This is a genomic window from Solemya pervernicosa gill symbiont, from assembly GCF_002020875.1.
Classification (GTDB): Bacteria; Pseudomonadota; Gammaproteobacteria.
Genome location: NZ_MPRL01000016.1, coordinates 1 through 57,380, shown reverse-complemented (window position 1 = coordinate 57,380; position 57,380 = coordinate 1). Strand labels below are relative to the sequence as shown.

The 57,380-nt window shown below is 56.2% G+C and carries 56 protein-coding genes (1 of these 56 running past the window's edge); 36 read left to right on the top strand and 20 right to left on the bottom strand.

Going from position 1 to position 57,380, the window contains the following annotated elements:
* From rfbD to BOW52_RS06050, 9 genes are all read left to right on the top strand, one after another.
* Positions 1-718, top strand: the 3' portion of a protein-coding gene (rfbD, locus tag BOW52_RS06085; protein ID WP_078483206.1) for a dTDP-4-dehydrorhamnose reductase. 176 nt of this gene lie to the left of the window's left edge; only the last 718 of its 894 coding nucleotides appear in the window; the start codon falls outside the window, past its left edge; the stop codon is at positions 716-718.
* Between the two features lie 60 nt (positions 719-778).
* Entirely contained in the window at positions 779-2,125 is a 1,347-nt protein-coding gene (gene miaB, locus BOW52_RS06080) for a tRNA (N6-isopentenyl adenosine(37)-C2)-methylthiotransferase MiaB (RefSeq protein WP_078483205.1), read from the top strand.
* 24 nt (positions 2,126-2,149) lie between these two features.
* Complete coding sequence (locus BOW52_RS06075; RefSeq protein ID WP_078483204.1) at positions 2,150-3,145, top strand: PhoH family protein; 996 nt, start codon at positions 2,150-2,152, stop codon at positions 3,143-3,145.
* Positions 3,142-3,603: an rRNA maturation RNase YbeY gene (gene ybeY / locus BOW52_RS06070; RefSeq protein WP_078483203.1), complete on the top strand. Its 462-nt coding sequence runs from the start codon at positions 3,142-3,144 to the stop codon at positions 3,601-3,603. Before BOW52_RS06075 ends, ybeY begins: the two co-directional genes overlap by 4 nt.
* A 9-nt stretch (positions 3,604-3,612) precedes the next feature.
* On the top strand, positions 3,613-4,503 hold the full coding sequence (locus tag BOW52_RS06065) for an HlyC/CorC family transporter (protein WP_078483202.1): 891 nt from the start codon (positions 3,613-3,615) through the stop codon (positions 4,501-4,503).
* Positions 4,504-4,520: 17 nt separating this feature from the next.
* Entirely contained in the window at positions 4,521-6,020 is a 1,500-nt protein-coding gene (lnt, locus tag BOW52_RS06060; protein ID WP_078483201.1) for an apolipoprotein N-acyltransferase, read from the top strand.
* The gene (gene serB, locus BOW52_RS06055; protein ID WP_078483200.1) at positions 6,013-7,227 is read left to right on the top strand and encodes a phosphoserine phosphatase SerB; all 1,215 of its coding nucleotides are present in this window, start codon (positions 6,013-6,015) and stop codon (positions 7,225-7,227) included. The genes lnt and serB overlap by 8 nt, the downstream gene beginning before the upstream one ends.
* A 68-nt stretch (positions 7,228-7,295) precedes the next feature.
* Positions 7,296-7,625, top strand: coding sequence for an HDOD domain-containing protein (locus tag BOW52_RS17685; protein ID WP_269087637.1), 330 nt, complete (start codon positions 7,296-7,298; stop codon positions 7,623-7,625).
* The gene (locus BOW52_RS06050; protein ID WP_269087636.1) at positions 7,606-8,196 is read left to right on the top strand and encodes an HDOD domain-containing protein; all 591 of its coding nucleotides are present in this window, start codon (positions 7,606-7,608) and stop codon (positions 8,194-8,196) included. Before BOW52_RS17685 ends, BOW52_RS06050 begins: the two co-directional genes overlap by 20 nt.
* A gap of 50 nt (positions 8,197-8,246) precedes the next feature.
* Here the strand turns inward: BOW52_RS06050 and BOW52_RS06045 are convergent, their stop codons facing one another.
* A complete protein-coding gene (locus BOW52_RS06045; protein ID WP_236725656.1) occupies positions 8,247-8,810 on the bottom strand; it encodes a zinc ribbon-containing protein in 564 nt (187 codons plus the stop codon).
* Between the two features lie 103 nt (positions 8,811-8,913).
* On the opposite strand from BOW52_RS06045, the gene leuS reads away from it, so the two are divergent.
* From leuS to BOW52_RS05995, 10 genes are all read left to right on the top strand, one after another.
* Positions 8,914-11,397, top strand: coding sequence for a leucine--tRNA ligase (gene leuS, locus BOW52_RS06040; RefSeq protein ID WP_078483199.1), 2,484 nt, complete (start codon positions 8,914-8,916; stop codon positions 11,395-11,397).
* Between the two features lie 10 nt (positions 11,398-11,407).
* A complete protein-coding gene (locus tag BOW52_RS06035) occupies positions 11,408-11,932 on the top strand; it encodes an LPS-assembly lipoprotein LptE (protein WP_172840202.1) in 525 nt (174 codons plus the stop codon).
* The gene (holA, locus tag BOW52_RS06030) at positions 11,929-12,966 is read left to right on the top strand and encodes a DNA polymerase III subunit delta (RefSeq protein WP_078483197.1); all 1,038 of its coding nucleotides are present in this window, start codon (positions 11,929-11,931) and stop codon (positions 12,964-12,966) included. Before BOW52_RS06035 ends, holA begins: the two co-directional genes overlap by 4 nt.
* Before the next feature lie 26 nt (positions 12,967-12,992).
* Complete coding sequence (locus tag BOW52_RS06025; protein WP_078483196.1) at positions 12,993-14,249, top strand: glutamate-5-semialdehyde dehydrogenase; 1,257 nt, start codon at positions 12,993-12,995, stop codon at positions 14,247-14,249.
* 19 nt (positions 14,250-14,268) lie between these two features.
* Positions 14,269-14,907, top strand: coding sequence for a nicotinate-nucleotide adenylyltransferase (nadD, locus tag BOW52_RS06020; RefSeq protein WP_078483195.1), 639 nt, complete (start codon positions 14,269-14,271; stop codon positions 14,905-14,907).
* Between the two features lie 21 nt (positions 14,908-14,928).
* The gene (gene rsfS, locus BOW52_RS06015; RefSeq protein ID WP_078483194.1) at positions 14,929-15,297 is read left to right on the top strand and encodes a ribosome silencing factor; all 369 of its coding nucleotides are present in this window, start codon (positions 14,929-14,931) and stop codon (positions 15,295-15,297) included.
* A 6-nt stretch (positions 15,298-15,303) separates the two neighbouring features.
* Positions 15,304-15,771, top strand: a complete 468-nt coding sequence (rlmH, locus tag BOW52_RS06010; protein WP_078483193.1) for a 23S rRNA (pseudouridine(1915)-N(3))-methyltransferase RlmH — start codon at positions 15,304-15,306, stop codon at positions 15,769-15,771.
* A gap of 155 nt (positions 15,772-15,926) precedes the next feature.
* The gene (locus BOW52_RS06005; RefSeq protein WP_078483192.1) at positions 15,927-20,255 is read left to right on the top strand and encodes a glycosyltransferase family 4 protein; all 4,329 of its coding nucleotides are present in this window, start codon (positions 15,927-15,929) and stop codon (positions 20,253-20,255) included.
* A gap of 17 nt (positions 20,256-20,272) precedes the next feature.
* Positions 20,273-21,295, top strand: coding sequence for a glycosyltransferase family 4 protein (locus BOW52_RS06000; protein ID WP_078483191.1), 1,023 nt, complete (start codon positions 20,273-20,275; stop codon positions 21,293-21,295).
* A 15-nt stretch (positions 21,296-21,310) separates the two neighbouring features.
* A complete protein-coding gene (locus BOW52_RS05995; protein ID WP_078483190.1) occupies positions 21,311-22,576 on the top strand; it encodes an O-antigen ligase family protein in 1,266 nt (421 codons plus the stop codon).
* 8 nt (positions 22,577-22,584) lie between these two features.
* On the opposite strand, the gene BOW52_RS05990 is transcribed toward BOW52_RS05995, so the two are convergent.
* Positions 22,585-23,703: a glycosyltransferase family 4 protein gene (locus BOW52_RS05990; RefSeq protein WP_078483189.1), complete on the bottom strand. Its 1,119-nt coding sequence runs from the start codon at positions 23,701-23,703 to the stop codon at positions 22,585-22,587.
* Positions 23,704-23,884: 181 nt separating this feature from the next.
* Positions 23,885-24,958 (bottom strand): hypothetical protein, encoded by a 1,074-nt coding sequence (locus BOW52_RS05985; protein WP_078483188.1) that lies wholly within the window; start codon positions 24,956-24,958, stop codon positions 23,885-23,887.
* A gap of 184 nt (positions 24,959-25,142) precedes the next feature.
* Here BOW52_RS05985 and BOW52_RS05980 point away from each other — a divergent pair, with 184 nt between their 5' ends.
* The 5 genes from BOW52_RS05980 to BOW52_RS05960 all read left to right on the top strand — a co-directional run bounded on the left by BOW52_RS05980 (position 25,143) and on the right by BOW52_RS05960 (position 32,580).
* On the top strand, positions 25,143-25,739 hold the full coding sequence (locus BOW52_RS05980; protein ID WP_078483187.1) for a Maf family protein: 597 nt from the start codon (positions 25,143-25,145) through the stop codon (positions 25,737-25,739).
* A gap of 228 nt (positions 25,740-25,967) precedes the next feature.
* Positions 25,968-27,428: a ribonuclease G gene (gene rng / locus BOW52_RS05975; RefSeq protein WP_078483186.1), complete on the top strand. Its 1,461-nt coding sequence runs from the start codon at positions 25,968-25,970 to the stop codon at positions 27,426-27,428.
* A 22-nt stretch (positions 27,429-27,450) separates the two neighbouring features.
* Positions 27,451-31,302 (top strand): YhdP family protein, encoded by a 3,852-nt coding sequence (locus BOW52_RS05970; RefSeq protein WP_078483185.1) that lies wholly within the window; start codon positions 27,451-27,453, stop codon positions 31,300-31,302.
* Positions 31,303-31,429: 127 nt separating this feature from the next.
* Positions 31,430-31,768, top strand: a complete 339-nt coding sequence (locus tag BOW52_RS05965; protein ID WP_078483184.1) for a hypothetical protein — start codon at positions 31,430-31,432, stop codon at positions 31,766-31,768.
* Positions 31,769-31,770: 2 nt separating this feature from the next.
* The gene (locus tag BOW52_RS05960) at positions 31,771-32,580 is read left to right on the top strand and encodes a carbon-nitrogen hydrolase family protein (RefSeq protein WP_078483183.1); all 810 of its coding nucleotides are present in this window, start codon (positions 31,771-31,773) and stop codon (positions 32,578-32,580) included.
* A 13-nt stretch (positions 32,581-32,593) separates the two neighbouring features.
* Here the strand turns inward: BOW52_RS05960 and mgtE are convergent, their stop codons facing one another.
* The 16 genes from mgtE to BOW52_RS05880 form a co-directional block, all read right to left on the bottom strand.
* Positions 32,594-33,952, bottom strand: a complete 1,359-nt coding sequence (gene mgtE, locus BOW52_RS05955) for a magnesium transporter (protein ID WP_078483182.1) — start codon at positions 33,950-33,952, stop codon at positions 32,594-32,596.
* A 159-nt stretch (positions 33,953-34,111) separates the two neighbouring features.
* Positions 34,112-35,845: a phosphoenolpyruvate--protein phosphotransferase gene (ptsP, locus tag BOW52_RS05950; protein ID WP_078483181.1), complete on the bottom strand. Its 1,734-nt coding sequence runs from the start codon at positions 35,843-35,845 to the stop codon at positions 34,112-34,114.
* Between the two features lie 34 nt (positions 35,846-35,879).
* Positions 35,880-36,149 carry an HPr family phosphocarrier protein gene (locus BOW52_RS05945; RefSeq protein ID WP_078483180.1) on the bottom strand — a complete coding sequence of 90 codons (270 nt, stop codon included), beginning with the start codon at positions 36,147-36,149 and terminating at the stop codon, positions 35,880-35,882.
* Positions 36,142-36,552, bottom strand: coding sequence for a PTS sugar transporter subunit IIA (locus BOW52_RS05940; protein ID WP_078483179.1), 411 nt, complete (start codon positions 36,550-36,552; stop codon positions 36,142-36,144). Before BOW52_RS05940 ends, BOW52_RS05945 begins: the two co-directional genes overlap by 8 nt.
* Positions 36,552-37,409 (bottom strand): RNase adapter RapZ, encoded by an 858-nt coding sequence (gene rapZ, locus BOW52_RS05935; protein WP_078483178.1) that lies wholly within the window; start codon positions 37,407-37,409, stop codon positions 36,552-36,554. Before rapZ ends, BOW52_RS05940 begins: the two co-directional genes overlap by 1 nt.
* Entirely contained in the window at positions 37,406-38,350 is a 945-nt protein-coding gene (gene hprK, locus BOW52_RS05930; RefSeq protein WP_078483177.1) for an HPr(Ser) kinase/phosphatase, read from the bottom strand. The genes rapZ and hprK overlap by 4 nt, the downstream gene beginning before the upstream one ends.
* A complete protein-coding gene (ptsN, locus tag BOW52_RS05925) occupies positions 38,347-38,817 on the bottom strand; it encodes a PTS IIA-like nitrogen regulatory protein PtsN (protein WP_078483214.1) in 471 nt (156 codons plus the stop codon). The genes hprK and ptsN overlap by 4 nt, the downstream gene beginning before the upstream one ends.
* A 60-nt stretch (positions 38,818-38,877) precedes the next feature.
* Positions 38,878-39,207: a ribosome hibernation-promoting factor, HPF/YfiA family gene (hpf, locus tag BOW52_RS05920; protein WP_078483176.1), complete on the bottom strand. Its 330-nt coding sequence runs from the start codon at positions 39,205-39,207 to the stop codon at positions 38,878-38,880.
* A gap of 29 nt (positions 39,208-39,236) precedes the next feature.
* Positions 39,237-40,700, bottom strand: coding sequence for an RNA polymerase factor sigma-54 (locus BOW52_RS05915; RefSeq protein WP_078483175.1), 1,464 nt, complete (start codon positions 40,698-40,700; stop codon positions 39,237-39,239).
* A 139-nt stretch (positions 40,701-40,839) separates the two neighbouring features.
* Positions 40,840-41,565, bottom strand: a complete 726-nt coding sequence (lptB, locus tag BOW52_RS05910) for an LPS export ABC transporter ATP-binding protein (protein ID WP_078483174.1) — start codon at positions 41,563-41,565, stop codon at positions 40,840-40,842.
* Positions 41,562-42,095, bottom strand: a complete 534-nt coding sequence (gene lptA / locus BOW52_RS05905; protein ID WP_078483173.1) for a lipopolysaccharide transport periplasmic protein LptA — start codon at positions 42,093-42,095, stop codon at positions 41,562-41,564. The genes lptB and lptA overlap by 4 nt, the downstream gene beginning before the upstream one ends.
* Positions 42,082-42,639, bottom strand: coding sequence for an LPS export ABC transporter periplasmic protein LptC (lptC, locus tag BOW52_RS05900; protein ID WP_078483172.1), 558 nt, complete (start codon positions 42,637-42,639; stop codon positions 42,082-42,084). The genes lptA and lptC overlap by 14 nt, the downstream gene beginning before the upstream one ends.
* Positions 42,640-43,161: a 3-deoxy-manno-octulosonate-8-phosphatase KdsC gene (gene kdsC / locus BOW52_RS05895; RefSeq protein ID WP_078483171.1), complete on the bottom strand. Its 522-nt coding sequence runs from the start codon at positions 43,159-43,161 to the stop codon at positions 42,640-42,642.
* 24 nt (positions 43,162-43,185) lie between these two features.
* On the bottom strand, positions 43,186-44,157 hold the full coding sequence (locus BOW52_RS05890; RefSeq protein ID WP_078483170.1) for a KpsF/GutQ family sugar-phosphate isomerase: 972 nt from the start codon (positions 44,155-44,157) through the stop codon (positions 43,186-43,188).
* Between the two features lie 18 nt (positions 44,158-44,175).
* Positions 44,176-44,373, bottom strand: coding sequence for a heavy-metal-associated domain-containing protein (locus BOW52_RS05885; protein WP_078483169.1), 198 nt, complete (start codon positions 44,371-44,373; stop codon positions 44,176-44,178).
* On the bottom strand, positions 44,373-45,347 hold the full coding sequence (locus tag BOW52_RS05880) for a calcium/sodium antiporter (protein WP_078483168.1): 975 nt from the start codon (positions 45,345-45,347) through the stop codon (positions 44,373-44,375). Before BOW52_RS05880 ends, BOW52_RS05885 begins: the two co-directional genes overlap by 1 nt.
* 220 nt (positions 45,348-45,567) lie before the next feature.
* Between BOW52_RS05880 and BOW52_RS05875 the strand changes: the two genes are divergently transcribed.
* The 12 genes from BOW52_RS05875 to hisC all read left to right on the top strand — a co-directional run bounded on the left by BOW52_RS05875 (position 45,568) and on the right by hisC (position 55,879).
* Complete coding sequence (locus BOW52_RS05875) at positions 45,568-46,269, top strand: hypothetical protein (protein ID WP_078483167.1); 702 nt, start codon at positions 45,568-45,570, stop codon at positions 46,267-46,269.
* A 268-nt stretch (positions 46,270-46,537) separates the two neighbouring features.
* Positions 46,538-47,371: an ABC transporter ATP-binding protein gene (locus tag BOW52_RS05870; RefSeq protein WP_078483166.1), complete on the top strand. Its 834-nt coding sequence runs from the start codon at positions 46,538-46,540 to the stop codon at positions 47,369-47,371.
* 37 nt (positions 47,372-47,408) lie between these two features.
* Positions 47,409-48,209, top strand: a complete 801-nt coding sequence (mlaE, locus tag BOW52_RS05865; RefSeq protein WP_135622096.1) for a lipid asymmetry maintenance ABC transporter permease subunit MlaE — start codon at positions 47,409-47,411, stop codon at positions 48,207-48,209.
* Between the two features lie 4 nt (positions 48,210-48,213).
* Positions 48,214-48,681, top strand: coding sequence for an outer membrane lipid asymmetry maintenance protein MlaD (gene mlaD / locus BOW52_RS05860; protein ID WP_078483165.1), 468 nt, complete (start codon positions 48,214-48,216; stop codon positions 48,679-48,681).
* Positions 48,682-50,034: a TolC family protein gene (locus BOW52_RS05855; protein WP_078483164.1), complete on the top strand. Its 1,353-nt coding sequence runs from the start codon at positions 48,682-48,684 to the stop codon at positions 50,032-50,034.
* Positions 50,034-50,636 carry an MlaC/ttg2D family ABC transporter substrate-binding protein gene (locus BOW52_RS05850; protein WP_078483163.1) on the top strand — a complete coding sequence of 201 codons (603 nt, stop codon included), beginning with the start codon at positions 50,034-50,036 and terminating at the stop codon, positions 50,634-50,636. Before BOW52_RS05855 ends, BOW52_RS05850 begins: the two co-directional genes overlap by 1 nt.
* The gene (locus BOW52_RS05845; RefSeq protein ID WP_078483162.1) at positions 50,636-51,004 is read left to right on the top strand and encodes an STAS domain-containing protein; all 369 of its coding nucleotides are present in this window, start codon (positions 50,636-50,638) and stop codon (positions 51,002-51,004) included. Before BOW52_RS05850 ends, BOW52_RS05845 begins: the two co-directional genes overlap by 1 nt.
* A gap of 169 nt (positions 51,005-51,173) precedes the next feature.
* On the top strand, positions 51,174-51,443 hold the full coding sequence (locus tag BOW52_RS05840) for a BolA family protein (protein ID WP_236725655.1): 270 nt from the start codon (positions 51,174-51,176) through the stop codon (positions 51,441-51,443).
* 32 nt (positions 51,444-51,475) lie between these two features.
* A complete protein-coding gene (murA, locus tag BOW52_RS05835; RefSeq protein ID WP_078483160.1) occupies positions 51,476-52,735 on the top strand; it encodes a UDP-N-acetylglucosamine 1-carboxyvinyltransferase in 1,260 nt (419 codons plus the stop codon).
* Between the two features lie 26 nt (positions 52,736-52,761).
* The gene (gene hisG / locus BOW52_RS05830) at positions 52,762-53,406 is read left to right on the top strand and encodes an ATP phosphoribosyltransferase (protein WP_078483159.1); all 645 of its coding nucleotides are present in this window, start codon (positions 52,762-52,764) and stop codon (positions 53,404-53,406) included.
* A gap of 12 nt (positions 53,407-53,418) precedes the next feature.
* Positions 53,419-54,720 (top strand): histidinol dehydrogenase, encoded by a 1,302-nt coding sequence (hisD, locus tag BOW52_RS05825; RefSeq protein WP_078483158.1) that lies wholly within the window; start codon positions 53,419-53,421, stop codon positions 54,718-54,720.
* A gap of 73 nt (positions 54,721-54,793) precedes the next feature.
* Positions 54,794-55,879: a histidinol-phosphate transaminase gene (gene hisC / locus BOW52_RS05820; protein WP_078483157.1), complete on the top strand. Its 1,086-nt coding sequence runs from the start codon at positions 54,794-54,796 to the stop codon at positions 55,877-55,879.
* Between the two features lie 410 nt (positions 55,880-56,289).
* Here the strand turns inward: hisC and BOW52_RS05815 are convergent, their stop codons facing one another.
* Entirely contained in the window at positions 56,290-57,162 is an 873-nt protein-coding gene (locus BOW52_RS05815; RefSeq protein ID WP_078483156.1) for a DUF4209 domain-containing protein, read from the bottom strand.
* Positions 57,163-57,380: the final 218 nt, after the last annotated feature.

The following is a 57,380-nucleotide window of genomic DNA, read 5'->3' as shown; positions in this document are numbered from 1 at the left end:
TCTGATCGTCAACGCCGCCGCCTACACGGCAGTCGATCGTGCCGAGCAGGAGGCCGAGTTGGCAGAGGCGGTTAACGCTACCGCCCCTGGAATTCTGGCCGAAGAGGCGAAGACGCTGGGTGCTGGACTGATCCACTTCTCGACCGATTATGTCTTCGATGGTGAGCAGCAGACTCCCTACCTGGAGAGCGATAGTACAAACCCCCAGGGTGTCTACGGGCGTACCAAGTTGGTGGGTGAGCAGGCCGTCGCTGCCAGTGGCTGCGATTATCTACTGCTTCGTACCAGTTGGGTCTATGGGCTGCGCGGCCACAACTTTCTGTTGACCATGCAGCGCCTGGCGCGCGAGCGTGACCATCTGAGTGTGGTTGAGGATCAGTACGGAGCACCGACCTGGAGTCGAATGATTGCCGAGACCACGGCGCAGCTGGTGGGGCAGGTCTACCAGAGCGAGCAGTGGCGCTCTGAGCTAAACGGGCTCTACCACCTTAGCTGTGGTGGGATGGTCAGCTGGCACGGGTTTGCTGAGTCAATTCTCGCGGCGATGGGCGATGGGATCGCAGCGCTGGAGGCGATTCCCAGTAGCGGTTATCCCACACCGGCCAAACGTCCCGCCTATTCGGTGCTCGATAATGGCAAGCTCCAGCGGGTCTTCGGTCTCGAACTGCCAGGCTGGCGCAGCGCCCTGGCACTGGCATTGGCCGATCAGCACGGCTAACGGTGCCCTGAGTTCCTGTTTGTAGTAGAATTTCCTTCCGATTCCAACCTGTTTCCATTCATGTCACGCACGCTCTATATCAAGACCTTCGGTTGTCAGATGAATGAGTACGACTCCGCCAAGATCGCGGACCTGCTCTCAGCCTCACACGGCATCACCCTTGCAGAAACACCTGAAGAGGCCGATATCCTGCTACTCAACACCTGTTCGGTGCGAGAGAAGGCGCAGGAGAAGGTCTTCTCTCTACTGGGTCGCTGGAAGACGCTAAAGGCGAAACGCCCCGGTGCCGTGATCGGTGTCGGTGGTTGTGTGGCGAGCCAGGAGGGCGATGCGATCCGCGCCCGTGCACCCTTTGTCGATCTGGTCTTTGGCCCACAGACCCTGCATCGCCTGCCGGAGATGCTTAATCGCGTCTGGAGCGAGCGCGGTGCGGTGATCGATGTCTCATTCCCTGAGATCGAGAAGTTCGACAACCTACCCGCTCCGCGTGCCGAGGGGCCGAGCGCCTTTGTCTCGGTGATGGAGGGGTGCTCCAAGTACTGCACCTTCTGTGTGGTGCCCTACACCCGTGGCGAAGAGATCAGCCGCCCCTTTGATGATGTAATCGCCGAGGTGGCCGCCCTGGCAGGGCAGGGGGTGCGCGAGGTCAATCTGCTTGGGCAGAACGTCAACGCCTATCGCGGTGTGATGCATGATGACGAAGTGGCCGATCTGGCACTGTTGATCAGTTACGTCGCAGCGATCGACGGAATCGATCGCGTGCGCTACACCACCTCTCATCCAGTCGAGTTCAGCGATCGTCTGATCGAGGTCTACGGTGAGGTGCCGGAGCTGGTCAGCTTCCTTCATCTGCCGGTACAGAGCGGCTCCGATCGAATTCTGGCACTAATGAAGCGTGGCCACACGGTGCTGGAGTATAAGGATAAGATCCGTCGTCTGCGTGCGGTGCGTCCCGAATTAACCCTCTCCTCTGATTTCATCATTGGTTTCCCCGGTGAGAGCGATGCAGATTTCGAAGAGACCATGAAGCTGATCGAAGAGATCGGGTTCGACCACAGTTACAGTTTTATTTACAGTCCACGCCCTGGTACCCCGGCGGCAAGCCTGCCGGATGATGTGCCACTGGAGGTGAAAAAGGCGCGACTGGCGCGGCTGCAGGCGAAGATCAATGAGCAGGCGGCGGCAATCAGTGCCGCGATGGTCGGTTCCCGTCAGCGTATTCTGGTTGAGCGGGTCTCACGTAAGGATGAAAACCAGATCTCCGGCCGTACCGAGAACAACCGTGTGGTCAACTTCGACGGCAGTGCCGAGCTGATCGGCCGTTTTGTCGAGGTTCGTATCACCGAGGCCTATGCCAATTCGCTGCAGGCTGAGTTATTGAACGACTCAGTCGCCCACTGCGCATAAGCCCCTCTATCCAGGAACTACCTCTTGAACGACCATCCCGAATCGCATGATTTCCTTCTCGAACCGGCCGACAACGAACGATTGGCTAACCTTTGTGGTGCGCTCGATGAGCATCTGCGTCAGCTCGAACGGCGTCTCGGGGTTGAGATCAGCAACCGGGGCAACCACTTTGAGGTGATCGGTGATGCGCTCGCGGTAACCCGCTGTGGTGATGTGCTGCAGGCGCTCTACCGTGCCACCGAGAGCGAGGTGCTCTCACCACCCGATATCCATCTCTATCTGCAGGAGTCGGGGGTTGAGGCGTTGGCGGCAGCGGAGCCACCTGCCAAAGACGATGTGGTGATTCGTACCAAGCGTGGTCAGGTCAAGGGGCGGGGTCCCAACCAGCAGAAGTATCTGCGCAACATCGTCACCCACGATATCAACTTCGGCATCGGCCCGGCGGGCACCGGCAAGACCTATCTGGCGGTGGCCTGTGCGGTTGAGGCGCTGGAGAGTGATCGCGCACGACGTATCCTGCTGGTCCGTCCAGCGGTGGAGGCGGGTGAACGACTCGGTTTTCTACCCGGCGATCTGGCGCAGAAGGTCGACCCCTATCTACGCCCGCTCTATGACGCACTCTACGAGATGCTCGGTTTTGAACGGGTGGCTAAGCTGATCGAACGTAACGTGATCGAGGTGGCGCCGCTCGCCTATATGCGAGGCCGGACCCTAAACGAATCGTATGTGATTCTCGATGAGGCACAGAACACCACCGTCGAGCAGATGAAGATGTTCCTCACCCGTATCGGTTTTGGTTCCACGGCCGTGATTACTGGTGATGTTACCCAGATCGATCTACCCCGCCACCAGAAGTCTGGGCTGCGTCATGTGATCGAGGTGCTGAAGGATGTCGAGGGGATCAGCTTCACCTTCTACAGCGCTCAGGATGTGGTACGTCACCCGCTGGTGCAGCGTATCGTCACGGCCTATGAGGCGTTTGAGAAGGCGCACGATGATGAGGACGGTAGCTCATCGTGAAGCCGGTAATCGATCTACAGAACGTCAGTAGTGAACACGACATCCCTTCACAGATGCAATTTGAACAGTGGAGTGCCGCCGCGCTGGAGTCGCAGCGCGACCAGGCTGAGTGCACCATTCGTATCGTTGAAGAGGCGGAGAGTGCCGATCTGAATCAGGCCTATCGCGGCAAGCTGGGCCCTACCAATGTGCTCTCGTTCCCCTTTGAGCAGCCCGAGGGGCTGGATGAACTGTTGCCGCTGATCGGCGATCTGGTGATCTGCGCTCCGGTGGTCAAACGTGAGGCGCAGCAGCAGGGTAAGACAGAGCTGGCGCACTGGGCACACATGGTGGTGCATGGCACGCTGCATCTGATCGGTTATGACCATATTGAAGAGCACGATGCCGAGCAGATGGAGAGCATCGAACGAGAAGTGATGGCCCGATTGGGCTTTGATAATCCCTATGAAGAGGAGTAACAGGGAGCAATGAGCGAAGACCGACCTAGAAGCGGTTCCGGGCGCTCCTGGCTTGAGAGATTGAGTCAGGTACTGTTTGGCGAAGCCCGGGACCAGGATGAATTGGTAGAGCAGCTGCGTGATGCAGAGCGCCGTGACCTGATCGATATCGATGGTCTGGCGATGATCGAGGGGGTGATTCAGGTCTCCGAGATGCAGGTGCGCGATATCATGATTCCTCGCTCGCAGATGGTGGTGGTTGAACGTGACCAATCCCCTGAACTTTTTATTCCCGAGATTATCGAGTCGGGTCACTCACGCTTTCCGGTTATCGGTGAGAGTCGTGATGAGGTGGTTGGCATCCTGTTGGCCAAGGATCTGCTCAATTTCTGTTTTAACGATCAGGATGATCGTTTCACCATTCGTGACCTGCTGCGTCCACCGGTGTTTGTCCCCGAGAGCAAACGGCTTAACGTGCTACTGAAAGAGTTCCGCGCCAGTCAGAACCATCTGGCAGTGGTGGTCGATGAGTATGGCGGTGTGGCTGGCATGGTGACCATCGAAGATGTGCTGGAGCAGATCGTTGGTGAGATCGAAGATGAGTACGATGTCGATGATGATCTCTTTATCTTCAAACGTAGCGATAGCGACTTTACGGTTAAGGCGCTAACGCCGATTGATGAGTTCAACGAATACTTCTCCTGCAAGTTCAGTGAGAGCGAATTCGACACCATCGCCGGGTTGGTCGTAAAACAGTTTGGCCATCTGCCCAAGCGGGGTGAGCGGGTCTCGCTCAATCGCTTCAGTTTTGAGGTGGTCCGCGCCGATACCCGTCGTATCCATCTACTGCGTGTGACGCTGCTCGATGCGGTCGATAACGTTGATAAGCAGGCTCAATCTGAGCAGCCACCTGTCGCCTAGCGGGGAAACTACAGTTGATGTGGATCGATCGTTGGCCAGGATGGCGAGGCTACTGGCGTGAACTGCTGGCACTGATCGTTGGGGCGCTGTTACCGCTCGCCTTTGCCCCGTTCGGTTTTGTTGTGTTTGCCTTCGCCTCGCCAGCGACGCTCTTCCTTCTCTGGAATGGAGTGGATGCCCGTCGCAGTTTTCGTATCGGTTACCTCTTTGGTATCGGCATGTTTGCCTTTGGTGCCTCCTGGGTCTACGTCAGTATTCACGATTTCGGTAATGCACCCCTGCCGCTGGCACTGCTAGTCACGCTGCTTTTTATCGCGGTTCTGGCGTTTTTTCCTGCGCTGCTCGGTTATTTCGGCGCACGCATCTCACTCGCGGCAAGAGGCCGCTATCTGCTGTTGCTACCTGCCGGTTGGGTGGCGCTGGAGTGGGTGCGTGGTTCGATCCTGGGTGGTTTTCCCTGGCTGCTGCTGGGGCAGGGGCAGATTGATACGCCGCTGTCGGGTTACGCCCCCTGGCTGGGTGTCTATGGGGTGAGTTGGGTGGTGGCGTTAACGGCTGGGGCTGTTGCGCTGCTGATTCGCACCAGATCGCTACGCCTGCCGACTGTCGTGATAGCCGTACTCTGGCTAGTACCGCTGCTACTCAATCAGTTTAGCTGGACCGAACCGCTGGGAAAGGTGCGGGTGGCGCTGTTGCAAGGCAATATTGAACAGGACCAGAAGTGGCTGCCCGAGGTGCGTGAGATGACGCTGCGGCGCTACGCCGAAATGACCATGGCCAACCCCGATAGTGATCTGATCGTTTGGCCAGAGACGGCCATTCCCGCCTTCCTCCACTGGGTTGAGGGGAGTTATACCGAGTCACTGCAGCAGTTTGCGCGACAGAGCAAGACTGATCTACTGATCGGTGTTCCCTATCAGGAGCAAGAGAGTTACGACTACTACAATAGCGTAGTCAGTTTTGGTGCCGAGCAGCGCCTCTACCACAAGCGCCATCTGGTGCCGTTTGGTGAGTTTCTCCCATTCAAACCGGTGTTGAGTCTGCTCGGAAACTTCCTGGCGGTACCGATGACTGACTTTGCACGCGGTGGAGAAGAGCAGCCGCTGCTCAGTGCGGCGGGTTACCCGGTCGGCACCTCGATCTGTTACGAGGCGGCCTTTGGCGAGGAGATTGCCGCAACGCTACCAGAGGCGGCGCTACTGGTGAATGTGACCAACGACGCCTGGTTTGGTCACTCACTGGCACCGGCACAGCATCTGCAGATCTCACGCATGCGCGCTCTGGAGACGGGGCGTTACATGTTGCGAGTTGCCAATACCGGTATCACCGCCATTATCGGCCCAGACGGGAAGGTTGAGGCACACACCGAGCAGTTTGAGACTACCGTGCTAAAGGGTGAGGTTGAGGCCCGAGAGGGGATTACACCCTATGTTCGATGGGGAAACTGGCCTGTGTTGATCTTACTGTTTAGCATGCTCGCGACTATATATTTGACCAGGGGTAGAGCCGATGCGTGAAGTGGTGCTGATAAACGTTTCGGGTGAGGATCGTGCAGGTCTGACTGCCGCGTTGACCGAGATTCTGGCGCGCTACAACATCGATATTCTCGATATCGGTCAGGCGGTGATCCACAACACCCTCTCACTCGGTTTTCTGGTTGAGGTGCCGCAGTCACTCAACGCCTGTCCGGTCTTTAAGGAGCTGTTGTTCAAGGCGCATGAGTTGGGTGTGCAGTTGCGTTTCACACCGATTGAGGCTGAGGAGTATGAGGCCTGGGTTACTCATCAGGGACGAGCCCGCTACATCATTACCCTGTTGGGACGTCAGATTACCGCGCGCCACGTTGCCGATGTCTCGGCAGAGATCGCCCGCCAGGGGCTGGAGATCGATTCGATCAATCGTCTCTCCGGTCGTATCTCACTACAGGATGCAGAGCGACGTGAAAACGCCTCAGTCGAATTCTCGGTGCGTGGCACGCCTACCGACCTTGGTGAGATGCGTAGCCGCTTTATGGATATCACCGTTGAGTCGGGGCTCGATATCGGCCTACAGGAGGATAACGTCTATCGTCGCAGTCGTCGGCTGATCGCCTTCGATATGGACTCAACCCTGATTCAGGCAGAGGTCATCGATGAGTTGGCCATACGCGCGGGGGTCGGTGAGCAGGTTGCGGCGATCACCGAATCGGCAATGCGCGGTGAGATCGACTTCAGTGAGAGCTTTCGCCAACGCCTGGCACTGCTTGAGGGGCTCGATGTTTCGGTGCTGGAGTCGATTGCCGAGTCACTGCCGATCACCGAAGGGGCCGATCGGCTGATGCAGAACCTGAAACGGTTTGGTTTTAAGATCGCGATCATCTCCGGCGGCTTTACCTACTTTGGTGAATATCTGCAGCAGCGCTGGGGCGTAGATTATGTGCACGCCAATCAGCTGGAGGTGGTCGACGGCAAGGTGACCGGGCGTAGCTCGGGCACGATTATCGATGGAGCGAAGAAGGCCGAGCTGCTGCAGATGATTGCCGAGAAGGAGGGGATCTCACTTCAGCAGTGTGTGGCGGTGGGCGATGGCGCTAATGACCTGCCGATGCTCAATACTGCAGGGCTTGGCATCGCCTTTCACGCAAAGCCAATTGTAAAGGCAGGTGCCAAGCAGTCGATCTCGACCCTGGGTCTCGATGGCGTCCTCTATTTCCTCGGAGTGCGTGACCGCGAGGCGATGGTTTGAGACTATGGCGTCCGCGAAAAGCGGTAGTGGCAATAGAGATCGAACATACAGTGAACTGGTTATAGAAAATGTCTGAAAACAACGAAATTGAGAGTGCGCAGATTGATGAGATACTGAAGGGGATTACCATTCCTTCGCCGCCCCAGATTATGGCCGATCTGCAGATGGAGATGGTGATGCCCGATCCTGATCTCTCGGCTATGGCTGACCTGATCAGCAAAGATGCGGGCCTCTCCGGCAGTGTTTTGAAGACGGTCAATTCGCCCTTCTTTGGACTGCGTCGTGAGATTGTTTCGATCAAACAGGCGGTGACACTGCTTGGTATCAAAACGATCCTTAATCTGGTTAACGCCTACTTCCTGCGCAATGAGATGAGTGGTGAGAATCATCACCGATGAGATTGCGACCGCGATGAACCGCTTCTGGGACTCGGCGACCGACGTGGCCAATGCGGCGATGGCGGTCAGCAAGCAGATCAACCAGGGCAACCCCGACGAACTCTATATGTTGGGATTATTCCACAACGTTGGCGTACCGATGATGATGCAGCGCTTCGAGAACTATCCCGATGTGCAACTGCAGGCCTACGCCTCGGAGGCGGGCCATATTAATGTGATAGAGAATGAGCTGATCAATACCAGTCATCAGGTGATTGGCTTCTATATCGCCAAGGCGTGGAAACTGCCGGAGGCGACCCGTGAGGTGATTCGTGTCCACCACTCAATTGGACGCATCGGTCCGTCGCGCGATGAGCGTAGCGAGGCGATCAAGCGCCAGCTGTTTATACTCAAAATGGCCGAGCATATCTCGGGTCTATATCGGGTGCTGGGTGATCAGGAGGTCGATCACGAGTGGAGCCGCCTCAGCCAGGATGTCCTCGCCTACTTCGGTCTGAGTGAGTATGAGTTTGAGGATGTGGCCGGTAGTGTGCACGAGATGGGTATCGGTGCGCACAGCTACTTTATGTGACCAAGCTGCGAGGCCGTATCGTCCACGGCCCCGCAATGATCTATAGGTGGCTATTCACCACTGTGTGAAACCCTGCGGAATCGAGTCTCATGACATTTGGGGCAGGGTGGAATATGACCGCTCTTGTGGAAGTGGACCTGCTCACCGCACGCCTTGCACTCCAATGTACCGATGCCGGTAATCTCCCCGGTGTGCCACTCGCCGAGTGCATCGGCGCGTCGCGCCAGCTCACTGAGTTCAATCGAGGTGCGATCGGCGATAAGGCGGAACATCTCCAATAATCGATCCTCGATCAACTGCATGTCGAAACGAAACCACTCTCCCAGCTCGCTGCCGGACTCATTGAGATACTCGCCAGCATTCTCGACATCGCGCTTGAGGTAGTTGCCGACCTTCTCCGCCTCTTCACGAGTCAGCTCTCCCAGCTCAACCGCCTTCTCACGGGCATTTTCGATATTGTGGGCCAGATTGGGGATTGCGTTCTGTTCCGCATCGATAATCGCTCCCTTTACTCGCTCTAGCATGCGGTTATAGGCATCCACTAACCGATTGTTCTGCTCGTCGCTCATCGCTTGCTCCTCGTTGTTATAGCTCTTGTCTCTAGTGTCGCTCATGGTGAAGCGTCTGCAAAGTGTTGGGCCCATTATTGTAGGCGACTCACCCGCTACGGTATCCTACGTCCTTTATCTGTCCCACCTTCTATATACGCGAGCGGCAATGAGCGAGTACACCCCAAAATCCATTGAGATCGATGCCCAGAACTACTGGGAAGCGCAGCAATCATTCAAGGCTGAGGATGACAGCAGTCGCGAGAAGTTCTACTGCCTCTCCATGTTCCCCTATCCGTCGGGGCGTCTGCATATGGGCCATGTGCGCAACTACACCATCGGTGATGTGGTGAGCCGTTATCAGCGCATGTTGGGCAAAAATGTGCTGCAGCCGATGGGGTGGGACGCCTTTGGCCTGCCCGCAGAGAATGCGGCGATCAAGAATAATGTTCCGCCTGCTAAGTGGACCTACGAGAATATCGACTACATGCGGAGTCAGCTCAAGCGCCTCGGCTTCGGCTACGACTGGGAGCGTGAGCTCGCTACCTGTCATCCCGACTACTACAAGTGGGAGCAGTGGCTCTTCACCCGTCTCTACGAGAAGGGGATGGTCTACAAGAAGACCGCGCCGGTTAACTGGTGTCCTAATGACATGACGGTACTGGCCAACGAGCAGGTCATCGACGGCTGCTGTTGGCGCTGTGATACCGAGGTGGAGCGTAAAGAGATCCCGCAGTACTTCATGAAGATCACCGCCTACGCTGAGGAGCTGCTTGAGGGGTTGGATAACCTGCCAGGTTGGCCCGAGCAGGTGCGCACCATGCAGCGCAACTGGATCGGTAAGTCTCGCGGTGTTGAGCTCTCCTTCGAGGTCAATGGTGAGCCGCTGAAGGTCTTCACTACCCGACCCGATACCCTGATGGGAGTCTCCTATGTCGCGGTTGCCCCTGAGCATCCGCTGGCGCATCAAGCGGCCGAGAATAGCGCCGAGCTGGCCGCCTTCATCGAGGAGTGTAAGACGATGGAGACCTCCGAGGCGGCGATGGAGACGATGGAGAAGAAGGGGTGCGCCACCGGGCTCACCGCGACCCACCCGATTTCGGGTGCTGAGGTGCCGGTCTTTGCTGCCAATTTTGTGTTGATGGGTTATGGCGAGGGTGCGGTGATGGCGGTTCCTGCCCACGACCAGCGCGATTTCGAATTTGCACAGAAGTATGGCCTGCCGATTACCCAGGTCATCGCGCCCATTGATCAGGATGTTGAGGTCGATCTGGCTCAGGCCGCCTTCACAGACAAGGGCGTGTTGATCGAATCGGGTGAGTTCAATGGACTCTCCTCGGCAGAGGCGTTCGACGCTATTGCCAACCATCTCGAACAGGCAGGCAAGGGTAAGGTGAGTATCAACTACCGACTGCGTGACTGGGGTGTTTCGCGACAGCGATACTGGGGCTGTCCGATTCCGGTGGTCAACTGCCCAGAGTGTGGCGCAGTACCTGTGCCCGAGGATCAGCTGCCGGTACGTCTGCCCGAGGACATCGAGTTCGATGGTGTTGGTTCACCAATCAAAAAGATGCGTGAATTCATCGACACCGACTGCCCCAGGTGTGGTGGCAAGGCGGAGCGTGAGACCGACACCTTTGACACCTTTATGGAGTCCTCCTGGTACTACGCCCGCTATGCGTGTCGTGCCAACCCCGATGCAATGCTCGACAAAAACGCCGACTACTGGCTGCCGGTCGACCAGTACATCGGTGGTATCGAACACGCAATCCTGCATCTGCTCTATTCACGCTTCTATCACAAGCTGATGCGTGACGAGGGGCTGGTCTCCAGCGATGAGCCGATCAAGAGCCTGCTCACTCAGGGCATGGTGCTGAAGGATGGCGCAAAGATGTCGAAATCGAAGGGCAATACCGTCGATCCGCAGCAGCTGATTGAGAAGTATGGTGCCGACACGGTACGCCTTTTCACCATGTTTGCCGCACCACCTGAGCAGTCGCTGGAGTGGAACGACTCGGGTGTTGAGGGTGCATCACGCTTTCTCAAACGCCTGTGGGTTTTCTCTAGGGATAATGCTCAAAATATCGAAGCTGGGCGTTCATTTATACCTGATTGGGCAAAGGTGGATGACGCGCAGAAGGCTTTTCGACGAGAAATCCATGAGCAGCTGAAACAGGCACTGATCGACTTTGATAAGTACCAGTTCAACACCGTGGTCGCCGCCTGCATGAAGATCATGAACGCACTTAGTTCGGTTCCAGGTGTCGCTGATGCAGGTAAAGGGCATCAGCCTTCTGCTAATGTTCAAAATGCGATTTGGGAAGAGGGGCTCTCGATCCTGCTGCGCCTGCTCTCACCGATTGCACCGCATATTAGCCATGCACTGTGGCAGGAGCTTGGATATGGCGATGACATCCTGACTGCCGCATGGCCTGCGGTTGATGAGGCTGCGCTGGTAAAGGACTCGATCGAACTGGTGGTGCAGGTCAACGGCAAGGTGCGGAGCCAGATCAATGTTGCGGCCAATGCGGATAAAGATTCGATCGAAGAGGCTGCGCTGGCTGACGAGAAGGTGCAGTCCTTTATCGATGGCAAGACGATTCGCAAAATCATTGTAGTTCCGGGTCGTCTGGTCAACGTGGTTGCCAACTAAGGGGTATCGAGTGAAGCGTTATATCATCAAAGGGTTGGTGAGTTGGATGGCACTCGTCATCGTTGTCTCGATGGCCGGTTGCGGTTATCACCTACGTGGCTCGGTCGAACTGCCGACCGAAATGGCGCGTACCCATATTGATGGCAATGCGCTGCAGCGCAAGCTGACACGAGAGTTGGCAGAGCGTCTTCGTAGCAATGGCGTAGAGGTGGTGAAGAGTAAACAGGCAGCCACCGCGCAGCTGCGTATCCTTAAAATGACCAGTGATCGCCGCACACTCACCACGGGTGGCAAGGGCGATGTGCAGGAGTATGAGCTCTACACCGAGGTGGTGTTCGATCTGCGCGACAGCCAGGGTGTGATCCTGCTGGAACCGCAGCATGTGTCGGTAACCCGTTATCTGTTTTTTGATCCACTCAAGGTGCGTGCCAAGGCGGGTGAGATGGCCGAGATGCGCAAGAAGATGAATAGCGCCATTGTCAGGCAGATGTTGCTGCGTCTACGCCACGCGGCTCCAGCCAAAGAGGCACAATGAAACTTCGCTTTGATCAGCTACAGGCCAATCTCTCAAAGGGACTGGCACCGATCTATCTGATCAGTGGTGACGAGCCGCTACAGATTCAGGAGGCGGCTGATACGATTCGACAGGCAGTGCGAGAGGCGGGTTACAGCGAACGCGAGGTGATGCACGTTGAGAAGGGCTTCGACTGGAATAGTCTCGCGGCTGCCTCCAGTGCCATGTCGCTGTTTGCTGAGCAACGTCTGCTCGATCTGCGTATGCCGAGTGGTAAGCCGGGTAAGCCGGGTAAGCCGGGTGGTGCGGCTCTGACTGAGTATGCGGCACGACCCGCTGAAGATACGATTCTGTTAATCACCTCTGGCAAACTCGACAAGTCGGCGCAGAACAGCAAATGGTTTAAATCGCTCGACAGGGTAGGCGTTACCCTGCAGGTCTGGCCGATCGATATTCAGCAGCTCCCCAACTGGATTGCACGGCGCATGAAGCAGAAGGGGATGAGCCCGACGCGCGAGGTCTGCTCGCTGATCGCCGAACGGGTTGAGGGCAATCTTCTTGCGGCTGATCAGGAGGTAGAGAAGCTGTTCCTACTGCATGGTGCGGGTGAGATCGATCTGGCCACAGTTTCAGCAGCGGTTGCCGATAGTGCCCGCTTCGATGTCTATAGTCTGGCTGACTCGGCGCTGCTTGGAAACACGGCGCGCGCAGTACGTATTCTTGATGGTCTGCGTGCCGAGGGTGTCGAGCCGATTCTTATCCTCTGGGCGCTAACGCGCGAGATTCGCCAGCTGGCGAAGATGGCGCATGAGCTGGCGCGGGGTGGTTCACTCAATTCACTCTTCTCCAGCTACCGTATCTGGCAGTCACGCCAGCCGCTGCTGCGCAGTGCGCTTAAGCGTCACAAGGTGGCCGACTGGGACGCGATGCTCTCCGCCTGTGCCCATCTAGACCGGGTGCTAAAGGGGGCGGCGCAGGGCAGTCGCTGGGATGAACTGCTACAATTGACCCTTCGCCTGACCGGAACCGATCCGATGGCTCGGGCAACGGCCTGAACGGCACCGATTACGAGAGAAGTTCGATGGATATCAAACAGTACATGAGAGAGACGGGTGAGCGGGCGCGTGCCGCCTCGCGCAGCATGGCCCGTGCCGATTCCAATGCCAAAAATGCCGCGCTGTATGCGATCGCCGAGGCGCTGATCGCTGACAAGGTAGCCTTGATCGAGGAGAACGCCAGGGACCTCTCAGCTGGCCGCGAGCGGGGACTCGACGATGCGTTGCTCGATCGCCTTGCGCTCAATGATGAGCGTATCGATGGCATGGCCGAAGGTCTGCGACAGATCGCGGCACTGCCCGATCCGGTCGGCGAGATCACCGATCTCAACTACCGCCCCTCCGGTATCCAGGTCGGTAAGATGCGTGTACCGCTGGGTGTAATCGGCATCATCTACGAATCACGCCCCAACGTGACCGCCGACGCGGCGGCGCTCTGTCTCAAATCGGGTAACGCCACTATTCTGCGTGGCGGCTCCGAGGCGGCCCACTCCAATCAGGCGATTGCAAAATGCATCCATCAAGGGCTTGAGGTCGCTGGCCTGCCTGCCGATGCGGTGCAGGTGATCGAGACGACTGATCGTGCTGCGGTGGGTGAACTGATCACCATGCCGGCGTATGTCGATGTGATCGTACCGCGTGGTGGCAAGGGGTTGATCGAACGCATCATGGGTGAGGCGCGCGTGCCGGTGATCAAACATCTGCACGGCGTCTGCCACGTCTATATCGATGACGACGCTGATCTGGAGAAAGCGATTCAGGTCGCCTACAACGCCAAGACTCACCGTTACGGCGTCTGTAACGCAATGGAGACGTTGTTGATCTCTGAGAGCATTGTGGAAGAGGTGCTACCCGAGTTGGCGGCAATGTATATCGAAAAGGGGGTTGAGCTGCGTGGCTGTGAGACCACCTGTCGCATGGTGCACGATGCCAGGCCAGCGACTGAGGAGGATTGGGATGAGGAGTACCTCGCGCCGATCCTCTCAATCCGCGTGGTCAAGGATATGGCCGAGGCGATCGAGCATATGCACGCCCACAGCTCAGGACATACCGAGTCGATCATTACTGAGAACATCACCCGTGCACGTCAGTTTATGACTGAGGTCGATTCAAGCTCTGTCATGGTCAATGCCTCGACCCGCTTTGCAGACGGTTTTGAGTATGGCCTGGGTGCTGAGATCGGTATCAGTACTGACAAGATTCATGCGCGCGGTCCGGTCGGTCTTGAGGGACTCACTTCGCAGAAGTATGTCGTCTTCGGTGACGGTCATATTCGCAACTAACAGCGGTCGATCAGCCTAGATGAAGGCGATCGGCATCTTTGGTGGCACCTTCGACCCGGTCCATATCGGACATTTGCGCCCAGCGCTGGAGTTGAAAACGTCACTTGGTCTGGCTGAGGTGCGAATGGTGCCGTGCCGGATACCACCGCATCGCAATAGTCCTGTCGTCAAAGCTGAGCAGCGTGTGTTGATGTTGCAGGCGGCGCTTGAGGGAGTTGGAGAGTTGAGTCTTGATCTGCGCGAGATGGAGCGCGAAGGTCCCTCCTACATGGCCGATACGCTTACATCGCTGCGTTGTGAAATGCCGGAGCAGCCGCTCTGTCTGATTATCGGTATGGATGCGCTGTTGGGGCTGCCGAGTTGGCACCGTTGGACGGAGCTGATTGAACTGGCCCATCTGGTGGTAATGGCTCGACCCGGTTATGAGCTACCCAATGAGGGTGTTGTCGCTGAGCTGGTAGCAGCGCATCGACTCTCTAGTGCGGATGAGCTGCACGGTCGTCCCGCTGGCGGTATCTGGTTTAGTGAAGTGAGCCAGCTCGATGTGTCGGCAACAGCGCTACGAGCGTTGATAGCGAAGGGGCGCACAATTCGTTACCTGACCCCCGATGCAGTGTGTGAGGTGATTGAGCGTGAAGGGCTCTATCAAATTAATTAAATGAACTGTCTGGAAAATTAGATGCAAGCTGAAGAGTTAAAGAGTCTCGCCGTTGAGGCGCTGGAAGACCTTAAGGGTATAGAAATCGAAGTATTGGATGTGCGGGGAAAAACCAGCATCGCTGATTTCATGGTTGTCGCCACCGGTACCTCCAGTCGTCACGTTAAATCACTGGCTGACAATGTGGCGCTGAAGGCGAAACAGGGTGGCGTTCCTCCACTGGGCGTCGAAGGTGAGCAGGGGAGTGACTGGGTATTGATCGATCTGGTCGATGTGCTGGTCCACGTGATGCTGCGTGAAGCACGCGACTTCTACAATATTGAGAAGTTGTGGAGTGTCGATGCTGAGAAGATCCTCGCCCAGCGCGAAGCGGCCGACGAAGAGGAGTAGCCGACCGTGCAGATCCACCTGATCGCGGTCGGTAACAAGATACCGGGCTGGGTGGTGAACGGCTACGAGGAGTACGCCAAGCGCCTGCCGCGTGAGTGCTCCCTGAAACTGGTCGAGATCAATCCAGGTCATCGTGGCAAGAATGCCAATCTGGAAAAGGCGATGGTCGATGAAGAGCATCGAATCTTCGATGCGATTCCTAAAAATGCCCGTGTCGTTGCCCTAGAAGTCAAAGGCAAACCCTGGTCTACCCAGCAGCTCTCACAGCGACTCGAGAGCTGGCTCGGTGGCGGTCAGGATATCGCGCTGTTGGTCGGCGGTCCTGAGGGGCTCTCTGAAAACTGTCGTAAACGAGCAGATGAACTCTGGTCGCTCTCTCCCTTAACCCTTCCCCATCCACTAGTTCGCGTTCTTCTCTCCGAACAGCTCTATCGCGCCTGGAGTATTCTGCAGGGGCACCCATATCATCGTTGAGGTGTGGCGCAATCCTCTCTCAAGACAGTAGGGTGTTGCGATAGATGATGTGTGGAGTTGTTGTGGCAGCGTTGCGAAGGAAAGTAAGTTTGTACGCTACTACAGTGCGTGGAAATCGGGTCTGTTTTAGAAGTTGATGTCTCTCTGGAAGTTTAATGATGAAAGAAGAGTTTGAGTTGAGTGCTGGTGCAGAGGTGCTGGTTGTAATACCGGTAAGTGACTCTGTCCCCAGGTTGTTGACGACAACGCTCGGTTCCCTGACGGGGCAGAGTCTCGATGCTGGCGACTATCAGATCTTAATTGTCGAAAACGGTCCTCAGAGCAGTGAGATGCAGGGCCTGTTGTCGTCGATATCGGATGATGAAAACTATAAGGGATACGCTATTGATCAGCTTTCGCTTCATGAGCCCCTAGGCGCCCTACAGGCTAAGAGGATCGGGGCAGAGTCTCGTGTTTCAAAATTACTGCTCTTTCTCGATCCGGGAGACCAGATTGAGAGTACCTATCTGGAGAAGTCGGTTCTGGCGCTCAATAACTGTGAGGGTGCCGGGTGGGTAGCACCGGTAAAGCAGGAGCTGCTACCGCTGATGAGACTGGTTCAGCCGAAGTCGTTCAGTAGCTTCCGGGCTCTCAGCAAGCCGGTTCTCTCACCTGGACACCTATACCGTAGCCAGCAATGGCTAAAAGCCAGTCGTAAGATACCCTCCGCAGTCGGTGGTGTTGAGGTCTTTGATGAGTGGTATGTCCAGATTCGCCTGATGGCAAAAGGGTTGTGGGGTTTTGCCCTTAGGGATGTGGTCTATATCGGTGAGCGGGATACAAAAATACTCTCAATGCTTGATACCAAGAGATATATGGCAAGCATCTATCTGACCATAAGAAAGAATATGGGTCTGTTGCTGTTGGTGTCCCGGGCAAGGTCTGCGTTCAAAAGAGAGTGGCGAAAAGGGTGGGGTTATAAGTCGAAGCTAAACCCAGGGTGGATTGTCGATAAAATTCAGGCAGCGGCGATCAGGCGCTTTGGATTTGGTGATGTATCGGCATCTCTGGGTGGCAGGGGGGTGGTTCTGGCAATGCTGTTTCCGGAGAGGTTCATCACCCGGATGCTGACGACGCATACCAATATATCGCTTGCTGAAATTCACTGTGAATTTTATACCAAGCCAAATCTCGACTGGTCGCCGACCGTTGATCGGCCTGCTGGGTCAAACTCAGTTCTCTTTGCACAGAGCAACTGGACGATAGGTGGAGCTGAACGGGTATTGCTCACCTGGATGAAAGCGGCCCGTCCCCACGTGGCGGGTAGGATTATCGACGTTTGTGGACGAGAGACCCGGCACGGCTCAGGTGATGGGCGTGAAGAGGGAAATGTCTACTACGAACAGGATGTCAGGGATGAGTTTGCCGGGTTGTGTGATGTTCAGTTCAGTCTCGAAGGGATGGGTGAGACTCCGTTGCAACGCATGAGGATCTGCTGGGATCTTATCTGCAGGGAGAGGCCGGCGCTGATTTTTATCTCAGGAAATGCCTATCTCTATGCGCTGTTACCGCTGATCAGAAAGTGGTTCCCAGAGATTGTGGTCGTCGATATCCTCCACAACGAGTGGTACAACCACAGGGACTGGTTCAACATTTCGTCGGAGTATTCTCGTTACATCGACCAGCGAGTGACGATCTCGGAGTATTGGCGTTCCGTTTTGGTAGACAAGTATGGTGAGAGCAGGGATCGTGCCTCGGTCTTTCTCAATTCCATCGATCTACAGCGTTTCGATCCAGACCGCTATAGCGATAGCACTTTCCTCCTTGAAGACTCCGAATCCGACCGTAAGGTGATCGCGTTTATCGGACGTCTGCATGAGCAGAAGCGACCAGGTGTCTTTTTCGAATTGGCGAAGCAGTTTGCGACTGTTGAGGGATACCGTTTTGTGGTCGTTGGCGATGGGCCTGAAATGAGTGCTCTACAGGAGCGTTACAGTGCACTGTCGAATCTGATCTGCTTAGGTCCCAGCGACGATATTCCCAGGATATTGGCGTCAGTTGATCTGGTTGTCTTCTCCTCTCAGTTTGAGGGCTACCCACTCACCTCGCTCGAAGCCTCTGCGATGAAGGTGCCGTTTATCGCACCCGATATTGTCGGTTTCAGAGAGCAGGTTGAAGATGGCGATGGAGGGTTGCTCTATCGTGCGAGCGCAGACGACTCTCGCGATGCAGAGCATATCAAACAGCTCATAGAGCAGAGATGGGATGAGCTGATGGCTATGGGTGAGCGAGGGCGTGCCTATGTGGAGGCAAGCCATTCATCCAGTCTGCTCGAGCCGAAGTATGGTGAGTTTCTTGCGGAGCTGATGCGTGAGGCGGCTGCCGGGAGGTGGAGAGAGTCTGCTTCCAGCGGTAGAAAAAAGCTCTATCTGCATATCGGCATGCCGAAGACGGGCTCTACATCGATCCAATATTTCATGGACGTGAATCGATCACGTCTGATGCGCCAGGGGATTCTCTATCCCAGCCACCACATGTTCGGGCATGCCCACCACCCCTTTGCGTGGGTTTGTATGAAAGATGGCACCAAGCTGAGTAGGCAGGCTACCGAGAATATTGAGAAGAATTATAAGTCATTGTCTGGACTTGAGTCTGATTTGAGAGTGCTGCTCGAAAAAGCACAGGCATCCAACAGCGATTCGGTTGTCGTGAGCGGCGAGGCGTTTATCCGTAGCGATCCGAATAAGGTTAAGGCCCTCTTCTCCGGATTTGATGTGACGGTGATAGTCTTTCTTCGCCGACAGGATCTCTACATGGAGTCGTCGTATAACCAGAACAAGAAGATGAGACCGTCTCAGGTAGAGCTGGACGTGCTTCTATCTAGAACAAATTCGGTGCTCGACTACGCGACTCTTCTCGATGGCTGGTCTGCCTGTTTTGGCGAAGAGAATATTGTCGTGACCCCGTTCGAACGAAGTAGCTTTGGCGATGGTCTGGAGCGTTATCTCCTTAGTCTGTTGGGCGTGGAGTGGAGTCGGTCATATAAAACCGAGCTGAAGAATCCAGGGCTCAATCGTGATTGCCTCGCCTTTGTTTCTGAGCACTTTCTGCCGGAAGAGGTGGGGGCTCGGGAGAGAGGCAGGGTGATTGAGATGCTGGCCCAATACTCCAGCGAGCACTCAGATGGCAAGAGCCTGAAATATAATCTGCCGCCCTCCAAGCGTCTGGAAATCATCGAGAAGTACAGCGCTATCAACCGTGAGGTGGCACAGCGCTATCTTGGTAGAGAGGATGGACGTCTGTTTCTCGATCCACTGCCTTCGTTAGAAGATGAGTGGCAGCCCTATAGCGGACTCAGTGATGAGCGTCGGGACGATATTGTCCGCTATCTTACGGATCGAGGTGTCCGTGTGGAAAGCCGTTCCGAGGGCGCACCGGCCACCACCGAGCGAGCAGCGGGCAACGGAAAGACGCTCTATCTACACATTGGGCTGCACAAAACAGGAACCTCCTATTTGCAGAGCTTCCTGGCGGCGAATGCAGAACTGCTGCTGGATGCCGGTCTTCTGGTGCCGGGTTTCGATGGGTGTAGTGCACACCATCTGTTTGCCAGTGTCTGTTTCGACGGGAACGATGAGGCGAAGCGTTTTCCGTTGCAGTTGCGGGGGCAGTTCTCTGAACGCTCAGAGTGGCTCGCCGCGATGGAGGCAGAGCGGGACTCTCTGTTGGAGAGTGGTGCTGACAAGATTGTGATGAGCAGTGAACGGTTTTCGAACAATGACCCCGAACGGCTGAGTACCTTTTTCGCCGGTTTTGATGTCAAGATAGTTGTCTTTCTTAGGCGACAGGACCGTCTTCTCGAGGCGCGGGTCAATCAGTTGAAAAAGGTGGGAAGGCTTACGGACGAGAGGATGGCTCGGCTCTTTGAACGGGCTGACCGGAACTACTATCGTATTCTGTCGAAATGGAGTCGTGTCTTCGGTAAGGATAATGTCATCGTCCAGCCCTATGAGAGATCGCTCTTCGGTGATGGACTCGAGAGTCGCTTTCTCGACTTGATCGGTGTCGAGTGGAGCGATGGATTCGAGCCTGTTGAGAGCATCAACAGAAGTTTGTCCAGGGATTGTCTCGCTTTTCTCGAGAAACACTCTCGGCAGGTCGTGCCGACACAGGCGCTGCGTCGAATCCTTGAGGAGTACACGGGGGCTCATCCGGACGAGGTGGCCATCAGAGACCACTTTTCTCCCTCGGACCACCTTGCGATATTGAATGGTTGCCGTGAGAGCAATGCCATGGTTGCCAAAGAGTATCTTGGCCGTGATGATGGCGTGCTCTTCTCTGAGCTAGATCCGAATCCTGCTGCACCCTGGACCCAATACTCAGGCTTGAGTGGTGAGGCCGAGATGCGTCTGATCAGCTATATCCGAGAGGCCGGTTATGAGTTGCCGGATGATCTTGGCGATGGCGGGGTGGAGGGTCGTCTGGTGGAATCATCCCATGGCTGATTCGATCAAGGACGTATATGTTTGTTGTTGAGGTCTCATCGACAGCGAGGGGCAGTGTCCGCTACATCGCGGGTAAGCTGTGCCAGCGCTTTTCACGGCGAGGGGGGGTGCGGTGCCGTCTGATGGCGCCGGTCAGGGGGCGCTTCGATCTCAAGGTGGCCCTCAGATTGCTGTGGAACAGGAGAGAGATCTCACTGGTGCATACGCATCTGGGACGGGCGTCATCGCTGGTGGGGTGGTTGTTTAAGAATAGTGATGTGATGACGGTGGCAACGTTGCATGGGATGCAGAAGCTGCGGCACTACAAAAATATCAAACACTTCGTGGCGGTATCAGAGGCGGTCAGACGTCACTACGTGGCTCAAGGACTCGATGACGAGAAGATCACGATCATTCCCAACGGCTATGAGGAGATGATCGATCGATACACAGGCTCTGGTCTCAGACGCGAGCTGGCGCTACCTGCTGGAGCGCCACTGATCGGTGCGATCGGTCAATTGAGCCCGATCAAGAACCAGATGCTGCTTCTTGAGGTTTTTCGTCAACTGCTTGGACGGGGTGTGGATGCCTATCTGCTCATCGTGGGCGAGGGTGAGATGCGTGCAGGACTCGAACGTGAGATTGCTACTCATAACATGGGGGGGCGCGTTCGGCTTGCCGGTTATCGCAAGGATGTTGCTGCGATCTATAGCGAGATCGATATCCTGGCTGCCACCTCGGTCGAGGAGGGATTCTGCCTCCCGGTGCTGGAGGCGATGGCGTTCGGTGTGCCTGTGGTCGCAACTGCCTGCGGTGGTCCCGAGGATATGATCGAGTCGGGCGTTAACGGCTATTTGGCAGGCGTGAACGATGTGGCGGGGTTGGCAACGGCACTCGAGCGGCTCTGTGGCGATACCGAGCTGCGATCAAGGATGGGAGCGCACGCCAAAGCGTCGGTAACCGGGATGGAGTGGGGTACGATTGAACAGCGCTATATGAGTCTGTTCGAAACGCTGCTCGCTGAGCAGGGGGAGCCTCCGACGGTCGATCGGGACGACTGATGGAGTGATTGTAATATGGAGTCGGTGAAGCGGTGGTTGATCGATAATGGTGGCTGGTTGCTGGTGGCTTCGGTCGTGGTGCTGCTAACGACGCGCCGACTCTATAATCTTCCGCTGCTGGTCCTCGCGCTGACCGCCCTCTATCTACTGGCACGGCAGTGGCGCACGATCATCGCACGCAGTGAGATGCGCCTGCTGTTACTGCTCTTTGCCTTGCTATGGATGCCGATGGTGCTCGCGCTGACGGGGGCGGTCAGTCTGGAGCGCAGCTTGAGTACGGTAGTGCCCTATCCCCGCTTTCTGCTGGGAGGCATCACGCTGCTCTGGTTGCTGAATGGTCGGATGGCAAGAGAGAGATTGCATGTCGCGGTTGTGGCACTTCTCTCTTTATGGTCGATCGATGCGATGTGGCAGTACCTCTCGGGTCACAATATTCTCGGCTATCCTTACAACGGTGAGCGCCTCAACGGCTTCTTCTATCCCGATTTCAGGTTGGGGCCGGAGTTGGCTGTGTTTCTGCCGGTCTATCTTGAGGGGTTGAGACGGTGGGGTAGGAGACACTGGTGGCTCTGGTTGTTGCTTATCCCCTATCTCAGCGCAATTTTTCTCAGTGGTACCCGTTCGGCCTGGGTGCTGTTGGCCGTCGGTCTGCTGCTCTACCTCTGGTATCTGGGACGCCTCGGTTATCTCAAGAGGGTGAAGGCGGTAGTGTGGGGCGCGTTGGCGATCGGTGTGGTGTCGCTGGTGCTCTTCGCCTCAACAGATGAGGCCGTTAGAGAGCGGCTGCAGAAAAGTGCTGGTCTGTTCAGTACCGATATCGAATCTATAGACAACGCGACGGCGCAGCGGGTCTCTATCTGGCAGGTTGCGATGCTGATGGTGGAGGACCATTGGCTGACGGGCGTTGGGCCACGAGGCTTTCGCTATGTATTTATGGATTATGCGCCCGAGGACAACTATTGGAAGAACCTGAGGCGGCCACTTGCACCCAATCAACCCCATCTGGTCGGGTTGGAGGTGCTGGTCGAAACAGGTGTGGTTGGTATCGTTGGTTTTCTGGCGTTTTTTTGGGTGTTGATCACCTATGCAGCCAAGAGGACTAGTGGTTTCAGAAGTGATGCAGTCCCATGGCTGATAGCAGCGCTAGTAGCCCTATTCCCCCTGAATACATACCTTGCGCTCTATGCCAGTTATTGGTCCTCGCTCTCTTGGTGGTTGCTGCTGGTGGCCTTGGCGATGATGAGTGGTGGGGATGGCGATGAGCGTGATAATGCCGACTGAAGGTGCGATCAATGGCCGCGTTCGACGATCTCGTGGTAGAGCGTCGAGTATTTGTGCGCCATCCGATCTATGGTGAAGAGTCGATTGAAGCGTTGAGCAGCATTCTCTCCCATCTCTGCGGCTTTGGCCGGGTGTTCCCAGAGATAGTGCATCGCGTTGCTCAATGCTCCCGGATCGCTGGGCGGTACGACCAGGCCGGTTTCGCCGGCAATGTTTGCATAGGTGGTGCCTGTGCCGATTTCGCTGGAGATCATCGGTTTCCCAAACATCGCTCCTTCGAGCAGGGAGATGCCGAACGCCTCGGAACGCATGTGAGATGGGAAGAGGATGCCATAGCAGAGCTGCAGAAGGGCAACCTTGTCGGTATCGGGTATGTGCCCGAGAAAGATAGTCTTCTTCAATCCCAACCGCTTGGCCTGGTTTTTTAGCTCATTCTCTGTTGGGCCAGCCCCCACGATAACTACAGGAAATCCCGTCTTGTGGGCCGCCTCCAGCAGGATGTGGAGACCTTTGTAGTAGCGAAGTACGCCAACAAACAGGAAGAATCTGTCGCCAAACTTGTTGCGCCAGTAGTTAAGACGCTCCGTGGGCGCATTTGGGTAGCTCTCTCTGTCCAGGCCGGGCGGAATCACAACGACCTTCTGTTTAAAACGCTTCAATGTTTTGCTGGTTTCTAGATAGTTGTGTGATGTGGCGGCGATGGCGTCAACATTGTTGAGAAACCGGATCATGAGTGGATAGTAGATCTTGCGCAGGTGTCGCTGACGTACGATATCTGAGTGATAGGTAACGATCGATGGTTTGTTAACTCGTGTCGCAAAGTGGACCAGGTCCATGAAAGGCCATGGGAAGTGGTAGTGGATCAGATCCGCGCGCTTGGCAAGCTTTGAGAACTTTGAGAAGACCGAGAGTGACAGGCTGTTCGATGCGATCTGTAGGTCGAGCTTTGATTGGTGTGTGCGATAGCCGCTTGTGGTGCTGGCGGAAGGGGAGGGGCGGTGGCTGAGCGAAAGTACATCGCACTGTATGCCCAGCGTGCTGGTGCCGCTGGCTATCTGGTGAATTACCTGCTCTACGCCTCCCATCGATTCGGGGATGGCGTTTTTGTAGAAGTGGAGAACTCTCATGCTGGATGTGCTGGCCTACTGGATGCTTATCAATGCAAGATGATTAATGTTTGCTGCAGGTGCGCGGAGCTTGCTGGCCTTTGCTGTCTCTTGCTGTGGCCTGCTGACGGTTCAACGATACGTTGCTCTATCTGAATGTTAGTACCCGATGTTGATGATAGGCCAATTGTCTGTGTGGCAATCAATCAGTATCTGTTGTTGCACTCTTTTTCAAACAGTCAGGATATGATTTTCCTGTACGTAGATCATTGTAACAGAGGAGTGAGGTCTGAAATTTCGCTGTTGAAATAAAGAGTGAAGCGAGTTGTGTTAATAGACCTATCTGGATGCGAAGCAGAACCATGTAGATGATGATCTCGCTTGCATGGTGTTGAAGGTCGCCCGTAAGCATCGCCAGCATGGGCACCATTATGAGTGTGATAGGGAATAGATACTTTAACCTCTGAGGGCCCAGCCTTTTTTGACGGCGCATGTTCAGTTTTGTATCAAGTTGTTGTCCGATAGCGCCGTTTCGATAGAGGGATGATATACATTTTTTGACTTCTTCCTCAGTGAGGTTGCTGTCGCAGAGCTGTTCGCTGAGTGAGCGATACTCGTTGTTAACTATAGCCGACAGTGTTTTGTTGTCTGTTGATGCGGTAACAATCTTGTTGACAGAGTGGGAGAAGATCCAGCCGCCAATGGCGGTTGCTACGATTACAGCCGTCGTAATGGCTGGATTTAACCATATTAATACCAGTAGAAAGATGAGTAGCTGTAGCAGTAGAGATAGGCCGAGTGCTGTCTGTCGCATGGTAAAGCCGCAGCCATAGGCGGTTGACCCGACTACTTCCTTGATGGCACCAGAGAGATTTAGGGAGCCTGGATGTTTATGCAGTGCGACAACGCCACGCACCGATGCCTCGGCAACCGTCTTGCGCATGATTTCGAGAGCCATGTTGTAGACGATGAAGTTCAGATGGAGTGAGCCGACTACAAGCAGTAGGACAATAGCCAGTGCGCCAGCAATTGTAAGTGGAGTGGCGGCCAACACGATTGGGCCATAAACGAGTGACGTGCTGCTGTAGATGGCATGATTGATTAGGGGGGTAAGGCCAAGATAGGCGCTAGCATTTAAGGCTGAGCTGAAGATGGCTGCCAGCGATACAAGCAACAGGGCCCGTGCGTGGAGGGGGTAGAACTCCTTGAAGAGGTATTGCGCAGGTGCAATGAAACGGGTGAACCTTTCCAGGCTGCTATTTAAGGTGGTTATCATAAATGGTTTGTTTGTCTGGGCGGTTCTACTTCATCATTGATGCGGTCATTTTAATGGAACTGCGATGACGGGCATAGCACCGCTAATACAGAGATGAGGGGGCGACGTGAAGCGCGCTTGCCTCAGCTTATCTGCTGAAATACTCTGGGTAGGTCTATTGATACGCTGCTTTCAACTATTGAAAATGACTCCTGAATCTGGGGCACCAGACCTCTATCTCGCCTCCGCCTCTCCGCGACGCGCTGAACTGCTGACGCAGTTGAAGCTCGACTTTGAGGTGCTCCGTGTCGATGTGCCTGAGCTGATAGATGCTGGGGAGTCGGCTGAGGTGTTTGCCATCCGCGTTGCGCTGGATAAGGCGCGGGCCGGGCTGTCTGCCCTGGAGTATCAACCCGGCCGGCCGGTGCTCGGTGCCGATACCTGTGTGGTGGTTGAGGGTCGGGTGCTGGGTAAACCTCGAGATCGTGAGCATGCTGCCGAGATGATGCATCTGCTCTCTGGGTGTGAACATCGAGTGATGACCTCAGTTGCAGTGGTTAATGGGGAGCGGGAGCAGACGCGTCTGTCGGTCTCTCACGTACACTTTCGCGAACTCTCTGAGTCGGAGATTGGAGCCTACTGGGAGACTGGTGAGCCGCTAGGTAAGGCGGGTGGTTATGCGGTGCAGGGGCAGGCGGCGCAGTTCATTGAGCGACTGGAGGGGAGCTACAGTGGAGTGATGGGGCTACCGCTGTATGAAACGGCGGAATTACTCACGGTATTTGGGGTCGGATTGTTGTAGTCTTTCCATATAAACAGGTGTAACCGTCGCGAGAGGCGGAGCCGATTTTGCTGCAGAAGTAGGGTGGAGCCGATTTACGTAGCGCATGTTCCCGTGCACGCGTCCTCGCTGAATCGAGTTGTGCTTGAAATGCGGGCGTATATTCCCCGCCTTCTGCTGTTATCGAACCTGATGAATTCAACGATGTGGCGTTGAGCCGCAACGAAATAGCATTTAGAGCCCTGGTCCATGAGTGAAGAGATCCTAATTAACGTCACCCCGCAAGAGACACGTGTTGCGGTGGTGGAGAATGGCGTACTGCATGAGCTGCTGATCGAGCGAAGCTCCAAGCTCGGTCTGGTCGGTAACGTCTACAAGGGTAAGGTGTGCCGGGTGCTGCCCGGTATGCAGGCCGCCTTTGTTGAGATAGGCCTGGAGCGCGCCGCCTTTCTGCACGCCTCGGATGTCTTCCAGGTTGAGGGTGAGAACGGTGTTAATGGCCATGCCGCGATTACCGAGCTGCTACGTGAGGGTCAGCAGATCCTGGTGCAGGTGATTAAAGATCCGCTCGGCACCAAAGGTGCCCGTCTTACAACCCACATAACAATCCCTTCCCGCTATCTTGTTTGCCTGCCCGATACGCCTACTGTCGGTGTGTCGCAGCGTATTGAAGATGATGAGGAGCGGCTGCGACTGAAAACGATTGTACAGTCGGCGGTCAGCGACGATGACAACAACGGCTATATCGTGCGTACGGCTGCTGAGGGTGCCGGTGAGCTGGCGCTGCGCTCCGATATCAACTTCCTGCGCAAGCTGTGGCAGGCGATTCGTGAGCGAGCTAAAAATGCTAAATCTGGTGGCCTGGTGCATGAGGATCTGCCGTTAGCACTTCGTATTCTGCGTGATATGCACGGTGTAGAGGTGGAGAAGGTACGTATCGACTCGCGCGAATCGCACCAGCGCCTGATGGAGTTTGCCGAGGAGTATATTCCTGAAATTGTACCGCGTATCGAACCCTACTCAGGGCCGCGCCCGGTGTTTGATCTTTACAATATCGATGATGAGATTCAGAAGGCACTGGAGCGTAAGGTACAGCTCAAGTCGGGCGGCTACCTGATTATCGATCAGACCGAGGCGATGACCACCTTTGATGTGAATACCGGTGCCTATGTCGGTCATCGCAATCTGGAAGAGACGATCTTCCGCACCAATCTCGAGGCGGCACAGGCGATCGCCCGTCAGCTACGACTGCGCAATCTGGGCGGTATCATCATCCTCGATTTTATCGACATGCAGGAGGAGGAGCACAAGCGCCAGGTGCTACGCGCACTGGAGCAGGCACTGTCGAAGGATCACGCCAAGAGCCATATCAGTGAGGTCTCGTCACTGGGGTTGGTGGAGATGACCCGCAAACGCACCCGCGAGAGCCTCGAACATGTGCTGTGTGAGGCGTGCCCTACCTGCGGTGGACGCGGCACGCTGAAGACACCTGAAACGGTCTGTTACGAGATTTTTCGCGAAATCCTGCGCCAGGATCGTCAGTTCGATGTCGTGAAGTTTCTGGTTCTGGTATCCAACGAGGTCTCCGATCTGCTACTCGATGAGGAGTCGACCAGTCTGGCTGAGTTGGAGGAGTTCATCGACAAACCGATTAAGTTTCAGGTCGAATCGCTCTACACCCAGGAGCAGTATGACGTGGTATTGATGTAAGGCTGCGAACGGAACGCATCACTTGGCTGTTAATAAACCCCTTATCAAACCCCTGGCGCTAACCCTGTGGCGTAGCGTGGCGATTGCTGCGCTGGTGTTACTGGTGCTCGCGGCCGTGGCAATTTCGCTGGCACGTTGGTTTGCCCCTCATGTGGCCAGCTATCGCGGTGAAATCGAATCGTGGGTCAGTCACTATCTTGAACAACCCGTTTCGATCGGTGCAATGACCGTCGACTGGCGTGGCTGGGGACCCGATATAGAGCTCAAGGATGTGGTTGTCACCCAGCGCGATGGTGGCACTCTGCAGCTGAAAGAGGCGCGGGTCGGTTTCGATCTGCTGGAGATATTCAGTTCCGGAAAACTCGAACCGAGTGCCCTGGTCGTGATTGGCCTGCGTCTTAAGGCGGAGCGTCGTGCAGATGGTTCGGTTGTGCTCGAGGGTGTCGAGGGGACAGGGCTTGCCGGTAGTGAGGGTGATATTCCGATCGGCTGGCTACTCTCCAAATCGCGTCTGGAGCTGCGCAAGAGTCAGTTGCACTGGATCGACCACAAGCGTAACGATGACATCACGCTAACTAATCTCAACCTGAGTCTGACCAATGTTGAACAACGCCACCTGCTCAAGGGGGCGGTTGAGTTGCCACAGGAGTTGGGCGGCAAGCTGGGTTTTGCCGCAGAGCTGAATGGGGCGGCGGATAGGCCGAAGCAGTGGCGCGGTGTTGGATATCTTCAGGCAGCCGATCTGGCGATGACCGACTGGATGCGTGAACTGCTTCCACCCTGGTTTGATGTTGCGGGGCGTAGCGATCTTGATCTCTGGGGTGAGTGGCGTGATGGCCGATTGGTGCAGATCAGCGGTGAGGCTGCACTAGCGGGTATCACACTCTCTGGTGGGCGGCTTCAGGAGCAGCCTTCGTTGGCGCTCGATAGCGTTGCTGGGCGTTTTCTCTGGCAGCGTGAGCGAAGTGGCTGGCGTCTCGATGTCGATCATTTTTCGTTGGCACGTGATGAACACAGCTGGCCACAGACGGGCTTCAGTTTTCGCCTGCTGAATGGTGAAGGTGGTTATGAGGCCGAGGGTGGTTTCGAGTGGTTGCGTCTCGATGACGTTGCCGACATTGCGCTGCATCTACCACTACTCGATGAGAACCTGACCCAGGGTATTGCGGGGCTTCAACCGGCGGGTGACATCAAAGATTTTAAACTGAACTTCCAGCAAAACCGTGACCAGCCAGAGCTACGCTACCGTGCTGAGTTTGAAGATCTCGCCGTGGCCAGCTGGCAGGGTGGGCCGGCTCTGTCGGGGCTGAGTGGTTCTATTCAGGGAGATGAACAGAGCGGCCGGGTGGCGCTAAAAAGCAGTGCCTCCGATTTTGATCTGCAGCCGTTATTCCGTTCCGCACTGCATGCCGATCAGCTCGAGGGTGAGCTACTGTGGCGCTACTTCCCCGACCATCTGCATCTTCAGGCGGAGCGCATTACGCTCGCCAATGCCGATATCACTACCCTGAACCGTTTCTCTATCGATATACCCTTCGACTTTAACCACACTCCATTTCTCGATCTGCAGACCAGTTATGAGGGAGGAGACCTGAGCCAGGTGGGTCCCTATCTACCGGTGGCGATCATGCCGGTCGATGCCGTCTCATGGCTCGATCGTGCCATCGTCAGTGGTGATGCCACCTCCGGTAGTGTGCTGTTTCACGGCTCACTCTCGGCCTTCCCCTACGATCGGGGTGAGGGGCGACTGTCTGTTGTCACCAATATCTCCAACGGCGTGCTCGACTACACCGAAGGGTGGCCACGTATCGAAGAGCTTGAGGGACAGCTCCGTATCGATGGTCGTTCACTGGCAGTCGATGCCGAGTCGGGCAAGATTTTAAATAATGATATTGGTGAGACCCTCGTTACCATCGACGACATGTTGGCCGCGAAGCTGGTGGTTGATGGCAATGCCAGTGGTGATCTGGCCGAAATGTTCCACTTCCTGACTGAATCACCGATGGCGAGCGACTATCGTGAGCTGCTTGACGATCACAGTGGTCGTGGTAAGAGCCAGCTACACCTCGGCCTCTCACTGCCACTCGATGATAGGGATGAGCCGATTTCAACCCGGGTTGCACTCAAGCTTGAGGGAGCAACGATCCGCTCCAAGGCGTGGCAGGGTGAGCTGAGCGCCATTAATGGCACAGTCCGAATCGGCAATGACGGGGTACAGGCCAAAGGCGTTAAGGCGAAGCTTTTTGGTCGTGATGTGGCGGTGGATATTACGGCCCCCGAGGGCAAGGCCCGCCAGATTAAGGTAACGGGTCGTTTTGCTGTGACCGATCTGCCCGGTACGGCTGAGGTTAAACCCTATGTGTCAGGTGAGAGTCGCTGGCATGCAGAGCTGAACATGCCGCCACTCGATAACCGCAAGCGCGACAATAAGCAGGGCGTGCTGCGTCTAAGCTCGTCACTCGATGGTCTGGCACTCAAACTGCCACCTCCGTTTGAAAAAGCGCGAAAAGGAGAGCGGAACCTATCGATTGAGCTGCCTATCAACGGTCAGCTACGTGAGCTTAAGGTCGATTATGCCGAGCGGGCGAGTGCCCGACTACAGCTTAAGGCGCTAAAGCAGGGCTTTGAGCTACTCGGAGGACGTCTCCATCTGGGGGCTGGAAAAGCGACCACCTCGGAACGAGATTTCTACCTTGGTGGTGAGCTGGAGCAGTTTGATCTGGATCGTTGGCTCGCATTTGTCAGGGAGATTGTTGGTGAAGGGGAGTTTGAGATCCCCGAGCTGCTTGCAGCGATCGATGTAAGGGTCGAACAGTTTCTCGGCTTCGGACGTGAATTTCATAACGTCGCTATACAGTTGGAGCGGGAGCGTCGTGAGTGGTTGTTGATGGTTGACTCAACCGAGGTGAAGGGGGCGGTGGTAATACCCCAGCCGTTTGGTAAGCACGATTTGTTGAGGGTTGAGCTTGAGCGCATGAGACTCGCACGGCTAGAGGATGATAAGCAGGATGAGATTCCCGATCCGCGCAAGATTCCATCACTGCACGTTAACTGTCAGCAGTTTAGCCTGGGCGATATCGAGTTTGGTGAGATGACGCTACGTACCCGGCGTCGAGATAACGGTCTCCATCTGGAGCGGCTGGAGCTGAAGTCAGAGGTGCAGCGTCTCACCTCAAGTGGCGACTGGACCCTGCAGCAGGGGCAGCATCGCTCCAAATTCAAGATCGAACTTAACGGTGATGATGTGGGCGAGATCCTCGATGTCTGGGGTTATGCCGTCAATATGAAGGATGGTCGGGTCAAGGCACGTATCGACGCCGCCTGGAATGGCTCTCCCAGCCAATTCTCATTGCAGCGCATGGAGGGTTCGTTATGGTTGAAGATCTTTGATGGTCGACTACTCGATATTGAGCCCGGTGTTGGGCGCGTATTTGGCCTGCTCGGCGTACATACCCTGCCTCGTTGGCTGACTCTCGACTTTGGTGATCTGTTCAAGAAGGGTTTCAGCTACGACAACATCAAGGGCAAATTTATCCTCAAGGATGGTATCGCGCAGACCAGAGATCTGCGCATGGATGGCTCTTCGGCGTTGATTGAGATCAAGGGCCGGGTCGGCCTGATTGAGGAGAGCTATGATCAGCGCGTCACGGTAACACCGAAGTTGACCTCAAGCCTGCCGATTGCAGGTGCCATCGCAGGTGGCCCTGTTGCCGGTGCAGCCCTCTGGGTGGCCGATAAGATCTTTGGTAATAAGGTGAATGAGATGAGCCAATCACGTTACACAGTTGTCGGTTCGTGGGATGAGCCAGAGATCACCAAGATCGAAACAGGTAAAGGATCTTCGTCGTTCGCTCGCGCTCTCAACTACGAATAGGCAGACGGCGTCGACTATCGCGGACTAACCGCCTTCGCTTCGCTATCCATGGCGGTCAGCGCCGGTGGAGGAGCGTTAAGGCGCGACTTGACTGTCGATTTAGACATTTATGGTATGCTCAATCCCCATGATTCGTGCGCTGTTTTTACTCCTGATCGCTACCCTCTCCACACCTCTGCTGGCGGGTGATAATGTCGTTGTTATCGACCCAGAGGTGTGGGCGGTACCACGCCACGGTGAGACGATTCTCAAACTTGATGGCCTACAGGAGCAGATGCTGCAGCTTGATGAAGGGCAGCTGATTACCGTCCACTATCCCGACCATGAAGAGGGGCTGCTGTGGGCCGAAGAGCTTAAGGGGTGGCTGATCTCGTTTGGTCTGCCCTCGTCTCGAATTACACTAAATACAATTGATGTGAACGAAGAGTCACTCAAGATCTTCTTTGAAAAATCGACTGGAAACTAAGCATGAGTAGAGTTACAGCAGTACAGATGGCCTCTGGGCCGAAAGTGAATGCCAATCTGTTGGAGGCGGAACGTCTGATATCGACCGCTGCCAAACAGGGTGCCGATCTGGTTGTGCTGCCTGAGAACTTTGCCCTGATGGGTAATAGTGAGAACGACAAGGTTAAGCTGCGAGAGGTGGAGGGTGACGGTCAGATTCAAACCTTCCTTTCGCGACAGGCGGCCAAACATGGTGTCTGGTTGGTGGGCGGTACGATACCGCTGGTAGCGGAGAGCGAGGATAAGATACGAGCCGCCTCGTTGCTCTATAACGACAAGGGTGAGCAGGTCGCCCGCTACGACAAGATTCACCTCTTCGATGTACATATCGAAGAGAGTGATGAGCATTATGTGGAGTCAGAGACGATCGAGGCGGGCGATCAGGTGGTGGTGGTCGATACCCCGTTTGGTCGTCTTGGCCTGACCATCTGTTACGACCTGCGTTTTCCTGAGCTGTTCCGCGCTATGCTCGACCAGGGGGTGGAGCTGATCGCGATTCCCTCCGCCTTTACCGCCATCACCGGTAAGGCGCACTGGACGCCGCTGGTGCGATCACGGGCGATCGAGAACCTTAGCTATGTGATTGCGGCGGCGCAGGGTGGCTACCACGCCAGTGGTCGTGAGACCCATGGTGACAGCATGGTGGTCGATCCGTGGGGTGTGGTGCTCGATCATCTGCCACGCGGTTCGGGTGTGGTGGTAGCCGATGTTGATCTCGATCGTCTGCGTCAGGTCCGAGAGCGCTTCCCGGCGATAGAGCATCGCCGTATCTAAACGTTACGAGCGCTTAGAGCAGGAATAGTGAACCCAATCCGAGAAATGCGATAAAACCGACCACGTCGGTAATGGTGGTCAGCATCACTGTGCCGGCCAGCGCCGGGTCGATACCGACGCGACGTAGCAGCAGCGGAATCGCAAAGCCGGCAAAGGCGCCACTGAGCAGGTTGATGATCAGTGCCGCAGCGATGATAAAGCCGATCACGACATCCTGGAACCAGAGCACCACCACTCCCGCCACCACCAGAGACCATAACAGGCCATTGAGGGCAGCAACTGCCAGCTCGCGCAGCATGATCCAGCGCGCATTACTCTCACCAATCTGTTCCAGTGCTATACCGCGAATGATTAAGGTTAGGGTCTGACTCCCGGCAATACCCCCCATGCTGGCTACAATCGGCATCAGTACGGCCAGTGTGACGACCCGTTCCAGGGTCGCCTCGAACAGCCCGATCACCCAGGAGGCGAGAAAGGCGGTCAATAGATTGACGCCGAGCCACACGGCGCGTCGTCGCGAGCTGGCAATGACCGGGGCGAACATATCCTCCTCGCCACTCAGGCCAGCACGGCTCATCACGGTGTGATCGGCCTCGTCACGAATGACATCGACCACGTCATCGACGGTAATACGCCCCAGCAGCTTGCCGGTCTCATCGACAACCGGGGCTGAGATCAGGTCGCGGTGCTCAAACAGGCTGGCGACGCCGGTAGCCGGCATGTTGGCCCAGATCGCCTCGATATCGCTCTCCATTACCTCGGCTACGGTAGCCGTAGCATCCTGGGTCAGCAGGCTACTCAGGGGCAGCAGGCCGAGATAGGTGTCGAAACGGTCGACCACAATCAGGCTATCGGTAAGCTCCGGGATCTCGCCGCGCAGGCGCATGTAACGCAGCACCACATCAAGGGTGACGTCGGCACGGACGGTGACGGTATCGAGATTCATCAGACCGCCAGCACTATCTTCAGGGTAGGAGAGTACCGCCTCGAGGCGCAGTCGATGCTGCTTGTCCATCGATTGCACCACCTCACTGCTCACAACCCCGGGCAGATCCTGGATGATATCGGCCAGGTCGTCGGTATCGAGTCCTTCGGTGGCGGCGACCAGTTCGTCGGTCTCCATGTCGCGAATTAGACCGGCACGAACCTCGTCGTTGACGTGCAGCAGCACCTCACCGTCGTTTTCGCGATCAACTAGCTCCCACACCACCTCACGCTGTTCGGGTGGCATCGATTCAAGCAGGTGGGCGATCTCAGCCGGGTGGAGGGTGTTGAGCATCAACCGAACCTTGAGCAGCGTGCCGCTCTGCAGCGCCTCGGTAAGGTTCTGCAGGTGGGACCGTTTCGACTGCTTGTCGATCTGTTCGGACATCGGGAGCTACGCCACTCCAGTCGTTGTTGTGCTTATTGAGGCGGGCAGGTGATCGTTGTGGTGACGATCATTACACCGCTGCGCAGTTTAACAACTGGGTCGGGTGGCAGGAAGTGAGTTGGAGAACTATTTGTAAATTTTGGTCAGGTGGATCTCTGCTTAATCGCCATTGATCTCGGTCAGCAGGCGCTCGATCTGCTCAGGTGAACCACGTTGAATGCGTCGGTTAACCTTCGCTTCAAACTGAATGACATTGGCGCTGTTGATCGCCTGCTTCTGCTCCAGCAGCGCTGAGGGCTGCATACTGAACTCGGTCAGGCCGAGTCCGAGCAGCAGTCGGGCGTAGTGGGGGTCACTCGCCATCTCACCGCACATGGAGACTGGAATCTTCGCGCCACGGCCCGCCTGCAGGGTGAGTTGGATCAGACGCAGTACGGCGGGATGGAGTGGATCGTATAGATAGTTGACGCTGTCATCGATACGGTCGATAGCCAGCGTGTACTGAATCAGATCATTGGTGCCGATCGATAGAAAATCGAGGTGCTTGGCGAAGTTGTGTGCTGAGAGTGCAGCGGCAGGTATTTCGATCATGCCGCCGATGGCGATCTGCTCATCGAAGGGCAACTGCTCATCGCGCAGTTCTTTTTTGACCTGTTCAATCAGCTGTCGGGTCTGGATGACCTCCTGCAGGGTGGAGATCATCGGCAACATAATGCGCACCGCACCGCTGGCAGAGGCGCGCAGAATGGCGCGCAGCTGTGGTCGGAACAGCCCCGGTTCATTGAGACAGAGTCGAATGGCGCGTAATCCCAGTGCCGGGTTGCTGCAGAGACGTTTTGTGAAGTGGCAACCGTCGACCTCTTTGTCGGCACCGAGATCGAGGGTGCGAATAGTGACTGGCTGTCCCTTCATCGCCTTGACCACGCTGTGGTAGGCCTCGAACTGCTGCTCCTCATTGGGTGTGTCGCTGCGGTTCATATAGAGGAATTCGGTGCGGAATAGCCCTATACCATCGGCACCGATACGTTTGATCAGACGGATGTCCTCCGGCAACTCGGCATTGGCCAGCAGGGTGATCTTTCGACCATCAAGAGTGATCGCCGGTTTCTGTTTGAGCTTGGCCAGTCCGGCTTGAAAACGTTTCTGCTCACGTTGCTGCTTGCGGTAGTGCTTGAGCGTACGAGCATCGGGGTCGACGATGATCGCACCCTGTTTACCATCGATGATGATCTGATCGCCGTCGAGGATGTAGCGTGAGGCGTTGTGGCAGCCGACAATGGCGGGGATCTGCAGGCTGCGGGCGAGGATTGCGGTATGAGAGAGGGGGCCGCCCGACTCGGTGATAAAGGCGGCGATCTCCATGCTCTGCATCAATACAGTGTCGGCTGGGGTGAGATCATCGGCGATGATAATGGCCCCCTGTAGATCCTCCTCGTCACTGCTGTCGCTCTCATGTGATAACAGGGTGCGCATGATGCGGCTGATAACGTGCTCTACATCATCCTTGCGGGTACGCAGATAGGGATCATCCATCTGATCAAAGATTGCGACCAGTGCGTCGCGCTGTCCTTTCAGTGCCCACTCTGCATTGCGTGCATCGCTGCGGATCATGCGAATTGGTTCGTCACGCAGCATCGCATCATCGAGCATTAGTAGATGGGTATCGATGAAGGCGGCAATGTCGGTGGGGGTGTTACTCGGGATGCGACGTCTTATCGCCTGTAACTGCTGCTTGGAGGTCTGTAGTGCCTTCGTGAAGCGCTCGACCTCGGCTTCGATGGCCTTAGGGGCAAGCGCATATTCGGGGATCTCGAGCTTACCCCGCTGGATCAAATGAACCTTGCCGATAGCGATTCCGCGTGAGACGCCGATGCCATTCAGTGCAAGGCTCATGCTAACTACCCCACCCTCTGTGGCAGAGGTCTGTTCATTGTTCCTCTCCGAAGCGCTGCTGGATCAGCTGCTCGAGGGTGTCGATGGCAGCCACCTCATCACCGCCGTTCGCCTTCAGCGTCAGTAGTGTGCCTTTGCTGGCGGCGAGCATCATCACACCCATGATGCTCTTGCCATTAACCTCCTGACCTTCGCGCTCAATAGTGATTTCACTCTCAAAGGCGGAGGCGCTGGTAACAAACTTTGCTGCGGCACGGGCGTGAAGCCCGAGCTTGTTGATGATAGTGACCTGCTGTTCAAGCATCCTGATCGGGCTCCTGCATCTTTTTGCAACGAATGACGCCATCCTGCCCGCCGCTGACCGCCTTCTCAGTTAGCATCTGTAGATTAAGATCGGAGTAGTTGAGCACCCGAATTACCATCGGAAGGTTGACACCGGAGACGACGCGGGCCTCAATGTCGACCGCCAGTCGGTTGGCAATATTGCTGGGCGTTGAGCCGTAGATGTCGGTCAGGATCAGCAGGCCATCGCCCTGATCCAGCTCTGCAATGGTGGCGTGTGCCCCGCAAATAATCTGCTCTGGATCATCGTCGCGATCGATGGCCAGGGCGTAACAGGGCATCGGCAGATTGCCGAGCATGGTGCGAGCCGTGCTGAGCAGTTCATTTCCGGTGCGGTTGTGAGTAATGAGTAGTAGACCGACCACTAGCCGAGCTCCCGATGGTTAATCAATATATTGTCGCGCTGCTGCTCGAAGTGTGTAGCGAGCTGTTCGACCAGATAGACCGAGCGATGTTGTCCGCCAGTGCAGCCAAGTGCAATGGTCATATAGCTGCGATTATCACCCTCGAACTGCGGAATCCAGGCGTGCAGGAACTGCTGTAGCGAGTCGACCATATCCGCCACCTTGGAGTCGCGACCGAGAAACTCGGCGACCGGCTGATCACATCCGGTAAGTGGTCGCAGGTGTGCCTCCCAGTGGTGGTTGGGCAGGCAGCGCACATCGAAGACGAAATCGGCATCGGCGGGTACGCCATGTTTAAAGCCGAACGACTGGAACATCAGGGACATGCCCTGCTTGTCACTGCGATGTACCCGTTTGCGAATCAGATCGCGGAGCTGGTGGATGTTAGTACGTGTGGTATCGATGGTGAGACTGGCGCAGGCTGAGATCGGCTCCAGTAGCTGGCGTTCTAGTTTGATCGCCTCGGCCAGAGAGCGTTGATCGCGAGTCAGTGGGTGTCGGCGGCGCGTCTCGCTGAAGCGTTTTAGCAGGGTCTCATCGTCGGCCTGCAGGAAGATGATTTCGAATTCGATCTCCTGCTGTGAAAGCTCCTTGAGTGTGTCGGAAAAACGCACCAGATCTTCGGTGCGATTGCGTGCGTCAATGCCGACGGCGGAGTATTGCTGCATCTCGGCTGGTGCGTTTTTAATCTCGGCCGCGTAGGCAGGCAGTAGTCCAATCGGCAGGTTGTCGATGCAGTAGTAGTCGAGGTCCTCAAGCGCATGCAGCGCAATACTCTTACCCGATCCGGAGAGGCCGCTGACGATGGTCAGGCTCATTCCTGCTTTTCCATAAAGCGCTGCTGACGATCGATAAAGGTCTGGCTGGCATTGATCCCCTTCTGTGTTAGCAGGTGGTTACGTACCGCCGCCTCAACCAGCACCGAGAGGTTACGTCCCGGTGCGACTGGCAGAGTGATCTCAGGGATGTCGATATTGAGCAGTTTTCGTAGGCGCTGATTGCCGCGCAGTCGATCGATCTTCTGCAGCTCCTCATCACTCAGGACCGCGAGATTAATAATCAGACGCAGATATTTTCCCTGTTTGATGGCGCTGTCACCGTACATTTCACGAATGTTTAATACGCCGAGACCGCGTACCTCGAGAAAGTCCTGCAGCACGTGGGGACAACTGCCGCTGATGATATCGGGTGCAATGCGGGCGAACTCGGGCGCATCGTCGGCAACCAGGCGATGACCACGGGTAACCAGCTCCAGTGCCAGCTCGCTTTTGCCTGAGCTGCTGGGACCGGTAATCAGCACGCCACTACCCATGACCTCCATGAAAACACCGTGCAGGGTAATGCGTTCGGCCAACAGGTTGGTCAGGTAGTACTGCAGACGACTGACCAGATCGTGGCTGGCAAAGGGTGTGCCGAGCAGGGGGGTGCAGTGCTCATCGGCCAGTCGTTGGAAGCTCTCTGGTGGGATGAGGTTGTCGGTGACAATAGTGATCGAAGTCTGTTCGGAGAAGAGCTGCTTGAGGATGTCCTCACGCGAGTTCTTGCCTAGGCTAGCAAGAAACTCCAGCTCCTCTGCGCCCAGTACCTGAATCGGGTTGGGGTGGATGACATTGAGATGCCCCACCATCGACGAGCCGGTGGCATGCAGGGTATCGGTTTCGATCTTGCGCTCTTCACCACAGGCGCCCGCCAACCACTGCAGTGATAACTTCTCATGCAGGTTATCAAAAAGGGTGCGTGTGGAGATGGCATTGCTCATGCGCTCTGGCGACTCTCCTCCCAGTGGGATATGAGTTTGAACAGTCCTTCACAGCTGACAGCCTCGCGCAGCTGCACTCGTAACGACTCGTTGCTAAAGAGCATAGCCAGCCGAGAGAGAATCTGCAGGTGTTCGTCGGTTGATTCGGCGGGTACGACCAGTGCGAACAGCAGGTCGACCGGAGCACCATCATTGGCGTCGAAATCGATCGGCCGGTGCAGTTTGATCAGTGCGCCCAGTGTCTCCTCACCACCCTCAATACGGCAGTGGGGGATTGCTACACCGTGGCCAAGCCCGGTGCTACCCAGACGTTCGCGCTCAATGAGCTGATCGAATACCCGGTTTGGGTCGAGTGAGGGAGAGTCTTTGGCAATCAGCTCGCTCAACAGCTCCAGTGCGCGTTTCTTGCTGCCTGCTTCGGCATCACAGTTGACGCGCGACTGGTCTAGTAAATCGGTTATGTGCATCTTTCTAATTAGCGATAGAGTGGGTTCCATCCGCTCCGCGGATGGAACCCCGAGACATCGCTACTCCTCGAAGGCCTGAGTCTTCAGCGAGCCTTCGCTGCGGTGGTGGTCGGTGACCTTTTCCTTGTGTTTCTTCACCTGTCGGTCGAGTTTATCGACCAGACCATCGATAGCGGCATACATGTCTTCCTGGGTGTTTTCGGCGTGAATGTTGCCGCCAGGGACGTGCATGGTCGCCTCCGCCTTATTGCGCAGCTTCTCAACGGTGAGAACCACGTGCACATTGGTGACGTGGTCGAAGTGGCGCTCAAGGCGCTCCATCTTCTCGTTGACGTAGTTGCGCATGGAATCGGTGATATCGATGTGATGCCCGGTGAGATTGATCTGCATACGTTTGCTCCTTTGGGTTTATTTGGGGCCTATGCCAGGCGTTTGCGCTCGTTAGAGGGCGGTATTGAGAGTGCCTCACGGTATTTAGCAACCGTGCGACGCGCTACGTTGATCCCCTGTTCGGTCAGTATCTCGGCGAGTTTGCTATCACTCAGCGGTTTGGCCTGATTCTCATCCGCGACCATTTTCTTAAGCATGGCACGGATTGCGGTGGCTGATGCGCCACTGCCATCGCTGGTGCTGACCTGACTGGAGAAGAAGTACTTGAATTCGAAGATACCCCGAGGGGTATGCATATATTTCTGGGTGGTAACGCGCGAGATGGTCGATTCGTGCATCTCGACCGTTTCGGCAACATCGCGCAGTACCAGTGGTTTCATCGCCTCATCACCATACTCGAGGAAGGCGCGTTGGCGCTCGACGATACAGGTGGCGACCTTGAGCAGAGTTTCGTTCCTGCTCATCAGGCTTTTCAGGAACCAGCGCGCCTCCTGTAGGTGGTTCTTCAGGTAGGTGTTATCGGCGCTGCTGTCACCGCGGCGTACCAGTGCCGCATAGCTGTTGTTGATGCCGACCTTGGGCATCACGTCGCTGTTGAGCTCGACACGCCAAACCCCCTTCTGCTTACGGACAAAGACATCGGGCACGATGTATTCGGCACGGGAGGAGGCGATGTGCGAGCCGGGACGCGGCTCCAGGGATTCGATCAGGTGAATCACCTCGATCAGCCGTTTTTCGTCGAGTTTGAGCTTGCGTTTGAGCTGGGTGTAGTCGTGGTTGCCGAGTAGCGCCAGATTCTCGCTAACAAGCTGACGTGCCTCCTGCAAAAAGGGTGTCTCTGCGTTGAGTAGTTGCATCTGTAGCAGCAGTGATTCGCGCAGGTCGCGTGCGGCGATACCGGGAGGATCAAACTGCTGGATGCGATGTAGCACCGCCTCAATCTCATCGAGTTCAACATCGTCCTCGATCTGGAAACTCTCGGCGATATCATCTAGCGCGGTGCTGAGGTAGCCGTCATCGTTGATCGAATCGATGATCGCAGTGGCGATGGCGCGATCTTTATCGGTGAACGGGGTGAGGTCCATCTGCCAGTTTAGGTGGTCATGCAGCGAATCGCCTGAGTCGTCCTGGATCGTGAACTCGCGATCATCCTCGGCCGGTGCCGAGTAGCTGGTGCTGTTGTCATAGACATCCTCCCAGGCGCTGTCGACGGGAAGCTCATCGGGCAGGGTTTCGCTGTTGCCAGCCGCCTCGGTGGCATCAAGCTTCTCTTCGGCGGAGGGTTCAGGTGTCTCACTGTTGTTCGACTCTTCATTAGCCTTTGTTTCTGGCTCCTGCTCTTCGTCGACCTCCAGCATCAGATTCGACTCCAGCGCCTGCTGGATTTCGACCTGAAGCTCAAGCGATGAAAGCTGCAGCAGGCGTATCGCCTGCTGCAGCTGTGGCGTCATCGTGAGCTGTTGTCCAAGCTTGAGCTGGAGCGACTGTTTCATCAGGGATTTATTGTCTACTTCAGTGTAATCATTCTGTTACAAATATAGCGCAAATTCCGTGCCAATACAGGATATGAATTTTCCTTCAATTGCTGTATGGCGACTAGGGTTTTTCGTCCTTTTCCCTCTTTAACGGCGGTTACATCGCAAAATGCTGGCCCAGATAGACGTCGCGAACCTTCTGGTTTTGCAGGATCTCATCGGGGTGACCCTCGGCAATTACCTCACCGGCATTGAGAATATAGGCGCGCTCACAGATACCGAGTGTCTCGCGCACATTGTGGTCGGTGATCAGCACGCCGATACCGCGCTCACTCAGGTGTTTGATGATCTGTTGAATGTCGATCACTGAGATCGGATCGACGCCGGCAAATGGCTCATCGAGCAGAACGAATTTTGGTTCCGTTGCCAGTGCACGTGCGATCTCCACCCGACGACGCTCGCCGCCAGAGAGGCTCTGACCGATGGTGTCGCGCAGGTGTGAGATGTGCAGTTCGCTGAGCAGCTCATCGAGCATCGACTCGCGTGTCTGTGCATTGAGCTCATCACGGATCTCGAGAATGGCGAGGATGTTGTCGGCTACGCTGAGCTTGCGAAACACCGAGGCCTCCTGTGGCAGATAGCCGATCCCGAGGCGGGCGCGGGCATCGATGGGATAGCTGGTGACATCCTGCTCATCAATCATGATGCGACCCGTATCACAGCCGATCAGTCCAACCACCATATAGAAACTGGTGGTCTTGCCGGCACCGTTGGGGCCGAGCAGTCCGACCACCTCGCCACTGTTGATGGTAAGCGAGACGCCGCCAACAACATCGCGACCCTTGTAGGCTTTGTGCAGGTTCTCAGCGCTGAGTCGAGTCATGGCTTTTCAGCGGGTTTACGCTCGCGCGGCTGAATGGTGATGCGTACGCGCTCGTTTTTTGGCTTATGACTACTGTCGGTGCTGGTGCTGCCCGCCACAGCGCTATCACGCGCTGCGTCGTAGACGATACGTTGGCTGGTGAGTCGATTGCCTTTTTGGTAGAGCTCAGCGTTGATGCTGAGTGTGAGCTGCTCGGTTTCGGCCTGGTACTCAAGCTGTTCGCCACTGCCGCGTACATCTTCGCTGCTCTCATCGGGGCGCTGACGGAAGGTGGCCGGTTTACCTTTGGCGATGACTCGATCGAGTTGTCCATTGAGGGTGTGGATGGTGACAACATCGGCAGTGGCGTGCAGCGAACCCTGGCTGAAGGTGACATTTCCACTGTAGGTGCTGATGCCGCGTTTCTCGTCAAACTCAACCCGGTCGGCCTCAACCTCGATGGGTTGATCACGGTCGCTTGAGAGCGCAGTGGCGATACCGGGAAGTAACAGGGTGGCGATGATTAATAAGTGGGAGCTAGTTTTGTGCATAGCGGCCTCTTACATTGGATAGCAGGGTGTGTTGGCCAGTCGCCCAGTTGCTGCGCAGGCCAGTGGCGGTGACGGTACGGGTGTCGCTGGTGAGCTTGATCGGTTGATCGGTTGCAGCGCGCTCCTGGTCGGGCCATAGCGTAATGCTGCTACTCTCGATCTTGAGTGACTCCTGTTCGGGGCTGCTGCGCTGCAGGAGCACATCCTGTTCAAGTCTGATCTCAGCACCGTCGGGCGCGATATGAGCCTTACCCGCAGATGCACTCCACTGTGGACGTGTTTTTCCAACCAGTTTAAGTCGTGGCTGATCGATCTCGCTGCTGTCATCGTCACCGTAGTGACGCAGGGCGGTGCCACTGAGGATGTGGTGTGGTTGTCCCTCGCTATCCATGCTGGTGAGATTGAAATTCTCGAGGAAAAAGTCGGGTGTGTGACGTGCGCCGCGGTCGATGTCGCCATCGTAACTGCTGCGGTAGAGCAGCCAGCCGCTACTGACCGCTAGCAGGGCGAAAATAAGCATCGGAATCAGGACCCGAACGTCCACCTAGAGATAACTCTCCAGCATCGGGCTCAGGGTGCCCTGAGCTTCCATGATCAGCTCGCAGATCTCACGAGCGGCACCGCGGCCACCGCCGACTGAGGTCTGCCAGTGTGCATGCTGTTTGACCATGCGGTGTGCATCCTGGACCGCAACCGCCAGACCAACACGGGTCATGATCGGCAGATCAACCACATCGTCACCGACATAGGCGGTCTCTTCGGCGCTGACGTTGAGTTCTGCGATCAGTTGTTCGAAGGCGGGTAGCTTCTCGTGCTGTCCCTGGTAGACGTGTTCGATACCGAGGTTTTTCATGCGGTGTTCGACCACCTTGGAGGTGCGGCCGGTGATAATGGCGATGGTGACGCCACTCTGCTGCAGCATCTTCATGCCGTGGCCGTCACGTGAATGGAACGCCTTGTACTCCTGGCCATCATCGCCAAAGAAGAGACCGCCATCGGTTAGTACGCCATCGACGTCAAAGATGATAAGTCGGATCTGTTTGGCCTTCTCAAGGATGTCCTTCATGCTCTCTCCAGACTGAAATGGTTGTTATACGACGCCTGCGCGCAGCATGTCGTGCATGTTGAGTGCGCCGACCAGATGCTGATTCTCATCGACTACCAGTAGGGCGCTGATCTTTTTACTGTCCATGATCTGCAGCGCCTCGGCTGCCAACATGTCGGCAACCACCGTTTTGCACTCTTTGGTCATCGCTTCGCTAATTGAGGCCTGGTGCACGTCGATGCCGTGATCGAGAGTGCGGCGCAGATCGCCATCGGTGAAAATACCAATGACACGATTATCGCTGTCGGTTACGCCGGTCATGCCGAGGCTCTTGCCGGTCATCTCCAGTAACGCATCGCTGAGTAGTGTGCTCTCGCTCACCTGTGGCACGGCATCGCCAGTGTGCATGATGTCGCCGACGTGTAAGAGCAGTCTGCGACCAAGGGCACCGGCGGGGTGGGAGCGAGCAAAATCTTCTGGGGTGAAACCGCGTGCCTCAAGCAGTGAGATGGCGAGTGCGTCGCCCATCACCAGAGCAGCAGTAGTGCTTGAGGTGGGCGCGAGTCCGAGTGGACACGCCTCGCGCTCAACGCTGACGTCGATGTTGACACTGGCTGCCTGGGCGAGGCTCGAGTCGGGGTTGCCGGTCATCGAGATCAGCGGAATATTGAGTCGTTTGATGATCGGTAGGATGGTGCGGATCTCATCGGTCTCGCCGGAGTTGGAGAGTGCGAGGACCACATCCTTGGCAGTGATCATGCCGAGATCACCGTGGCTCGCCTCACCGGGGTGAACGAAGAAGGCGGGGCTGCCGGTGCTGGCCAGAGTAGCGGCAATCTTGCCGCCGATATGGCCCGACTTGCCCATACCGACCACCACGATTCGACCTTCGCACTCGAGCATATGGCGGCAGGCAGTGGCAAAGTTGGCGTCAATGCGTTGGGTGAGGGCGGAGATCGCCTCCGCCTCGGTCTCAATAACCGCGACGCCGAGTTGTTGTAGTTTTTTTTCGTTCATCTCAATCCAGATCCGGGCTCACGCCTCCGGGTAACCCAGCTCAGCCAGCTTGGCTGAGATCGTATCGCGTTGCAGCGAGGCACCCTCGACCGTAACGTTGCCGCTCTCAACCTCAACTTCGACCTGTTCGATACCGTTGAGTTCGCCCAGGCCATTTTTGATCGCATCGGCGCAACCACCACACTTGATATTTTGTGCCTGAAATTGCTCTTTCATTACATCGCTCCAGTTGCTGAGAGGTAGAGTACCGTCTGGTAGCCGATAAAGGCCAGCAGTAGCACCGAACCCTCGCCGCGGGTAATGCGGCCGGGGCCGCGGAAGCCGTAGGCCATCGCAAACAGCAGTATGGTTAGACCGATCATGACCGGGTAGTCGCGAGTAAGCACTGCTGGATCAAATGAACCGGGATGGATGACACCGGGTAGACCCAGCACCGCCAGCAGATTGAACATGTTGGAGCCGATGACGTTACCGATGGCGATGTCATGCTCGCCTTTCTTGGCGCTGACAATTGAGGCGGCCAGTTCCGGCAGACTCGTACCGAGGGCGACGATGGTCAGACCGATAATCAGATCACTCACACCGAATGAGGTGGCGATATTGACCGCCCCCCAGACCAGCGCACGCGAGCTGATCAGCAGTGCAGCCAGTCCGACGATCAGCCAGATGATGGCAGTACGCATCGGCATGTGGCTGGGGATCTCGTCGTCAAACTCACCGCTCAACGGATCGTCACGGCGGGTCTTAAGGCCGAGGCTGACGACCATGTAGATCATCACAGCGAGGCCGCTGAGCAGAAAGATACCGTCAAGTCTCCCCAACACACCGTCCTGTAGCAGCACCAGCGCGATCAACATCGCAGAGAGCAGGATCGGCAGCTCGCGTCGTACCGTATCGGAGTTGACGTTGAGCGGGATGAGCACCGCAGTGGCACCAAGAATCAGGGCGATGTTGGTGATGTTGGAGCCGAGCGCATTACCGATCGCCAGGCCCGGGTTGCCGAGTGATGAGGAGATGACCGAGACGAGAATCTCCGGTGCCGAGGTGCCAAAGCCGACAATGGTCAGGCCGATAATCAGTGGTGAGATGCCGAGATTGCGTGCCGTGGCTGAAGCGCCGGTGACAAATTTATCCGCACCCCAGATCAGAATCAGGAAGCCGCCCAAAATGGCGGCGATATCGAGCAGCATGGTTAGTGTGTCCTCTGTCGGCCCAGCGGGGATGGCGTTGTGACGGGCTGGCAGAGGGGCGCTGTATGCACGCAAGTTCTCACTGCTTATTCTCTCTCTACTATCGAATTTGATCAGCCAGTGGCTGATGTAAAAATGTCGTTTATCTCGTCGGCTGGCGCTTTTCAAACGGCCAACGGGGGCGCTATTGTAACCGTAATTTCAGTGTGGTGGTGGCAAAATGGCACAGCAGATACAAAAGGGTGTTTTATCGGAGCGCCAGCAGGGAGAGGGGCTTCCAAAGCTCTTTTTTGGCGGCTGCGGCTGGGATCTTCCGGCTCTGAATGCGCTCTACCCTGAGGATCTACCACAAGAGTGGCGACTCGATTTCTACAGCAGTGAGTTTTCGGCGCTACTGCTGCCAGAGCAGCATTGGCGCTCTGCTGATGCCGAGCAGTGGTCCGAGTGGTGCGAGCTGTTCGAATCACGAGTCGTCGCACTGCTTGAGGTGGGTATTGCGGATGTTGTGGCTATAGAGTTGTTGGCAGAGGTCGGTCAGCCTGCTGCCTGTGTCGATGCTCTGCTGCTGCGACTCTCTGATCCAGTGGGTCCTGCGGTTCTTCATGGGCTGGCTGAGCACTCATCAGGAGTTACTCTCTATATTGATGGTGAGCTCACCTCTGAGAGGGCAACGGAGATAAATAACCGATATGGAGTGTTGCCGGTCTGGCATGCGGGCCTTGAGGGTGAGTGGGGCAGTAATGTGGGGCGGATCTCTCTCTCGGGGGCAGATGTGGGATTACCGCAATTAGCCGAGCAGGTAAAACAGTTTCTACACCAGGCGCAGGGGTGGCGCAGTGCGGTACTACTCGTCGATAGTGGAGCTAAGACACTGATGCAGCTTCGCGAGATAGCCGCATTGACAGAGCTGTATGGGGTTTAATAACCGTCGGGGCGCCGCAGGCATAAACGGTCGCGTTAAGTTTTTGCTGTTTGCTTGGGCTTGGATGCCCAAAACAAACTCTCGCAAAAATAGCGACTCCCCTATTTTTTTTGTAGTGATATAGCTGTGGGAAAGCATCAGTTGACTCCAACTTGCAGATTAGTGAAACTCGGTCCTCACGCTTATTGGTAGCGAATAAATAGTTGGAATGAATCCAAAAAATACTGGAGAGAGAAGAAGTTAGCTCTCCGGGTATGAAAACCTCCTGATGCAAAATCGTATTGATATAAATGCCGACCCACTGGTCGAGATAAGAAACCTGCGCTTTGTTCGCGGCAAACGCCCGATATTTGATGGAGTTGACCTCGATATCCAGCGTGGAAAGGTCACAGCAATCATGGGGCCGAGTGGTACCGGCAAGACGACGCTGTTGCGTCTGATTGGTGGTCAGATTCGCCCCCACCAGGGCAGTATCAAGTTCTGTGGCGAAGAGGTCCCCTCGCTCTCTCTGCGACGTCTCTATCAGTTGCGAAAACGCATGGGCATGCTGTTTCAGAGCGGTGCGCTACTGACCGATATTAATGTCTTCGATAACGTTGCCTTCCCACTAAGAGAGCATACCGACCTGCCTGAGCGGATGGTGCGCGATCTGGTGTTAATGAAGCTACAGGCGGTGGGGCTGCGTGGTGCGATCGATCTGATGCCGAGTGAACTCTCCGGCGGTATGGCCCGGCGTGTGGCGTTGGCGCGCGCGATCGCACTCGATCCGATGATGATTATGTATGACGAGCCCTTCACCGGTCAGGACCCGATCTCAATGGGTGCGCTGGTGCAGCTGATTCGTCTGCTCAATGACGCACTGGGTCTGACCAGCGTGATCGTCTCGCACGATGTGAAGGAGACGGCGGCAATTGCCGACTACATCTATATCCTCTCGCAGGGCAAGGTGGTCGAGCACGGTTCGACTGAAGATCTGATGAAGTCGAGTTCACCCTGGGTGCAGCAGTTCATGAATGGCCTGCCTGATGGACCGGTGCCATTCCACTACCAGGCGCCAGACTATCAGGATGATCTGATAAATCTTGGAATGGAAAAAGAATGATCAATTGCAGCACGGGTAGCGCAGCGGGGAGAGATGCATGCGCTGGTTAGCCTCTATCACGGATGGATTGGCCTTTGTCGGCGAGAGCGGTGTCGATTTTTTCCGTCGTCTCGGCCGTGGTCATATCTTCCTGCTACGTATTATCGCCGGTTTCACCACCGTTCTAACTCGTCCCAGTTTGATCGTTGCGCAGATCTATTCGGTCGGTGTGCTTTCACTACTGATTATTATCGTCTCGGGCCTGTTTGTCGGCATGGTGCTGGGTCTGCAGGGTTACAACACCCTGGCGCAGTTTGGTGCCGAGGAGTCACTCGGCGTGGTAGTCGCACTCTCACTGGTGCGCGAGCTGGGGCCGGTGGTCACCGCGCTACTGTTTGCCGGTCGTGCCGGTTCGGCACTGACCGCCGAGATCGGTCTGATGAAGGCGACCGAGCAGCTCTCATCGATAGGCATGATGGCGGTCGACCCACTGAAACGAGTCATCGCACCCCGCTTCTACGCCGGTCTCATCTCGATGCCGCTGCTGGCGGCGATCTTCAGTGCGGTTGGCGTGATGGGCGGGCTGCTGGTCGGTGTCGGACTGCTCGGCGTTGATGAGGGTGCCTTCTGGTCGCAGATCCAGGCGGGTGTCGATCTGCAGGAAGATATCTATAACGGTGTGATCAAGAGCATCGTGTTCGGTTTTGTGGCGACCTGGATTGCGGTCTTTGAAGGACACGATGCCGATCCGACTGCCGAGGGTGTTAGCCGCGCGACCACGCGCACCGTGGTACATACCGCGCTTGCCGTTCTCTGTCTCGATTTTGTGCTGACTGCGTTAATGTTTGGAGAGGTCTGAAATCATGTTTAACAAGTACGTTCATGTCGCTGTTGGCGTCTTTGTCGCGATGGGATTGGCGGCACTCTTCATGTTGGCGATGAAGGTCAGCAACCTCAGCTCAATGAGTGATGAGGATGGTTATGAGGTCTCCGCCCGCTTTGAGAATATCGGCGGACTGAAGGTGCGTTCTCCGGTCAGTATCGCCGGGGTACGGGTCGGTCGAGTGACCGATATCAGGTTCGATCAGGCGACCTTCGAGGCAGTGGTCAAGATGAATGTGGGTGGCAGCTTTAACCAGATCCCCACCGACACCACGGCCAGCATTCTCACCGCCGGTCTGCTCGGCGAGCAGTATATCGGTCTGGAACCGGGCGGCGAGGAGGACTACCTTGAGAGTGGCAGTGAGATCAAACTGACCCAGTCGGCGCTGGTACTTGAACAGCTGATTGGTCAATTTATGTATAACGAAGCAGCCGAAGGGGGAGAGTAGATGAAGCAGCTATTGATGGGGGCGGTACTCGCCTCGTTCGCAACGCTTACCAGCGCCCAGAGTGTCGATCTTAGCCAGGCGGTAGAGATGGCGCTGAAGGCTGATCACCGCATCGCTGAGAAGGAGCATCTGGTCGATGCCGCTCGTGCGCTGATCGATCAGGCCCAGGCGAGTGATGACCTAATGGTCGATATGAATCTCTTTGTCGGTCTCGCCCCTGTGGTTGAGGGCGGTATTTTCGAAGGTGGTGCAGAGAGTTGTGTCTCGCCCTGCAAGCTGCGCGATGACCTCTACGAATTTGATGAAGTGACTGGCTGGGCATCACTGCAGTTGAAGCTGATCAAGCCACTCGCCACCTTCGGCAAGGTGCGTTACTACACTGAGGCGGCCGAGGGTAACGTCGAGGTGAAGAAGTCGGAGGTACGCGAGCAGCGCATCGAGACCATCTACGACACCTCGCGCGCCTACTACGGCTACCTCACTGCGCGCGACAGCCACCTGCTGCTTGAGGATGTGAAGCGTCGTCTGGAGAAGGCAAAGGCGTTGGTTGAACGCTGGCTCGAAGAGGATAAGGGCGATGTAAAACAGTCCGACCTCTATGCGCTGGAGACCGGTATGGCACTGCTGAACAAATATCTGGCTGAGGCAAAATCGGTTGAGCGCATCGCGCTGGCCGGACTCAAGGTGATGACCGGTGTTGGTATCGATGGTGAGCTTTCGGTCGCAGATAAGTCTCTAAGCGCTGAAGCTCTGCCGCAGGATAGTCTGGCCGATCTACAGCAGCGTGCACTGGCCAATCGCCCGGAGATGGATCAGCTCAAGGCGGGGCTTGAGGCGCGTCGCGCGCTGGTGGCAGCGAAGAAGTCGGAGTCCAATCCTAATCTTTACGCCGGTATCGTCGGCACCTTTGCCTATGCGCCGGGTCGAGATACGCTTGATAATCCCTATACGGTTGATCCCTTCAACCACGTCGCAGCCACCCCGGTGGTCGGTCTGAAATGGGATATGCAGGGCGGTGTTACCAGCGCCAAGACGAGCCGTGCCCAGGCAGAGCTTGATGCGCTGATCTCCAAGTCAGCCTTTGCCCAGCAGGGTATCCCCTTCGATGTGGCCGAGAAATACCACGAGCTGCAGGCGTTGCACTCAGCGGTTGAAGAGCTCGGCAAGGGTAGTCGCTCCGGTCGTCGCTGGATGGTTAGCTCATACGCCGATTTTGAGGCGGGCCTTGAGGAGGCGGACAAGGTGCTCGACGCCTTCAAGACCTACGTGCTGACCCACGCCGACTATCTCAGCTCGGTGAATGACTACAATATGAAGATCATCGAACTCAACCGCGCTACGGGGGCTTACTGATGAAACGCCTAGCTCTGCTCTTTATCTCAGCGTTGTTATTTGCTGGCAGTGCAGCTGCTGCGGTGACACCCCCTCAGCAGCTGGTTCAGTCGACCTCCAACCAGGTGTTAGAGCGGCTTAAGGCGGAAAGTGAGGCGATCAAGGCCAAACCCAACATGCTCTACGGCATGGTTGATGAGATCGTTTTACCGCACTTCGATTTTGAGCGTATTGCCAAGTGGGTGCTCGGCAAGTACCGCCGTAAGGCCAGCAAGCAGCAGCAGGCCGACTTCACCAAGGAGTTCCGCATGTTATTGGTGCGTACCTATGCCACTGCACTGAATGAGTACACTGACCAGGCGATCGACTATCTGCCACTGCGTGAAGGTGAGGCGAGTGGTGATGTGGTGGTACGAACTGAGATCCAGCAGCCGGGTGCCTTCCCGATCCCGATCAACTACAACCTCTACCTGAAGGGCGATGCCTGGAAGGTCTATGATGTCTCCATTGATGGGGTCAGTCTGGTAGCTAACTACCGCACCACCTTCTCACGCGAGATTCGTCAGAAGGGCCTCGATGCGTTGATCAAGCGACTGACGAAGAAGAACGACGAGGTGCGCTAGTGAGCTGTCGTATTCTCAAATCGTGCACCGATCGCAACGGCGAGCAGCAGTGCGCTATTCGTCAGGAGGAGGATGGTCGACTCTATATCAACGGCATGGTCACCTTTGAAACCGTCTCGGAGTTGAGCGGAGCAGCCGCAGAGATGAGCAAGGCGGCTGAGACGATGTTTTGCAAGGAGGGTGTGGTAACGGTTGATCTGCGCGAGGTTGAGAAGGCCGATAGTGCCGGGTTGGCGCTGCTGATCGACTGGATGCGTCAGGCCAAACAGCATGAGCACGAGATTGAGTACGTCAACATCCCGCAGCAGATGATGGCGATTGCCCGCGTCAGTGGGCTCGATAAGGTGTTGCCACTCACCTGGGACTGAATCCCAGTATCGATCGGAGGCCACAGGCTGGTCGATGATCCGAAATTTCCCGTTTCTTCCCGTTTTCTATATGATTAGCGGCCTTAAAAAGGCTGCCGTGCGCCGAGCTTGCGGGCTGCGTGCCATTTATTCCGTAACGGTTAATGTCCGTGATGGCTTGTGCAGCTGAATGAACAGAGATGACAGAGGTGATGCAGGTATGACTGCTGATGATGTTAAAGGCATGATCGAGAAGGGTATTCCGGATTGTAATGCAATGGTGGCCGGTGAGGGTGACCATTTTGAGGCGAAGATCGTCAGTCAGGCCTTTGCGGGTAAGAAGATGCTGGAGCAGCATCGCATGGTCTACGCCACCTTGGGTGACCACATGCACAGCGATATTCACGCCCTGACAATGCGTACCTTCACCCCCGAAGAGTGGGCTGCAGCAGAACAATAAGTAGATTCGGTAAAACCGAATCGGAGTATTTGATGGATAAACTGATTATTACCGGTGGCGGCAAGCTCGAGGGCGAGATTCGTATCTCTGGGGCGAAAAACGCAGTGCTGCCGATTCTCTCTGCAACGCTGCTCGCTGATGGTCCAATGACTATTGAGAATGTGCCGCATCTGCACGATGTGACCACCACCATGGAGCTACTCGGCCGCATGGGCGTGTCGCTGATGGTCGGTGAGCGTATGAGTATCGAGGTCGATCCGCGCACCATCAAGGAGTTCTCCGCCCCCTATGAGCTGGTGAAGACGATGCGCGCCTCGATCCTGGTGCTGGGTCCGTTGCTGGCACGCTACGGCAAGGCCGATGTCTCGCTGCCGGGTGGCTGTGCGATCGGCTCGCGTCCGGTCAATATTCACCTTGAAGGTCTGCGCGCCATGGGTGCCGATATCGAGGTTGAGGGGGGCTATATTCGTGCCCGCGCCGAGCGTCTCAAGGGGGCACGTCTAGTTCTCGATATGGTCACTGTGACCGGCACTGAGAATCTGATGATGGCCGCAGCACTCGCAGATGGCACCATCATTCTTGAGAATGCCGCACGCGAGCCGGAGGTGACCGACCTTGCCGACTGCCTCAACAGCATGGGCGCCAAGGTCAGCGGTGCCGGTACCGATACCATTACCATTGAGGGCGTAGAACGTCTCAATGGTACGACCTACAAGGTGCTTCCCGATCGTATCGAGACCGGTACCTATCTGGTTGCCGCTGCGGTGACCAGTGGTCACGTGAAGCTGAAAGATACCCGACCCGATCTGCTCGATGCAGTTTTGCTGAAGCTGGAGGAGGCGGGCGCCGATATCACCACGGGTGAGGATTGGATCGAGCTGAATATGCACGGTAAACGTCCCAAGGCGGTTAGTCTGCGTACAGCACCCTATCCCGCCTTCCCAACCGATATGCAGGCCCAGTTTGCTACCCTCAACGCGATTGCCGAGGGGACCGGTACGATTACTGAAACGGTGTTTGAGAATCGCTTTATGCATGTGCAGGAGCTGGAGCGCATGGGCGCAATTACCCGCGTTGAAGGCAACACGGCCATTAGCGAGGGCGTTAAACGACTGACCGCAGCACCCGTGATGGCGACCGATCTGCGCGCCTCGGCCAGTCTGGTACTGGCCGGGCTGGTTGCTGATGGTGAGACGGTGGTCGATCGTATCTATCACATCGATCGCGGTTACGACCATATCGAAGAGAAACTGGCTCAGCTTGGCGCGCGTATCCGTCGCGTACCCGAATAAATCTACCTGGAGCAAGGTTACCCACCATGCAAGAGACCCTGACAATTGCGCTCTCCAAGGGGCGTATCTTCAAGGAGACGCTGCCACTGCTGGCTCACGCCGGGATTGTGCCGATCGACGATCCGGAAACCAGTCGCAAACTGATTCTCGATACCAATCGAGAAGATGTGAAGCTGGTGATCATCCGTGCCACCGATGTGCCGACCTATGTCGAGTACGGCGCGGCCGATCTGGGTGTGGCGGGCAAAGATGTGCTGATGGAGCACGGCGGTGACAGCGTCTACGAGCCGCTCGATCTCAATATTGCACGCTGCAAACTGATGGTGGCGGGTGCCAAGAATCGCCCCGAGACACCGGCACGGCTGCGTATCGCGACCAAGTTTGTGAACTCCACCCGTCGTTATTACGCCGAGCAGGGCAAGCAGGTCGAGATCATCAAACTCTACGGCTCAATGGAGCTGGCACCGCTGGTTGGATTGGCTGATTACATCGTCGATCTGGTCGATACGGGTAATACGCTCAAGGCCAATGGCCTCGAGCCACTGGAGCATATCGCCGATGTTAGCTCGCGCCTGGTGGTCAACAAGGCGTCGATGAAGATGAAACACAGGCAGGTTAAAAAACTGATCGATCTGATCGCCGAGGCCGTTAACGAGCGGCGTGGCGTATAGCGGAGAAGGGCGATGACCGATATCAAACGTCTCGATAGCAGCAGTAGCGATTTTCAGCAGCAGCTCGACCGGCTGCTCGACTGGGAGGGCGTCTCCAACGAGGCGGTGAATAACACCGTGCGCGAGGTGCTGCAGGCGGTAAAGAGTCGCGGTGACGCGGCGCTGGTGGAGTACACCAACCGTTTCGATCGTATGAGCGTCGGCTCAATGGCTGAACTGGAGATCTCCCAGGATCGACTCACGGCGGCGTTGGTGAATATCAGTGTGGCCGAGCGTGAGGGGCTGGAGCTGGCCGCCGAGCGGGTGCGCGCCTACCACGAGCACCAGAAGGTGGCCTCCTGGTCCTACACTGAGGATGACGGCACCCTGCTGGGTCAGCAGGTCACGCCACTCGACCGCGCCGGTCTCTATGTGCCGGGTGGCAAGGCGGCCTACCCATCCTCCGTATTGATGAATGCGATCCCGGCCAAGGTGGCGGGTGTCGATGAGCTGATCATGGTGGTACCGACCCCCGATGGCGAGGTCAACGAACTGGTGCTGGCCGCTGCAGCGATTGCCGGTGTTGACCGTGCTTTTGCCCTCGGTGGTGCACAGGCGGTTGCCGGGCTCGCCTACGGCACCGAGACGGTGCCGCAGGTCGATAAGATCGTCGGTCCCGGCAACATCTACGTCGCTACCGCCAAGGGCATGGTCTTCGGTACCGTCGGCATCGACATGATCGCCGGTCCCTCGGAGATTCTGGTGATCTGTGATGGCAAGACCGATCCCGACTGGATTGCGATGGACCTCTTCTCCCAGGCCGAGCACGACGAGGACGCACAGTCGATTCTGCTCTGTCCCGATCAGGCCTATCTCGATAGTGTCGCGGCGAGCATCGACAAACTGCTGCCAACCATGGAGCGCAAGGAGATCATCGAGAAGTCGATTGCCGATCGCGGTGCGCTGATCAAGGTAGCTGATCTCGATGAGGCGGTAACGATTACCAACCACATCGCCCCTGAGCATCTCGAGCTTTCGGTTGATGACCCTCAGTCGATGGCGAAGCAGATCAAACACGCCGGTGCGATCTTCATGGGCCGTTATACCGCCGAGGCGCTGGGTGACTACTGCGCCGGTCCCAACCATGTGCTGCCGACCTCGCGTACCGCCCGCTTCAGCTCGCCGCTCGGTGTCTACGACTTCCAGAAGCGCTCCTCGCTGATCATGTTCTCCGCCGATGGTGCCAGCCACCTCGGCAAGACCGCCTCGACGCTGGCGCGCGGCGAGGGGCTCACCGCCCACGCCCGCTCCGCCGAGTACCGCATCAAGGATTAATTATCGAGCGTAGGGTGGGTTAAGTAACACGAAACCCACCAATGCCGGTGATGTAACGCGAGTCGACAAACCCATGAGCCTCGACGACAAAATCAACCACTGGATCCGCCCCGAGATCCGCGAACTCTCCGCCTACCACGTGCCCGATCCGGGCGAGCTGATCAAGCTCGATGCGATGGAGAACCCCTACCGCTGGCCCGATGCGATGCTCGAGAGCTGGCAGCGGCAGGTGCGCGAGATCGCCGTCAACCGCTACCCCGATCCAGCGGCTAGCAGCCTCACCGCTGCATTGCGCCGCAGCATGGATATCCCGGCGGGGATGGGGGTGATGCTCGGCAACGGCTCCGACGAGATCATCCAGATTCTGGCGCTCGCCTTCGGTGGGCCGAAGCGGGTAGTGCTAGCCCCCGAGCCGAGCTTCGTCATGTACCGCATGATCGCCACCTTCAGCTCGCTCGAGTACCACGGTGTACCGCTCAAGCCCGACTTCTCACTCGACCTCGCCGCGATGCTGCAGGCGATTGAGCAGCACGACCCGGCGGTGGTCTACCTTGCCTATCCCAACAACCCGACCGGTAACCTCTTCGATGAGGAGGCGATCGTGAAGATCCTCGAGGCGGCCAACGGTGTGGTGGTGGTCGACGAGGCGTATCACGCCTTCGCTGGTAAGAGTTTCATGCCACGTCTTGGTGAGTTCGATAACCTGCTGGTGATGCGCACCCTCTCAAAGCTGGGGTTGGCCGGGCTACGTCTTGGGTTGATTGCCGGTCCAGCGGAGTGGATCGGTGAGTTCGATAAGTTGCGGCTTCCCTACAATATCAATGTGATGACTCAGGCGGCGGCCGAGTTTGCGCTCGATAATATCGAGGTGTTTGATGAGCAGACGCGGTTGATTCGTGAGGAACGGACGCGGTTGTTTGATGAGATGGGGAGGCTCGAGGGTATCGAGCTGTTTCCTTCTGCGGCTAACTTTATTCTGTTTAGTGTGCCGAGTGGGCGGGCTGGTGAGATTTTTGAATCTATCAAAGCTGATGGTGTACTCATCAAGAATATGAAGGCTTCTGAGGGGCCTCTGGCGGATACGCTGAGGGTTACTGTTGGGGCGGCTGAGGAGAATAGTGCTTTCTTGGCTGCGCTTGGGAAGGCTTTAGGTTCTTAAGTTTGTGTCGCTTTCGCGACGTGTTTTAAAGCGGGTTCGCGCACCCGCGCGGCATGGTACTTTTGATTCGGCAAAAGTACCCAAAACCATCACCCCCTGCATCATCCTACGGGTGCCCTGCGCGAAGTGCAGGATGCACGAGTGCCGCGAAGCACATGGACGTGCGAGAGCGGCCTTCTCACGATTTAGGCGTGAGCAGAACTCGCTACGCTCAGGCAGCTGCTCACTCAATCCTGAAACCGCTCCGATGCTCGGTGCTGCAGAAGGGGGAAGGTCAAAACCACCCTGGTTTGTGCGTGTCCTCCGTAGGGTGGGCATCGATTTTATGCCCACGCATGATGCGGCATGAAATTCCCCATCGGCATAAGGTGTATGCACATCCCATATATGGATACCTCAATCCCGAGTAATTATTCGGAAATTGGTTGTTTGGCTTCAGTGTCCTCGCTTGCATGACCTTTACCACGTTGCTTGGTCTGCCAGAACGTGTTGAATGTGATTTTTAGCAGCAGCCACCAAGCATAAATTGAGGGTACCGACTGGGCTTCTTCAAGGTCGATAAGTCCATGAGCCAACTCATTTCGGAGGTTTGGGCCAAAAGGGTCACAGAATAGCGCTCTGATTTCAAAGGCAAGATCTTCCCCGAAAATTTCATTTGCCTGTCTGTGTTCCATAAGAGTGCTTAAGCCGTTTTCATTTTCTATGCCTTTGGGGTCTAGAGTCGTTGTCGTTACTCCAGCGCTGACCGCCATGGAGAGCGAAGTGAGGGTGGTTAGTCCTCGATAGTCGACGCCGTCTGGGGGCGCCGTAGGCATAAACGGTCGCGTTAAGTATTTGCCGCTTGCTTGGGCTTGGATGCCCAAAACAAGCTTCCGCAAAAATAGCGACTCCCCGACCTGTTTAAGATGAAATCGCACTAAATGCTCTAGCTGCGGAACAAGTATATGTATGGCGGTGACAAAGTCATTGTCGTAACCAGCAAATAGAGCCTTAGCTATTAGCCGCTCACGTCCTGGTGGAACGATTGGAGACAGACGTGCTATAGACAGAAAATCACCTTCCTGTATGCGGTGCTCTAACCTGACGATTTCTAATGCTGGCCAGAGATCGCCTTGAACTACTAACCCAAGCTCCATGATGTAGTGCTTAACCATCTCTGCCCATAGAGTTTCACCGCCCCCAGCCTCGCCAAACTCTGCCCCCGGCCGCTTTGCTATTACGCGCCCATCTGTTGACATGTGGGTTGCTGAAAAAAGCGCCTGTAGTGGGTGCTTTTCCAGCATCTCTCTGGAAAACTCACGAATCTTTTCTACGTTGGCTCCATGGTAAACATTAGAAAGAGATAGTAATGCTTCAGGCGCTGACCGCCATGGAGAGCGAAGTGAGGGCGGTTATTAGTCCCCGATAGTCGACGCCGTCTGCCTATTCGTAGTTGAGAGCGCGAGCGAACGACGAAGAAGATGCAGCAGCGGCTTTATGTCGGCGTAGAGTCAGTGAGGGA

Bases quoted from the DNA above. Each gene is read 5' to 3' on its own strand.
- miaB (WP_078483205.1), top strand. From the start codon at position 779: ATGTCACGCACGCTCTATATCAAGACCTTCGGTTGTCAGATGAATGAG.
- BOW52_RS06065 (WP_078483202.1), top strand. From the start codon at position 3,613: ATGAGCGAAGACCGACCTAGAAGCGGTTCCGGGCGCTCCTGGCTTGAG.
- lnt (WP_078483201.1), top strand. From the start codon at position 4,521: ATGTGGATCGATCGTTGGCCAGGATGGCGAGGCTACTGGCGTGAACTG.
- serB (WP_078483200.1), top strand. From the start codon at position 6,013: ATGCGTGAAGTGGTGCTGATAAACGTTTCGGGTGAGGATCGTGCAGGT.
- BOW52_RS17685 (WP_269087637.1), top strand. From the start codon at position 7,296: ATGTCTGAAAACAACGAAATTGAGAGTGCGCAGATTGATGAGATACTG.
- BOW52_RS06045 (WP_236725656.1), bottom strand. From the start codon at position 8,810: ATGAGCGACACTAGAGACAAGAGCTATAACAACGAGGAGCAAGCGATG.
- leuS (WP_078483199.1), top strand. From the start codon at position 8,914: ATGAGCGAGTACACCCCAAAATCCATTGAGATCGATGCCCAGAACTAC.
- holA (WP_078483197.1), top strand. From the start codon at position 11,929: ATGAAACTTCGCTTTGATCAGCTACAGGCCAATCTCTCAAAGGGACTG.
- BOW52_RS06025 (WP_078483196.1), top strand. From the start codon at position 12,993: ATGGATATCAAACAGTACATGAGAGAGACGGGTGAGCGGGCGCGTGCC.
- nadD (WP_078483195.1), top strand. From the start codon at position 14,269: ATGAAGGCGATCGGCATCTTTGGTGGCACCTTCGACCCGGTCCATATC.
- rsfS (WP_078483194.1), top strand. From the start codon at position 14,929: ATGCAAGCTGAAGAGTTAAAGAGTCTCGCCGTTGAGGCGCTGGAAGAC.
- BOW52_RS06005 (WP_078483192.1), top strand. From the start codon at position 15,927: ATGATGAAAGAAGAGTTTGAGTTGAGTGCTGGTGCAGAGGTGCTGGTT.
- BOW52_RS06000 (WP_078483191.1), top strand. From the start codon at position 20,273: ATGTTTGTTGTTGAGGTCTCATCGACAGCGAGGGGCAGTGTCCGCTAC.
- BOW52_RS05995 (WP_078483190.1), top strand. From the start codon at position 21,311: ATGGAGTCGGTGAAGCGGTGGTTGATCGATAATGGTGGCTGGTTGCTG.
- BOW52_RS05990 (WP_078483189.1), bottom strand. From the start codon at position 23,703: ATGAGAGTTCTCCACTTCTACAAAAACGCCATCCCCGAATCGATGGGA.
- BOW52_RS05985 (WP_078483188.1), bottom strand. From the start codon at position 24,958: ATGATAACCACCTTAAATAGCAGCCTGGAAAGGTTCACCCGTTTCATT.
- BOW52_RS05980 (WP_078483187.1), top strand. From the start codon at position 25,143: ATGACTCCTGAATCTGGGGCACCAGACCTCTATCTCGCCTCCGCCTCT.
- rng (WP_078483186.1), top strand. From the start codon at position 25,968: ATGAGTGAAGAGATCCTAATTAACGTCACCCCGCAAGAGACACGTGTT.
- BOW52_RS05965 (WP_078483184.1), top strand. From the start codon at position 31,430: ATGATTCGTGCGCTGTTTTTACTCCTGATCGCTACCCTCTCCACACCT.
- BOW52_RS05960 (WP_078483183.1), top strand. From the start codon at position 31,771: ATGAGTAGAGTTACAGCAGTACAGATGGCCTCTGGGCCGAAAGTGAAT.
- mgtE (WP_078483182.1), bottom strand. From the start codon at position 33,952: ATGTCCGAACAGATCGACAAGCAGTCGAAACGGTCCCACCTGCAGAAC.
- ptsP (WP_078483181.1), bottom strand. From the start codon at position 35,845: ATGAGCCTTGCACTGAATGGCATCGGCGTCTCACGCGGAATCGCTATC.
- BOW52_RS05945 (WP_078483180.1), bottom strand. From the start codon at position 36,149: ATGCTTGAACAGCAGGTCACTATCATCAACAAGCTCGGGCTTCACGCC.
- rapZ (WP_078483178.1), bottom strand. From the start codon at position 37,409: ATGAGCCTGACCATCGTCAGCGGCCTCTCCGGATCGGGTAAGAGTATT.
- hprK (WP_078483177.1), bottom strand. From the start codon at position 38,350: ATGAGCAATGCCATCTCCACACGCACCCTTTTTGATAACCTGCATGAG.
- ptsN (WP_078483214.1), bottom strand. From the start codon at position 38,817: ATGCACATAACCGATTTACTAGACCAGTCGCGCGTCAACTGTGATGCC.
- hpf (WP_078483176.1), bottom strand. From the start codon at position 39,207: ATGCAGATCAATCTCACCGGGCATCACATCGATATCACCGATTCCATG.
- BOW52_RS05915 (WP_078483175.1), bottom strand. From the start codon at position 40,700: ATGAAACAGTCGCTCCAGCTCAAGCTTGGACAACAGCTCACGATGACG.
- lptB (WP_078483174.1), bottom strand. From the start codon at position 41,565: ATGACTCGACTCAGCGCTGAGAACCTGCACAAAGCCTACAAGGGTCGC.
- lptA (WP_078483173.1), bottom strand. From the start codon at position 42,095: ATGCACAAAACTAGCTCCCACTTATTAATCATCGCCACCCTGTTACTT.
- kdsC (WP_078483171.1), bottom strand. From the start codon at position 43,161: ATGAAGGACATCCTTGAGAAGGCCAAACAGATCCGACTTATCATCTTT.
- BOW52_RS05890 (WP_078483170.1), bottom strand. From the start codon at position 44,157: ATGAACGAAAAAAAACTACAACAACTCGGCGTCGCGGTTATTGAGACC.
- BOW52_RS05885 (WP_078483169.1), bottom strand. From the start codon at position 44,373: ATGAAAGAGCAATTTCAGGCACAAAATATCAAGTGTGGTGGTTGCGCC.
- BOW52_RS05880 (WP_078483168.1), bottom strand. From the start codon at position 45,347: ATGCTGCTCGATATCGCCGCCATTTTGGGCGGCTTCCTGATTCTGATC.
- BOW52_RS05875 (WP_078483167.1), top strand. From the start codon at position 45,568: ATGGCACAGCAGATACAAAAGGGTGTTTTATCGGAGCGCCAGCAGGGA.
- BOW52_RS05870 (WP_078483166.1), top strand. From the start codon at position 46,538: ATGCAAAATCGTATTGATATAAATGCCGACCCACTGGTCGAGATAAGA.
- mlaE (WP_135622096.1), top strand. From the start codon at position 47,409: ATGCGCTGGTTAGCCTCTATCACGGATGGATTGGCCTTTGTCGGCGAG.
- mlaD (WP_078483165.1), top strand. From the start codon at position 48,214: ATGTTTAACAAGTACGTTCATGTCGCTGTTGGCGTCTTTGTCGCGATG.
- BOW52_RS05855 (WP_078483164.1), top strand. From the start codon at position 48,682: ATGAAGCAGCTATTGATGGGGGCGGTACTCGCCTCGTTCGCAACGCTT.
- BOW52_RS05850 (WP_078483163.1), top strand. From the start codon at position 50,034: ATGAAACGCCTAGCTCTGCTCTTTATCTCAGCGTTGTTATTTGCTGGC.
- BOW52_RS05840 (WP_236725655.1), top strand. From the start codon at position 51,174: ATGAACAGAGATGACAGAGGTGATGCAGGTATGACTGCTGATGATGTT.
- murA (WP_078483160.1), top strand. From the start codon at position 51,476: ATGGATAAACTGATTATTACCGGTGGCGGCAAGCTCGAGGGCGAGATT.
- hisG (WP_078483159.1), top strand. From the start codon at position 52,762: ATGCAAGAGACCCTGACAATTGCGCTCTCCAAGGGGCGTATCTTCAAG.
- hisD (WP_078483158.1), top strand. From the start codon at position 53,419: ATGACCGATATCAAACGTCTCGATAGCAGCAGTAGCGATTTTCAGCAG.
- hisC (WP_078483157.1), top strand. From the start codon at position 54,794: ATGAGCCTCGACGACAAAATCAACCACTGGATCCGCCCCGAGATCCGC.
- BOW52_RS05815 (WP_078483156.1), bottom strand. From the start codon at position 57,162: ATGCTGGAAAAGCACCCACTACAGGCGCTTTTTTCAGCAACCCACATG.